Source organism: Cryobacterium levicorallinum, assembly GCF_004402405.1.
Lineage (GTDB): Bacteria > Actinomycetota > Actinomycetes > Actinomycetales > Microbacteriaceae > Cryobacterium > Cryobacterium levicorallinum.
Window position 1 is genome coordinate 55,527 of record NZ_SOFE01000006.1, and the last position, 48,216, is coordinate 103,742.

Consider the following 48,216-nt stretch of genomic DNA (forward strand, 5'->3'; position numbering starts at 1 on the left):
CCGTGGGCGCTAATTGAACGCCCCAACCTGATCGACCACAATGGCGGCAGTACACCGCTGGAAAATAGGCGAGGTAGGGGTCATCGACCCCATCGTCCGTCTGAAAACCGGTCGGCACTCCATCGTCACTCCACCGGTACTGCACGTCAGCGGTCGTGGCACGATCCACTCGGCTCAGTTCGCGCACCCATAGGTGCACATCCACACTCGCCGCCTCACGCCCTACGACCTTTCGAACATGGCTGAGCATGGCGATGACGTTGTGCAGAAATGCATGCCGCACCGCATCGCGCGACGTCTCGGTTTCCGTCGCTCCAAGTGCTCTGGAGAATACGCGCTTGGCCAAGTCCGCCACCGAGATAGATTCGGCCGTCGCCGCGATGAGACTGCGCAGGAACGGATGACCTTGTGATGCAGCCAACAAGACCTCATCATCGAGGTCACCAGACCCAGCGAAGAGATTGTCCGGATCGAGATAGAGGTGTTGCAGGACAGTGCGGCAGATAGCGGATGACTCTGCCGCGGGGCCGAGATCGGTGACGGCACTGCTGAGGTCGGCAAGAACGCGCTCGTCAACGTCGAGCACTTCGATACCGTATGAGAGAAGCGTTGGGCCGGCCTCCGCAGACCAATCCTCAAGGCCAAGTCGCGTTTCGGTGACGACTGAACTTTCATCGAATTCATCGCCAAACACGGTCTGAGCGAATCGCAGCATGACTGCTGGGTCGCCTTTGTCGCCAAGCGTGGCGGAAGTTGCCACGGGTGTGATGCGGCCCAGCGGGCGAGCTCGATCGGCGCTGGAGATTTCACTCGCGTCGTCAGCCCAGTGGCTCTTCAGCGTTAGACCCAGCCGGCGCAGCAACATGGCCACATCGGTGCCCTGCGCTCCGTCGTAGGTGTGAAACTCGTCGAGAACCACGTACTGAAGGCTCAGGGCGCTCTGCTTCCAAAGTGGAGCGTCTTCGTTGCGGAGCAGAAGTTGGTCGAGCATCTTGTAGTTGGTGAGCAAAATGTCCGGCGCTGTGTCGCGGATGATGCCACGATCGTTAATCAGCCCCGCCGCGCTCACCTTCGTTCGCTTGGTGTCCTGCTGACCCGTGTAGATGGCAGCGGTCACTGCGCCGAGAGCCGCATGAGTCGTGAGAAGCTCGGTGAGACGTTTCGCCTGATCGTTAGCGAGCGCGTTCATCGGGTAAAGGATCAGCGCTTTCATGCCGGTCACGCCCGCCTTCTTCGCCCGCAGAACGTGGTCGAGGATCGGGTTGAGAAAGGCCTCCGTCTTGCCGGACCCTGTTCCTGTTGTCACCAAAGTGGGTAACGGGCGGGGCTTCTCGTCGGTCAGATTCGCACTGCTAAGGCGGGCGAATGCCTCGGCCTGGTGGCCGTAAGGAGGAAACCCCTCGTACCAATCGAGTGCGTCGCGCCAGCCATCGGCGGCTGGTTTGAACGGCAGTCGAAGACGCACGTATGGTCCCTTGAAGATGCCATTTACGGGATGCGCGAGAAAATCGTCGAGAGCCAATTGCGCGTCGTTGTCGGCGAGGGCAAACGCCGTCGTCAGATAATTGGTGAGGCCCTCCTGCAGATCACCGGCCTGCAGGGTAGGGAGCAGTTCACTCATGAGCGCCGCCTTGCGAGGATCTTTTCGAAGTGTTCATAGGCCCGACGCATGTCCGCTTCTCGATCTAAATGCAAGAAAGGAAGTTCGTAGGTGTAGACATTCTTAGATTCGTTTAAGAGTGTAAAATCTTCAATCGCGAGCTGCTCGCTGTGACTGCGGTATTTGCTCGCCAAGATTTTCGGGACCATTCGACCATTTCGGTCATACATATTCACCGACTGGTCATACTTCACCTGTACTGGAAATTGGGTTCTGTACACGGCGCACAATTCATCAATTGTGATTTTCAGCTTCAAAGCCACAATGACGTCAATCTCAATCAGGGCTAAACGACGTTCTTCGGCAATCCGCAGGGGCACGGTCTCGTCCCAGGTACGCGGGATGCATCCCAAAGCTGATGATGGAGACCCGAGAACGTTGTAGGTCCAAGTGTCCGAAAGAAATTCGTCACAGAAAGTTTCTGCGTATAACTCGCTGTAGGCATCGGTCATACAATTGAGCCGCAGAGTGCGCAGCAGTAAGTAATTGTCCAAGGGGTGACTGCTGAAGTGCGGAAGGCGATTCACAACTTGGCGGCTAATCGTGGCGGGCTGGCTCGCTCGGACCCAAAAATCAGAAAGCAAACTCGAGAGTGTCGCGGCTACGAGAACCGTTTCTATTGAGCCAGCGGTCGACGCAGCGGAAACGACAGCATTAATATGCGCCGAACCAGGTGGAATAATCGCCGATATTAGCGTCCTTTGATTTTTCGTGTTCACCATATTTCGCCAAGCAACGCGATATGTGGCTCGTGCAGGGGTCTTGTCCTGACCCCAGTGAGTATAGGAAGCGTCGTACCTAGTCGTTTCGCCCGATGCGCGATAGGCGGTCACTGGAATTGATTTGGTGCCGAGGGCCTCCAGGTCTGTGGACGACCAATCTTGGTTGTGCCGCGTCCCTTCGTTCGGCGTCTTGTATCTGGGGGAACCCACGAATATGTGCGGCCCTTGAAGGATGACTTGACTCCAAGATGAGGCAGCGCCCCATTTTTTTACGAAAAGGCCTCTGTCAAAATCAGTTTTCTCGTTCCACCCCTGCGAGAATTCGAGGTTCGCAGCGCCAATCCGTTTCGAAGAAGACGCCATTTTTGCTAAAACGTTTGAGATAGAGCGATTGACGGTGAAAAGCATCCGTGTCTGCAGAGCAGGGACTCCACTGCTTTCCAAGACTGCGTGCCAAGTGGCCAGAACGGCGCGGTCTACCTCAACGATTCGTGCCCGATGCGATCGCAGATCCCACTTACCAGCAGGGGTCTTGAGTCCTGGTTCTTGACCCGATCCATCATGCTGCAGCGAACCGGAGACCGTCGAAGGGTGACAAAGGCTCGAAGCCGTCAAGAAAAAGGGATCGGATTTTATTCGTCCGTAAATGTGCACGCCGAATGAGATCTGGTCGTGTATCTCAAATAGGAGGAGCGAGTTGAAGAATTGCCAGTGACGCCTAAGCCTGCTGTAGGTGACCGAGCGAAGAAACCCGGCCTTTTCCTCCGTTAAGTGCGTCTCAGGATGAAGTAGGCCAACAATTCCGTTCGGCGAAAGGTTGCGCCAGGTCTGCTCCATGAAACAGCGGTAAAGGTCCGGGCGGAGTTTTGTCAGCGTTGGAAATCTTGAAGGATGCGAAACAGATTCGCGAGTTCCGGCCATCACGGTCAGGTCGGCCAAGATTGACTCACGGGCACCGACTCGGGCGATCGTTTCATCTCGTCGGCTTTTATACACATCTGGATCTGGTTTCGTAGTGAGTGCCCACCAGGCGTCAAATTCTGCAAGCGAAGCGGTCTCGTCCCAATCTGGCCGAACCCATGGCGGGTTGCCGACTTGCAGATCAAATCCGCCCGCTGCGAAGACTGCAGCAAAATCAAGTTCCCAATGAAAAAAGCCCTGACGATCAGCCAGTTTCTCGCATACGGTCAGCCAAGGGTTTGCAGCGATGACAGTGGAGCTGGAAATGACACCCGCAAAGGCAAGGTCGAACTCTTCAGCTTCGTTGAGTTCACCCCACGACGATCCACCGCCCAGTGCGACAGCGCCATGTGCGGTGCTGGTCAGCTTCTGCTCTTCCTGCCGACCGAGCAAGCCCTGACAGGCGTGAATCCATTGATCAAGCGTGGGCGGTTGAACGCCACCGATTTCCTCGTCGGTGAGCGGCCAAAACCATAGCGCGTTCCACGCATCCATAACACGGCGCAGTCGGCGGTAAGCCCCATCAGCATCCGTAAGCGCAGCTTCAATTTGGTCTCGCCGTACGGTGCCACCTCGGGGTGCTGGAGGCGCACCCCAGATTCCTACGTCGCGGCGGATTTCCTGCTCGGCGACCTGGAGTCGCCTCAGAGAAAATTGCCAAAGGACTTCAACACGTTGAGAGAGCTCGAGGAGTAACTTCACCTGAGTCTTGTTCGGCTTCGATCGAATCCCGGCCCGCCAGGTCTTGAGCCTAGCCTGTGCGTCGCCCGCGAGTCGCGAAGCGTCCTTCGTGTCGACGACCGCGCCCCATCCGGTCGACGGTAAAAGGAAGTGATGAATCTTTCCCGAGGTCGCCCGAGCGGTGACGCCGTCGCGGAGGTTTTCGGCGAGTTCAGTAAGCGGAACATCCGTTGGAGTGGCCGTCAACCACGATTTGTCGTTCAGCTGCGCCGTGGAGTAGACCGCGCGGCGAGATCCGATCAAGGAGTTGCCCCGGCGCAGGTGCAGGCCGAACCATGGGGCGTTGAGGCCCTTGAGCATGGTGTCGAGCCAGAGCGAAATCTCAGCGAGCTCGACAGCCGTGGCGTTGAGGTCGACGCCGTAGACCTGGTGCAGCGCAAGGTATGCCTTGACCTCTTGCAGTCGGCGCGGGTACTCATCTGCGTCAATTCGTTCGCCGAGTTCGTCTTGCTTGCGCTTGAGATACTCGGCGGCGAGCTGACGCACGGCTTCGATGGCGAACGCACCAGAGCCGAGGGCTGGCTCGCACATAGTGAGGGTCAAGATCTCATCTGCCGCCGTGACGGTGTCGTTCTGGTCGAGAAGTTCTTCGAGCGCCTGGGACACGACGAAGCGGGTCAGTACCTCGGGTGTGTAGTAGGACGCCGACTGTTGGCGTTCGCGGCCAGCGAGGCGAAACACGAAGGTGCCCTTCGAGTGCAGCACCGGCGTGGATTCGTCGGTGTCGGCGTTCTTCGTGGTGACGAAGTCCTTCTTTGCAATGGAGCCGGAGCGGTCGACCGGCACTACCCACGAGCCCTTACTGGCGTCGCCGTCTTTGGCCACCTCGTACATGTCAGATTCGGCAAAGAAGCCGGTGTACGACATGAGTCCTTCGTAGACGGCGCCAAGCTGGTTGATGCCCAGTTCGGAATAGGAGATGAACCCGCGATCGCGCCCCTTCACTTCTTTGCTCAGCAGAAGGTGGCGGAGCACGTTTTGTACGGCTTCGTTGCCAAGTCCAACCTCGTTGATGTACGTCGTCGCTTTAGGCAAGAACAGGTCGGCCTTGAGGCTATCGAAGTGGAGGCCTGGGACATCCGTTGAGGCAAGGGCGCTGTCGGTCGTAGCGTCGCTACCGTGCGAGTCGGAGGCGGGCATGTGGCCCTCGTCGACAAAGTGGAAGAGTCGCGCCAATGACTGGTACAGGTGAGTACCCGACCGAGCCTGGGTGCTGGCGAGTTCGACGAGGGTGAGTTCACGTAGCCGATCGAGGCCATAGCCCTTCTCGTAGTCGCCGGCGCCGACCGGCAGCACCCCGAGTTCCGGTGACGCCTCGGCGAATAGCAGAAAGAGAATTCGGTACAGAAAACGCAGGGATTGCTTGGCGAGTACCTGACCGTCGATGTCGTCAAGCGGCAGGCCTTGTGCAACCCGGCGCACGAGAACGTCGTTGGCGATGAGCTCGATGGACAGGCGGATGCCTTCACGCAGGTCCTGGGAGACGCCCACGGTGTGCTTGACCGATTGTTCGAAGATGGTCGTCCACCAGAGCACGCCATCTGCGCCGGGAACCACAGACTCGGCTCCGAGCATGGCGAGTGCTCGGTCAATTTCGCCGCCCTTCTTGTCGTCTTTCCGCTCGCATACCAGCTGCAAGTCGATCGCGGCGTAGCGGCCCTCGGCCCAGCGTTCGCGCTCGGCCAGTAGCGCCCAGCGCCCCGCCAGGATCACGATGAGCTTGGGGCTACCTTCTTGAAGAAACAGTGCCGACAGCGTGCGTGCGGCGGATGTGAGTGTTGTCTTGTCGTCGAGATGGAATGGTACGAGAAGGCTGTCAGCATCCTTTTGGAGCAGGTCGTCGATGGTGTCGACGGGTTTTGCTTCGATCAGAAACAGTCCGGCGCCTTCGGTTGCCCAGGCATCTCGGATAGCGAGTACCGGCCCTGTGCGGTCGACGGAGGAGGTGCCGCCTTCGTATCCGAGTACGCGGCGCAGGGTCGTGTAGATGCCAGTGACAGCGGTCGGGCTCTCAGCCAAGTTGGCCATCGCTGTCTCGAGGGTGCCTCGTGCCTCGAGAAAGCGGCTGCGCACCGTGGCGTGACCTTCTGCTTTGGCTTCGTCCCAGGTCTTGCGGAGTTTTACCGCTTCTGATTGAAACGACTCGCTCTTGGCATCCGTTGTGAAGTAGTGCTCGCTGATCCAGTCTTCACCGATGATGATTGCATCTGAGGTGGCCATGACTAGATTCCTTCGGTCGCGGTGAAAGCGGATTGGGTCGGTGACGCTGTCGGCGTGTCAAAGGGGACGAGAACGACGAGCGGACGGACGAGCTGCCGCGTTGGTTCCATTGCCTCGGCGACGCGTTGCTCGGCGGTTACCTCGGAGGTGAGCTGCCTGACAACGGACCGCTGGGTAAAAAGGCTGGCGTCATCCTTCCAATCTTCCGAACGCTGGGTCCATGCTTCAATGCGATCGTGAGTGGCCTGCGTCGCGGCTTCGAAGACCCCCTCAAGAGTGGCCTCGGCGTGCCGAACGGCGGGCGCGATCAATTCCTCAAGTCCGATCGCACCCGCAACCGGGCCTTTGTTGATGGGGGTGCCGTGCATGCCCGTCTGCGAGATGGCGTCGCCAACACTTTCGAGGGTCTGCACGAGACAGAACTCGGGGTTTGCTGGGTTGGGAAACTCGGCCTTGAAGTAGGCGGTGGCGACGACGTGTCCGCGACGATTTGTGAGTGTGCCGACCAATATCACGGTGGGGTGTTCGACGTCGGCTCGCACAGCGAAAACCTGATTTCGCGCGAGCGTCGAGAGGGCGCGGTCGCTCACCCAGTCCAGTACTGGGTGAAGCGGGCCGAGAAAGTGAGCTTCGGGCCACGTCGTGTGGTCGTCACCGCGAAGGGCTTCAGCAAGGAGCGCTTTGCCCTTGGCCTTGGTAGTGGCCAGCTTGAACAGCTCCGTGACCTTCCGATCCGTGAGGTAAGACTGTGGCAGGTACGACAAGCGTTGCTTGAGGTCTTTCGGCGGGATGAATTGCACGATCGAATCCTTGGGATACTCTCGCCACTCCACGCCGTTCGCGGATTCCTTGGCGCCTGGTGTTATGTAGGCCTCTTCGAGGGCTTCGCGCAGAAACGTGACGTCGTCGGGATACAAGCGGGCCTCAGGAACGACCTCAACCGGTTCGATGCCGGCGTCCTCCGGCCTCGCGCCCTGCGTGCGCATGAGCGAGGCGAGGAAGCCTTCGATGGAATCGAGCCCGGCCACATCATCGACCTGCTGGACTTGCTCCTCGAGGGTCTTCTGCCCGCTGAGCACGTCGCGGATGGCGTCTTCCTCCGCCTTGACGCTGTACTTACCCATCAGCGAGGCAACGTCGCCCAATGCTGTGTGCGCTTCGTGCTCGCGTTCCAGCAAACGGGTTAGCACCTTGAGGTCGCCGGAGAACTTACTGTCCGTGGGGGTGAGGAGAAGGGTGGTGATCTGTGGCGGCACTTTCTGGCCGTAGCGGTCGATGCGGCCGTTGCGCTGTTCGATGCGGATGAGGCTCCACGGGATATCGAAGTGGATGAGCTCGTGGCATTGGCTGTGAAGGTTCACGCCCTCCGAGGCGACGTCTCCGGTGACGAGAACTCGGATAGGTGAGGAGGCTTGTTTGAAGCTGTCGATGATTTCTTGCTGTTCCACGTCGGTGAGGCCGCCGTGCAGGATGGCCACGTTCTCGGGCTTGAGGCCGAGGGATTTTGGCAAGCTGGCTTTCAACCAGCGCAGTGTCGGGACCCGTTCGGCGAAGACGACGGCGCGCTCGGTGGAGCTGCCGCCGACTTTGACGCTCTTGAGATAGTCGACCAAGGCGGAATACTTGCCGGATTCCGATGCTTCGGCGGTGGCGGCGAGGTGTTCGAGCGATGTGAGCGCGGTGATCTCTCTGGCGTCGTCGGGTGTGTTGGCGTCGAGCCGTTTGATGCGTTCGCGCACGGTCTCGAGTAGCGCTGTGGGTGAAGAGAGGAACGCCTTGGCGAGGGTCCACGGGAAGAGCCGGTTGTTTGCACCCGAATACGGTGACGTGCCATGGGTTGGGTGCAGCCACACCGTTGAGAGCTCTTCAGCAACGGCGTTCTCGGCTGGGCTGGCGGGGACGAGTCGGTTGATCGGCTCTTTGCGTTCCGCCCAGTCCGCGCCGACTTCGGCCGCGACTTCGGGGCTGTGACGGTGGCGACGGATGATGAGGCGTTTCGCTTCGTTTTCGCGGATGGTTTTGCCATCGGCGGCCACAGCGGTCGGCTCGAGCATGCCGATGAGTTGTGCGAACGATTCGGGGCGGCCGTTGTGCGGGGTGGCCGACGCGAGGATGAGGGCATCCGTGTTTTTGGCCAGAATCGTGACCAGCTCGTTGACGAGAGTTTCGGTGTTCGTCGCGTTATGGGATTCGTCGATGACGACGGCGTCCCAGTGCTGGCGCTTAAGGTGTGCCCGGTACTTCTCGTTCTTCAGCGTGTCGACCGAGATAATGGCCCGCTTGAAGAACGTGAACGGGTTGCGCGTGGCGGGCAGCTGTTGACGAACGCGTTGGATGCCGGCCGAGTCGAGGCGAACGAACGGCAGAGCGAAACGAGACCACATCTCGTGCTGCATCTGTTCGAGCACATGGCGTGGCGTAACGATGAGAATGCGGTCGCCGCGGCCTCGCCGAACGAGCTCAGCCAGGATCATGCCGATCTCGAGTGTTTTGCCGAGTCCGACCGCATCGGCGATCAGGATGCGCGGGCGCAGGTTCGCGGGGTCCAGGGCCTGGCGCACGGCCTTGTGCTGGTACTGAAGCGGGTCAGCCAGCATCTGCGTCGAGACGCTCAGGCGCGGGTCGTTGAGGGGAATGGGTGTCTTCCGAAGCGTGGCCTCCAGCCAGAGGCGCGCCTTGCGGTAGCCGGGCGAATCATCCGCGATGACCTTCGCCTTCGACGGGTCGAGCTCGACGATCGTGTCGAGTGCTTCGTAAAAGCTGGCTGTCGTGTCGCGCACGAGTTCGGAGAGGCCCTGGCAATGCACGAGCCAACCGTCGGCGCTGGGATCAATTGCAGTCACCAGCCACTCTTCGTCCCGCACCACGACGATGGAACCGGGCGCAACGTTGAGTTCAGACGGTAGTGATTGCGTTGTCAATTGGACGTCCCCTGTGACTTTTCGGTACTCCCCCACCCCGGACTGGCGGTCTTAGGCAAGTCTAACGAGCGCCGCCGACACGGCATCGGCGTAGCGACGCGAAGGAAGAAGGTCTTTGAGGCAATACATCACCTCCGGCTTCACCAAAGGACTGCCAGTTGCACATGTGCCTGCGTTTTGTCCGCTGCCGGGTTTTGCAGGTGGTGCGGTTGAGTGCAGTGGCCGAAGCGTCGGGACAATCTGCACCGAGGGCGCGGCGATCGCCTCGATGATGAGCTCACCGATGCTGCTGGCCTGGCGCCCTGGTGGAATCAGTTCACGATGCCCACGGTTGGTTCATCGGCGGGGTGGTCAGAGAAGAGGCGTTGTCGTTCGGCTTCGACGATCTCTTTTACCAGTTCGGCCTCGGAGACGTCGAAGGCTTCCGGAACTGTCTCAGCGGTCTCGCTAATCGCTGCAAAATCGGCGAATACTTCTTTCTTTCTCGCGAGTATCTGGGTGACTCGTATGTCAACGCCTTCCTCGGAAAGGAGTCTGTGTACCTGCACTGTCTTCAACTGACCCATACGATGCGCTCGCGCGATTGCCTGCCACTCGGTTGTCGGTTTGAGCTGTGGTTCGCAGATCACGACGACGGACGCCGCTTGGATATTGAGGCCGACGCCTCCGGCGATGATCTGCGCGACGAGTACAGCGCCAGTGGTGGCTGTTGAGAATTCGTCGACGAGCGCTTGCCGTTTCGCAGGGGGGACGGAGCCCGTCAGCGGCCCGAACACCCGGCCCGGCACGGCTCCGGCAACGATCTCGAGGACGCTGCGATAGTTGGAGAAAACGATCACCTTACGGTTGTTGCTTTCGGCTTCTTCAACAATCGCGATTAACCGTTGGAGCTTTTCCGAACTGCCGCCCCCGAGCATCGCCGCTTGCCGCATGGCCTGGAAGTTTCGGGAGAAAACGGCAGCGCGGTAGGCGACCGTATCTGCGGGCGACATCGGCAGCCATTCGTCGACCTCGACCAGTTCGGGCAGTTCAGTGAGCACATCTTCCTGATTGCGCCTGAGGTACACCGGGGCGACTTGCTGGCGAAACAGCCGCGGGCGCAAGTCGCTGGTGTCCACAATGAGGTCTGGCCGGATGTAGCCTACGAGGCTGCGGAACTCTTCGACCCGGTTCTCGAGTGGGGTGCCGGTCAGAAGTATTGCGCGTTTGGTTCTCTTGATGATTCGTGCGCTGCGCTGCGATCGCAGAGCTGCGGGATTCTTGATGTAGTGGGCTTCATCGAGAATCACGCAGGCAAGGTCCTCGAGTGCGGTGACGTGTGATTCTAACCAGCCGAGTGATTCGTACGTTGTAACGGCGACGCCGCCAATACGCTGCCAATTTCGTAGCGCGGCTTCACGGCCAGTTCCGTGCAGTCGGTGCGCGCGAAGTGTCGATTTTGCTTCAACCTCACGCAGCCAATTTGTTACCACTGCTGCAGGGGATATCACCAGCGCATGGCTGGAACCCTTTCTGTGCAGGTGTGCGACAACGGCGAGCGCCTCGATGGTTTTCCCGAGCCCCATCTCGTCGCCAATGATGACCTTGCGCTGGACGAGGGCGAATCGGGCGGCAAAGCTTTGATATCCGCGTAGGGAAACGACGAGCTGCTCTGTTTCCAGGTCGCATTCCCGGACGGCCGCGATCACTTCTTCGGGTAGTCCACCGACTACGGCGTCTTCGTCTTCCGTGAGGAAGCCCAATTCTTGGAGCATGGCGTAGTAGTCGGCTGGGCGATCGAGGAAATCTTGCCACGGGTCCTGGGGGCCGCCGGCCGCGGTCGAGCCGGAGATAGTCCGGGCGCGGCGAACGACGGCGTCTACGGCTTCGACAAATGCTCCGTCATCCGAGAGAGCAGAGATGACCACCAGGTGCAGAACATGCCGGTCCAGAGCGTTCGCGAGCGGGGTAAGCGCTTCTGCGCGGGCGATATCGGCTGCCGCGTTCTTCGTCTTTCGCGTGGCATCCCATTTTCCGAGGAGCCTGACCAGCTGGAAGGTGTGCGGTGTTGGGCTATCGATGTCGATGCGGATCGGCACCTCGTCGTACGTCGCCTGGAAGAGTGTCTGGGCCGCACCCCGAATGCGATGCGCAGTGGTCGCACCAATTCCAGGGAGGGACGAGAGCCGGGTGGCGTGGGTGAAAATGTCCTGGACGGTCCTGAACCCAGCGGCCGTGAGCGGTGTCACACGGATGCGCTCTCGTGTCGCGTCCTTCAACCGCTCTATCGGCATCTCTGCGATGCTGCGCTGGGTGTCGGCCCGGCGAAGCTCGATTCCAGCGTCTCCTATTTGTTGACGGAGCGTCATTTCCTTGCTGAGGGTGTCCTGGATGATCTTGATCGCCCATGGGAGTGCAACAGTCACCGTAGCGGACAGCAGATGCGGTTCACCGATTTTTGCGAACTGCGGAGCAAGGCCCACTGCGCCGCTGAGTACCGCAGCCGTGTCGACCGGGTCGAAATGACGGGACCTGTCGTCAGCACCGGACAGGAGTGCTTGGATGCCTGCAGTTCGGCCCCATGCGTAGAAGTTCGTCAGGTAGCGGCCCGCGTGATCCCCAGCCTCGCGCGCGTGGCCGCCGCTGACGACTCGTCGAAGTCCATAGAGCGCCTTCACATCGCGCAGTGCGGTCGGGACCTCATCTACCAGGCGCTGCAGCGCGCCCGCGGTTTCGCGTGTGATCGGGGACAGCTCCACACGGCGGGCTAGAACGCCGAGCCGGCGGGAGTCTGACTGCCGAACCGGCAGCACGCTCCACTGGCGCTCACCGTGCAGCTTCAGATCAACGATTTGGGCCGTGACCTCGGCGGTGGCGCGGTCAGCATCAGTCTGAACCTGAGCGCGATGCGTCGTTATTTCCTGGGCATCCTTCGCCCACGTCGAAAGTTCACTGAGGGCGGGGCGAAGTCGCTGGGTTTCGTCGCGGTTCATGCTCATGTCGATCACAGTCCTCAGGCGTTGGGCGAGCACTCACACGCTATCGGCCCGAAGCCGCGTCAATTTACGCTGTGACCCCGCTGCGGACCATTCCCGGGTTTGCGATCGTTGCCGTGCGCTTGGCTATTGCAGCCATATTCGTTCCCATCAGAACAGGAACAGCCAAACCCGCTTCGGTCTTCGCGAGCTGGTACCGTCGCGGCGGTTACCCCGAGCAACTTCAGCTGGATGGGCATGAATCCGTTGTGCGGCGAAAGGACATCTCCAACTTGGAATCAATTCAAAACTGCGGTTCAGACGGTAGATCGCGAAGGCCCGCTTGTCCTCTGCTGCCCATGGGGTCACGGCTTGGAATACGCAGGAACGGCCATAGGAGGGCCGCGAGCCGTCGCCACATTCGAGGTTCTCGCGGTGCGGTAACCTCAACTCGTGACCGTGATAGTTCTCGACACCAACGCCATGCCGCATGGGCAGTTCTCTTCTGCAGCATTGGGGGCACTCGGGGCCGTCGCTGGGTCTGGCGCTTCAATCGTCATTCCGGAAGTGGTGATCTGGGAGTGGGCGGAACACGCACGATCCGCGCACGTTGCTCTCGAAGAGACCATCAAGAGGCATCGAGTTGACGGCGCACTTGCGGCCCGCCCCGTCTTCGTGCAAGCGCCGTCAATAGAGGATCTTGTAAGCCGCATAGAGGCATCATTGCCATTTGGCGTCACAGTGTGGCGCCCGAACGAGGACGCGTGGCGCGCAGCTGTGCGTGACCAAGTACTGCAGGTAGGGTCCGGGGAGATCAAGGGCAACGTGAAGACTGGCGCATCGGATGCGATCGTGTTCGCGTGCGTGGAATACGAGTCCGACAATGCCGAAGGCGCAGTCGTTGTGCTCACCAGTGACAAGCTTCTCCGAAAGAACCTCACAACACGCTTCAACAACGTGCGATCGGCCAGCGGTACTGGCTCGCTACTTCAGGCACTGAATACATTTGTGCCGGACACAGATGACCTAGCGGTTCGGCTCATGGAAGACCTCCCTACCTATCTGAATGAACAGTTCGGCGACAGCGGCGAGATACTGCCGTTTCGAGACCTTGGCGTGGCCATGGAGCTTCACGGTGAGCACTACGGCTCACCCGATGAGAACGGGCTGTCTGCGCTCATGGTCACCAGCGTGGACGTGGCGGAAGTCCACGACATTCGCGTTGAAGCTGAGGGCGCGGAACGTGTCGCGCTTGCAGAACTAAGGCTATTCGGGCACATTCTCGGTGATGTTTTGACTTACCACGAAGTTGTGCCCGGGGAATCGGGCGCGTCACGAGAGGTCATCGATTTTTCGTCAGACTTCGTCGACGTCACGGTTGCCGTTCGTTGGGACCAAAACTGGAGAATTGAAACCGTTGTTCCAACGGGAGTTGCGGTCCTGGTCGTTGCAGCGACCGAAGAAGACGAAGATGACGACATCCCTAGATTCCGTGCTGAACCCTCGTCCTGAACCAGGGTTGGTTCGTCCGTCAGGAGATTCGGTGGGCGGAACTTGGCCGCGCTCGGTAGATTCCACTGATTCTAGACGGAGGGCGAATGCGACGTCGCCTACCTCGTTCACACCGAGCGAATCGGGCGCACGTAAAGTCCACGGGCGAATCTGGGCGAACCGCAGCTGAGTACGAAGCGCTCACTAGTCGCGACCAAGCGAATCGCGACCGGCCGCCTCGAGTATAGAGAAGCCCCGTAACCGTAGGCGTCCACGCGCTCGTCGCTTGCCCGGGGGCGACGATCCGGGCCGTCCATGGGTGGACCCTGGAGTTGTTCACGCAAGAGGGCGGGGATCATAATAGGGGCATGGCGTTGCCGTTGCTTAGCGAACCACGTAGATGGACCGGTCACTGGTGGCTCCCGGAGAACCCAGACCACAAGGTACCAGGAGTTCTCACCTACGCGCCCGGGGATGGGCTTACCCTTCGGATGATCGGTGGGTGGGAATATCGAAACATTTCAACGCCAGCGCCGGATGTCACTGTGGTGCACGAAGGGCTACGCAGCTGGCCAGTAGTGCACGGGACCGCTCAGAACAAGCGCATTACCTTGCTTGACCTGCAATGCGTTGACGCCAAGGTCTTTAGCCTTCGGTTCGACAGTGGCCAGCCCGACCAACTTGATGTCATTGCTCGCACGGCCCTCATCGGGTTGCACCTAGACAGCGAAGACGATGCGGAGTTCGTGTCGTGTTCCGCCACTATCGAGAACCTGACGGCGTGGTCCCGCGAGTCTGCGATTGAGCACCGGGTCAAGCTCGACCAGGAGACCGACCGCCTTGAAAGCGGCGAGATTCGATACGTGCCGGTGGGTGATCCCCAAAAAGCCAAAGTCGGTGACGTGAGAGCGAACCTGAACCACCTGCTAACGCTTCCTGACTTCGAACGCACTCTCGGTGCCACGACTGCGCGCATCGTGGAGCGCACCTCGGTCGAGTTTTCATCGACGGAACCGCGCCCACTCCGCGAGTGGTTGAAGATGCTGTCAGGCATGAGCGACCTCATGTCTCTCTCGACGTTGACGGCCTGTACGGAGATCACCCTGCACCTCTGGACTCCAGCAACGCCTGAGGCCTATCCGGACGACTACCCGCTGCGCGACAGATTGCATGAGGTAGCCGTCTACGAACGGCGGGTTGTGACGCCTGATCCCGATCGAAAGGGAGCCGACCTCCGTAAGTTCCTCCTCACGCTCGACGACCTTCCATTCCCGGTGCTCATGCCTCGTTGGATGGAGGTGAACGATAAGTTCTCCTCCGCCCAGTCGATGATCCTCGGTCTGAGCTACATAGCGGGCGGTTACCTACAAAGTCGGGTTGTCACGGCGATTGGCGCTGCTGAGTCATTCCACCGCGCATTGGATGTTAAGCCGACGATGTCTGAGAGAGAGTTCAAGGAGCTCAGGAAAACGCTGTTAGAAGCGGTCCCTCGCGAGCGAAAGCAGTGGCTTGCCGATCGGATCATGCGCAATGAGGCGTCGCTTCACGAACGGCTCGTCGACCTTGCTAGGCGCCCGGGCGAATTTATGGTCGCATTGGTGCCAGACGCGGAAAAGTGGGCGAAGGAGGCAACACGTGCGCGTAACGGACTCGCGCACGACGGACGATCGGAAAGCCACACTCTAGAAGAGCTGTACGCCGTCGTTGAAGTGACACGCGCAGTTGTGATTTTGAACTTGCTATCGCAGCTTGGGATTCCAGCGAAGCGAATGGCGAAGGGGCTCAGCGAGCATCCGGTCCTCTCGACCGCCGCGAGGCTCGGCAAAGCGCACTTCGCCGACGAGAACTCAGCCGCGTAAGACCGGCCGCCGTCGCGCACGACCTCCCCCGCCTCCCGCACCACCTTGTTCGACGGTATCTCAGCGTGTCTGAGGAACCATCTGGAAGTCGCGCGCGGGATTGCCGCGCTCGCTCCTCGGAGTGGACGCGGATTGCGGGAGTCGTCCTCGCGCCGGTAGCCCGACGGTCACCGACCTCCACTATGGGCGACCTTGACGCCGTTCACGCAGCCGGTGTCGCCTAAGGTACGGAGGTTGTCGGCGCAGCGAATTGTGGAGCGACTCAAGCGTGTCGGCGGCAACTGGATCGAATTTTCGCCACTGAGACGAGTCATTGCGACTGCTGCGAACTTCACCTCCACGAGCGGCATATGCAGGCCAAGTTCAATCGCTGCGGCGACGCGAGGGTGCCATCGACGAGTTCGCGGACCGGCCCCGGCTCGCGTGCCCAGCGAGGAGGTTGGTCTAATCCTCTTGATCCTCGGCTTCATTTTGGCGACGAAGCGACTCAACTCGACTCCCGGTGGTTTCCGCCGCAGTGAGGTAGGCGCCACGCAGTTCAAGGTCAGGTTCGGTCTCCGAGAGGTCCAGCAGCTCGGCGTGATTCTTTGCTAAACCATCGGAATGCCCGTTGACAGTCGACCACATCAGAGGCGTCATCGCTCCTGTCAACGCGGCAAGCATTGCTGTTTCGGCAGCGGTGCTATGAGCGCGAGCTCGTGAAAGTACTTCTCGGGCCAGAGCGGGGTGAGAAGAAACCCAGCCCGACGTCCAGCTAAGGAGGCTGACAACGCGAACAAGTTCTTCAAGGTTGAGCTGCTCTAATTTCTCCATCAGCGCCGCTCCCACGGCCGCGCGAAGGCCATTTCTGAAAATAGACATCGCGATCGTGGCTGAGTATTCCTCCGCCTCCGGCAACTTGGCCCGGTCCACGTACCACTGCGCGAGCTCCAGCGGATTTTCTTGTAGATGCTCTGAGAGCTCCCGACCGTCATGCGGGATTTTGGTTCCAGAGCGCACGTTGAGATCGAGTTTGTCGAGCAGTAGCCGTGGGTGGCTCTCGGCTATCTTCTTGACTGCCTGCGTGACGGGCCAACCTTGCCAGTTCGCCAAATCCGCTAACTGAAGAACGGCGTCTGCGTCAGCGGCGTTAAGTTCGCTGGGCCATCGCTCGCCGCCGGAACGGAAACCAGAAAGCAGAACGTTCGCCACGGTTGCAGGCGACGAGCCTGCTGCGATGAGCATGTCGGCGACGCCACGGGGGTCGTGAACGATGTTTAGCGAGGCTAGGAAGCTCTGCCGGGTGGCTGCATCAAGATCTGCTGCACCGTGCTCAAGAACGCTTAGTAGATCGCTGCGCTTATTTACCCACTCGTACAGCTGGAAACCTTGTCCGATGGCGCGCCGAATGCTCAGCTTGTGCTCGCTGAAAGATTTGAGAAATGCAACCGCATTGTCTTCGTTGGACAGCATCCACGAATCTAGGAGGGCGGGTATACTCCCGTCCAGAAGAGATTCGTCGCCGTAGGTGATTGCATGCGTGACGAGAGGTCCAGGGAGATCCGGACGAAACTGGCCAAGGGCGCCGAACAGCGGGCCCGCTGTTCGGCTCCGATGGCCGGCGGCTTCGCGAACGCTCCGAAGTGCTTCGATGAGCGCATTGAAGCCGCTGTCGACGGCCTCGCCGACCGGCCAAAGCGCGTCCAAAACTTGCGCAGTGAGTCTGCCCGCTCTCACTTCGATGTGTTGGTCTGCGCTCTCGGCGTGTGCCTCTCGCACCTCGTCGGACTCCGCATTTAGATCGGACGACCAAGTCTCTAACGGCGGGAGCGTCTTTCCACGCTGCGATTCGAGCGCGAAATTGAAGTCGATGCCGCCGAGCAGCAACTGCACTACGTCGTCTTCCACAATTTGGTCCAACTCTGTCACGAGTTCGAGTGCGTCATAGCGTGTGCGCAGCGAGTGCGCGTGCTCTGCGGGCCAGGAGACCGCGTTTCGGACCAGCCGCCTGGTCGTCGAGGTGGACCCGTCGCCTGCCGCTTGGCGTAGGTCATTTACCGTTGCGCAATCGTCCTCTTCCCAGGCAACAATGCTTTCGTCCAGTACCCGATTGCCGAACAGGCCGCGCGGTTCGGACAGAGCCTCTTTAAGGAGGCCGATCGCGATCGATGCCCTATGCAACCCGTGATTCTTGATTTGATCCATCAGCACGGATCTCACGTGTAAGCGAACAGGTGCGGCCCACTCCGGTGAAATCAGGTACGGGGTCATCGACACCGTGCGCTTATCCTGCATCGAACTGCGGTAGCCCTCCTTCTCCAAAAGGGGCGCCAGAGCAAACAAGGGTGTGACTACATCGCTGGGGTTATCGACGGCCTGCGCTGCTTCTTCGACCCACGTGACGATGCGTTCTGGGAAGGACCTGTCCGGCGGCGCCCCTATGTTGGCGAGTCGGTCGAGTATCACCCTTTGCGGGTGTTCGGGGAACTGGTGAGGAGGACGAGAGTCGGTCCTGGCGAGGTCGACGATCGGGGCAAGCACAACTTCGAGTAATTCGGGATCGTTCTCAGCACAGCTCGCGTAGAGAGACGGAAGCCGTTCCTCGACCTCGTGACGACCATAGTCCCGCAGGCCCAACCGGACCCGCAAGGTCGGTGCTGCGTCGGGATCGGTAACGACGACAATTTCGTCCAGTATGTGGAGTCGCAGACGAACCGATTCCAGCAATCCGAGCAGCCTGACCGGCTGCGAGTAGACGAGCGAATCGGCACTGTCTAGGAACGCGACGAGAGAGGCCCAATCACTCTTATCGATCTCCGCTTCAAGAGAGCACCAAACATTGGAGATGATATCCGGTCCGCCTTGCAGGCGAACGCGCCAGTCGAGGTTCGCCAAGTTTGCGAGCAATCCGAGCCTGTTTAACGGGCTGAAAGTGCGCCACACCTCGTCGGGATATCCGGTATTGGTGTGGCCTACGACCGATTCCGCTTCGAGAATCTGATCAGCCAGGAGCTCCGGCACAATCCTGAGCCTGTCGTTCCGGTCGAGAAGCACGCCTCGGTCGACGAGCTCCTGTAATAGACGCAAATATTCAAGGAGCGGCAATCCCACGAACTGGCACATGATTCGGCGGAGGTCTTCATCGGTCGCGTCCACGGTGCCCAGAGCCGCTATGGTCGCGAGTAGTCGCCGAATGACTCTTGGCGAGATACCACCGATCGCCCCGGTGAGATGCTCCTGATACCGCGCCATGACCTTCGCGCGCAGGCCGCTATCCAGACCGAGCGGTCCATCGAGTTCACCTTTGCGGATCAGATTAATGGTGAGCACTGCTAGGAATGGAGAATCCTTAGCTTGCTCGGCGAGGAACTCGGAAAGTCCGTAGGGAAGGTCCATCCCAGATGATGCACTCGCTACGAGCCGGCGGCCTTCCTTCGTGGTCAGATCTGTGACCGGAATCTCGACAATCTGTGACGCGCGATAACCACCACGCATTACTTCTGCTCGTACGGGCTCGATACCGACGCCTCGAGATCCAAGCACCAGTTGAGCCTCAGGATTGTTCTTACAAAAAGACAGAAGAGGCACAAGTTGTGCCGGATCTCGATGGGCATCGTCGACAACAATTACAGTGGGAGTTAGAGGCAACTCCGAAAGTGCGTCCTGGTCAACGCGCCGTCCGGGTGCGAGCCAGACAACGGGCACAGTCGGGTTCTCGTCCTGCAACCTCATAAGTACCGTTGAAAGTAGGCGCGATTTCCCAACGCCACCGACACCGCTCACAACGACAATCGGGGGCCAGTCCGAAGTCCTGTCCAGAGCCTGTGCCAACGACGGGTCTTCGATTTCGCGGCCAGCCATCTCGCCTCGATCGTTGAGCATGTCATCTTCGTCAAGACGGGCACGATGGACTTGATCAATCCCGACGAAAGAATCCTCGCCAGGAACAGAAAGAAAACGCCGGCGGACATCGACTCCCCAAGTTTCGTCTAGAACCCGCCGACGCACGTGCAGAGGAAGATCATCCATTATCCGACCCAGCCCGCGTCGATCCAGCAGCTGCCATTTCGGGTACTTTGCAATCTCGATCCTGGCCAACGACGATGCTTCGCCGGCATAGGTGAGGTAGAACTCGTCAGCGGCGAAGCTCGTGGCGGCGACAGCCGCTGCGACGTCCGGCACAGTCAGTGCGTCCAGACGTTTGCACTGCCAAGCGGCCGTCTTGCCGTCGCTGAACGTCCCCATAAAGTCAATGCCATGTTGTTTATCTCCACGTCGTCCCCAACGTTCGATTCGCACCACGCGTCGAGCGGGCGGCGGCATGAAACGTTGAGCGCTTAAGAGGCGCTCGGTGAAGTCTTCGAACTCGTACTCGCCAAGAGACGGCGTGGGGAGCATATCCGCGTTCCGCCCCGAAAGTGGATCGGAGTCCGTCCTTCGATTGTCGCCTTCGCTCATCCTGCTATCCTGCACCAATTTAGGCCAGAGCCAGATCTTGTCTCGCCGTCGCCATGCCGTTTCCGCCGGACGGGATGGAATCCGCCCGTTATGTGCATCGGTGCACCCCGCGTCGGATGGGCGCGACGCCCGATAGCTACACCGCCGATCGTCACAGCGGCCGAAGGGCTTGCAACGATCAAGTAGCAAACATGATCCTTTCGTGCTTTCTCTAAAATACTCTTCCTGTGTCAGCGACGGTTGAAGACGGAGCCGTATACATCAATCGTGATCGGGTGGCTCTGTTTCACCGTCGTTGTGGCTCAGTTTTCAACCGTCATCGACACGCACCGGGGCCAGGGGGCACGAAAGGGATTGGCGACGATCATTGCGATCGGCGGTCTTGGAGTCCTGCTTCTTACGTTCGCATACGGTCTATTCCAGAATCGCGCGAGAAGACTTCTATCGGCACGGACATTGCGGCCGGCCTTCTGCAGTGGCCCTGGCCCGATCTCACGAGCGCCAGAACTCATCCGTGAGAGGAATCCCCCGCCGCCGCGTGTAAGCCTTGCGCCCGGTGGCCAACTGTACGAAAGCCCGCAAGTCACGCACAGTCAGGTCCGGATTGTGTTTGATCTGCGCACCGAGGTTTGAAGCTGGGACGAAGAACTTTGCGTTCGTTCCCGGCACAAGCATGTGGGGTAACGGTGTTGATGGATGCACCGGGTTTGGAATCGCGAACCCACCGCGCTTGTTGGAGAGCTCGAAGCCCCATGACGAAATACCGATGGCGGACGCGCCACTATTGATTGCTTCCACGCAGATCATGACGTCCGACTCGTCGGAGTCGTCCACGATCACGGCATTTGAAACTTCGACGGTCACCCGATGAGCTCCCCGTGTGCGCGTGTTGATCTGCCAGACGAGGGCGGCGACGCCTGTCAGTGCGCCAATGCTGGCCACCACCAAGCCCACAATGGACAGTATGAACGCGGGTAATGCGAAGGGATCTGTCATGAGTCGCATGGTATCTGTTGCGGAGTCTGGCAGCGGCTGGCACTGCAATATCGGGTCGTTGTGCGCACTATGTGCAAACGGCACCGCCTGGAACGTCATTCCACGGTCCGCAGAGGCTCGCTGTTCGCGAATCGTTCGATAAAGCTGGCACTGTCGGCCAGGTGCAGAGCGCGACAGAGGGCGCGGATCGCAAATGGCACCAGTGAGGGCGCGGAGTCGACTCATCGGCGGATTTCGGTCATTCGGACATAACCGCACTTATCGGCCCCCGCCCTCGTCCCAAACTTGATCGGGTCGGGTCGGGTCGGGCACGGGCCGGCCAGATTGCAAAGCACAGGTAGGGCTTCAGCTCGTTCTGGTGGAGGCCAGCTAGGCGCACTGACGATGTCCTCCCCAGCTGAGAAGCCCACTGCCAGGGTTACAGCGCGGTAGAAGAGGGCGACGAACAATTTCGTCAGGGATGGTCCGCCCAGTTGCGGATGCGCGCGGCGCTCCGGAACGCCAGCGTCTGAGTGGTCGGATAGTGTTCGCTGTGAGGTCATGGCTGAATGTGGGGGATGAATTGCAGGAGAGTCGCGAGGACACCGATTTCGACCGAGCAATCGCAAGCGCACTCGCTGCCGGGCGCGACGAGATGGCCCAACTCGACGAGTTAGGAGAATCCGCGATCAGCTCCTACGCAATTCCGCTACCCCCCACTGAGGGCCTCGGTCCACTGCTGCAGGAGGTAGCGAGTGCGACGGACGACTTCGCCAAGAGGGTACGCACACACCTGTCCGGACAACGCGATGTCTTGTCGACGTTCAACGTCGCGTTCTTCGGCCGCACCGGCGCGGGCAAAAGCACGTTGCTGTCGGCCTTCGGTCAACTGGACGGAAGCGACGTCTCGCCAGGTGACAGTGACTGGACGACGGAAGTGCACTCGGTCGCCTGGCGCGGGTGCCGCCTCTTCGATACTCCGGGCATCAACGGGTGGGGTGGACGAAAGAGTCGCGCAGAACTCGAGGCCACCGCGCGGAGTGCCGTCGAGATCGCCGACGTCGTGCTGCTGTGCTTCGACAGTCAGAGCCAGCAGCCCAGCGAGTTCTCCAAGGTCGCCGACTGGGTGCGTCACTACGGCAAGCCGACCATTGCCGTGCTCAACATCCGCAACCTGCGCTGGCGGCATCCGGCCAAGGTGCCCAATCAGACTGCTCGACAGAATGTTTCGGAACCAGTCCGTCAGCATAGCGACAACATTCGCACCGAGTTGGCGAGCATTGGACTGCCCGATGCCCCGGTGGTCGCCATCCACAGCAGGCGTGCACTGTTCGCGCGGGCCAGCACTCCGTACCGCGGCCCCGCCGAGAAGGACTTCCTCAACGAACGCGAACAGCACGGGATCAACTATCTGGCGCGCTGGTCCAATTTCGGCACGCTGGAAGCGCTCTTGACCTGCGGGATCGCGGCCGGCGGCGCGCAGCTCCGGCTCACGTCCTTGCGTGAGGGCATGCGCGCGATCTTGCACGACGAGGCGAGCATGCTCAAAGCGCTCGACCAGCGGCTCAACGAGCGGTTCGATGAGATCGACAGGGCTATCTCGCGACACCTCGAAGTGCTCGGCTACCTCGAACCCGACGAACGCGCCGTCCACCTTCACGACGACGAGTGGAGCGGTGACCTGCTCACGATCGCCGAGATCGCTCGCGGCGGCCCGTACCTCTCCCCGGCCGAGGGCACCTTCAGCCGGTACCTGCGGACACTGCTGAAGCCGCATCTCTCTAAGCCGCGCGGCGATGCGCAGAAACGGTTCAAGCGCCTGGAACGCGAGGCCTTCGAAGAGCGCAAGGACATCGACAAGGATACCTTCGTCAGCAAGGTGTTCGACGAGCCGGAGATAGCGGCGGCGCTCGAACACGTATGGACGGAATCCGCGCAGTTCCTCGAACGGGAATTGTCCATGGCCGCAGCTGAATTGCGTCATCACGCTTTCTCGGCGGAACGCGAGTCATCCGACCTCGGGGGCACGGCAGGGTCGGGGTCGCGAGCCTTCGAAGCCGCGCTCCGGGCCAGTGGGCTGTTGACCGGAGTCACGGCGGCAATCGGGGGGATCGCCCTCTTGAATGCCTGGAACCCCATTGGGTGGGCAGGCGGCGTAGTGGTGGCAGGCATCAGCATCACGTCGTCGGTGCTCGGCTTCGTTGGGGGTCGGCACGGCGAGTCAGCCGAAAAGCAGCGTGCCGAAGCACGATCCAAGGCTACCTATGCTGGCCGCACAGCGATTCGCACTACCTTCGACAGCATCGAGAAGGACTTCGCCGTCGACGCGCGATCCGTGGCATGGCAGGAAGCCGCCCCCAGCGTGAAGTCGCTGCTGCGCGAGGCGGTGGTGCTGGCGCACCTCCGCCAACAGATCACGTCCATCGCCAAAGAACTCGACGAGAAGGCAGCGAAGATTGCCACGTCGCCCAGCGTCGACATCCTCGAAGGCGCCCAGCAGTCGTTGTTGAGCGAGAGCTCCGCCAACAGCCGCGATCACCGCGACATCCAGCGAGTTCTGTTGGGCGAGGACTGGTTGGACGCCGCAATTACACCGAGCAATACCAATACCGATATCGGCGACCGTGAGGCGTTCGTCGAATCGTGCCGTGCCCACCACGACGCGGATGTCAACGGGTTGCGCCGCGCGTTCGCCGACGCGCTCGTCGGGCCCGACATCACCCGCGTCGCGGGCTGGACGCAGCTGCTCGCCGACGCCGCGAAGCGCGATGCGGCCTTTCGGCCTGCTCTCATGGCCGCGACCCCGCCCCGTGGTGCACGACCTTCCGTCGCCGTCGCAGGTGACTCTAGCGCGGGAAAGTCGTCGTTCATCAAGCGACTGCTCGTGGAGATGGACGGCGACGTCCCCGAAACGCTCCACATCCGTGCCGACCCATCGACCGACGACGTGCACGTCTATCAGTTGGGCAGCGTCGACGTCGTGGACACTCCTGGCTTTCAGAGCGGGCGCAGCAGACACGACGACAAGGCGGTGTCCGCCACCACGAACGCCGCACTCGTCATCGTGCTGCTCCACGTGAACCTATTGATCGGTGACACGGCTCGCCTCGAAGGTGTCGTCAAAGGCACCGAGGCGGCGCCGGGCAAGTGGCCGCGAATGTTGTTCCTCATTAACCGCTGCGACGAGCTCGGTGTCGATCCGGTCCACGGGGTCGATGAGTACTTCAATCGGCGCGACCGTAAGGCGGCCGAGCTGCACGCCGCGCTGGCGTCGCGGGGGATCGACATCGACACGCACCACATTCACGGCATCGCGGCGGATCCCTTCTCCGCGGTCGGACGGCATCTGCCGGTCACCCGCGCTGAATACGACGCCAATCGCGAATGGGACGGCGTCGATGCCTTTCTCGAGGCGCTGCGTTCGTTGTCGCCAGGCGACATCGCGCAGGCGAATGCCCTAGCGGCACTGGACAATGCGATGGTGGAGTTGCTGCATTTGAGCACGGAGACCCGCGCCGAATGCGAGGCGAACCGTGTGGCGGTCGACAAGCATGACGCCTTGATCCGGTCGCTCGGCGAATGTCTCGAGGATGGTCAACACCTGTCGGACACATTGGAGCACACCCTGTCCGAGACGGTGTCACGGCACACGACCGAAGCCATCAGGAAAATGCGGGTGCTCGCCCGCGGCGATGATGACGGGCTGGCCAAGGCCATGGCCTCGTGGAACAACACCGATCTTCACGCTGAGATCGACGAGTTTCTGGCGACCGCGGCCGATGAGATCGGCGAGTGGGCAGTGACTCACGAGTCCGCGATCAACCGCGAACTTGCCGCCATGAACTTCGATCAGAAGCTGGGCACACCCGTAGCGGACGACGAGGAAGCGCCGAGGGACACCGTCGCAGACGTGACCGGAGTTGGTGGATTCGTTATCTCGTCGGTGCAGAAGCTCGTTTCAGGGCTAGGCACTCGAGATGCCGCCTATGCGATCGGGAAGAAGATTTTCCGCATCAAGTTCAAGCCCTGGGGCGCCATCAAGGCAGGGAAGACGGTGGCGCGAGCTGGGGTAGTGCTCCAAGTTGCCGCGACGGCATGGGACGTCGTCGGCTGGATCCGCACTGAGGGAAAGCGTTCGACCTGGGATGAAACCATCACCGTCGCGGTCGAATCCGTGGAGCAGAACAGCGACGAGCGAGTTGCGGGGTTTCTTCGCGGCGAGGACGCTCCCGTCACCTACCTCGAGGAACGACATACTGAGATCAGTGGAATACGTAACGACCACCAGAATCAACAGGTGCTGGTGCGGTACGAGTTGGCACGCACGGAACGACGACTTGTGGTGGTTGCAGCGCTGCTGGATGCCTTTGATGACCTGCGGAAGGAAACTGTGTAGCTGTGAGCCCCATCGACCTCACCGAAGCCAAGTCCTGGCTTGATGCCATCCCTGGCGGGCAACTCGGGCTCGAAGCCGACGAGCAGTGGCAACAGTTCGCGAGCCTCAGCGCCCCCGTCGTCACGGTCTACGGTGCGTACGACACGGGCAAGAGCTCGCTGCTGCGACGTTTGATCGTCGACTCCGGAGTTGAGGTGCCGGACTGGCTGACCATCAGCGCGCGTCACGAGACCTTCGAAGTCAACGAAGTTCGGGCGGTGGGGTGCCTGCTTCGCGACACCCCGGGCTTCGTGACCGGGGCTGAAGACGCTCGCGCCGACATGAACACCCAACTGGCCAATACCGCGGTCGAGCTGACCGACGTCGCCGTCGTCACCGTCACCCCTCAGCTCGCGACCGCCGAGTTCCCCGCGCTGCAGGCACTCGTCCGACGCGACTGGGTGCCAGGTTCGCTGTGGTTCGTCATCTCCCGGTTCGACGAGGCGGGCGTCGACCCCGAATCCGACGAGGACGGATACCGGGATCTAGCGCAGCGAAAGACCGACGAACTTCGCCGCGCACTGGAACTGGACGACGCCGTTCCCGTGTTCGTCGTATCGCAGGACTTCGCGCAGATGGCCGGGTCGGAGCGCAACCCGGATCCGCAGCTGTGGGATGAGTTCCGGGGCTGGGATGGCATCGCCGAACTACGTGACGCGCTCACCAACCTTGGGTCCCGTGACGGCTCGTCGCTAAGAGCATCTTCGGCGCAGCGTTTCTGGCGAAAGTCGGTCGCCAACTCGCTGGATGGCCTCCAAGCTGAAGTGGGGAAATATCTCTCTCACGAGAACTTCTCGGATGAAGGATTGCGACTGCGTCAATCGTGGGTGGCGCAGCTAGACGCGCTCCAGAGCTCCGCTGATGCCGACCTACGTGGCAAGATCTCGGAGACCATCGGGCAAGCCGTCGACGACCAGCGCGATTCCGACGGAATCCAGAAGTCGCTAAATGCGACCATTGACTTCTGGTACGGTCTCCAGGAGCGCAACGTCGAGAAGCTCCTGCGCAACGTCGACGACACGATCGCACTGGAGCAACAGCGACCGTCCTGGAAGAAGCTCGAAGAACTTGCGGATTCGATCCGCATCGAAGCCGGCCGCTCGACGTCCGTCAAGGAGACGACCGAGGTCATCTCGCCAGCCGTCAAACGTGTGTCGGACGCGTTGCTCAAAGCCTTAACCGACTACGAGAAGCTCTCGACGATGAAGAAGCCTGTAAAGACCAGCGCGTCATCAGCGATGAAGGTGAGCAAGCGAGTTGCCACCGCCACGGCCGTCGTCCCACTGATCGTCGAAATGTCGTCCATGGCCGAACAGCTCTTCAGGAGTCGGGCGAGCGCAGCGGAACGCGACCGTCAGCGCCGCGCCCTGGACGCCGAGCTCGATCGCATCGGGGAGCGGGCTACGGCGATGGCACTGACCGAATTGGAGCCACTCGTCGACGCTGCTCGGCATTCCATCCTCGACGCCACCGCCGAACGCGTCGAACTGCGAGATGGGCTCGGCAAGCTGGTTGGGGAGCTGCGGGCTCTCGTCACGTCCGGCGAGGCACTGCTGAGAATTTCGGGTGCCGGTCGTCTTGCCGAGTAAGGGAGTGCGTAGTGATCAGGTGGGTTCCGTTGGGCGTGGCGCGACCCAAGCCTGCGATCCAGCGAACCAGTCCATTGACTGACGTCCGGAGCGCTGACCCGATGAATGACGAGTAGATCCGTCGCCCTCCCCAGTAACTCTTCGTCCGGCAGCAGTGGAGGAAATTGATGCGGGATGCGGAGGAAAACGGCTCTCGTGGTGGCACGCGATCCGCGCCCTGTTGGGTTTCGCGAACAGCCCACAAAAGTCCTGATAAACCTAGGTTTATCAGGACTCTTTTCGTTTAAGAACTTGCAAAGCCATTGTTCACCCATTGTTTATGGGCGCGAATTTGGGCATTTTCGCCCAGTTTTGGAGTCTAATTCGCGCATTTTATCCTCGTCCAAATTTGTCGATTGCGCATATTTGTCCTGATCAAAAGGTGTTTAACCGCTGGATTCATCCAAGCAAGCTGATCGAGTGATCATTGGACCCAGAGTCGCGGCGTCGCAGGTTCAAGTCCTGGGATCCGGCGATTCACGGCCGCACGCCAGCTGTGCGTTCCGCAGCGGTTTTGCCGCCAGAACGAGCGTGCTTCCCGTCATGGCGCAAGAACGGAGTCTTCACGGCGTTGCTTTAACCTTGGCCAATACTGACGCACGTCGTAGACGCGGGACTGAATTTTCTGTTGCAGATAGTCAACATCGATGTGAGAGGTGCCCACGCGCTGATCCCAATTACCGGCGCACTCGTAGCCTCGCGCCTGAAAGAGCTCGACGACGCGCTCTTGAGTTTTTCTTTCGACCTGCCTGACGCTCACGTTTTGTCCCCCAACTATCTATCCCCCGTTTTCGGCGGCGTGCCTCCTTCAATCATCCGCTTGCTGAACTCGTCGAAATCCGAAATCGCACTGGCAGAGTCGAGGCGCTTGAACGCCTCGAACTCGCGTACTGCGTGCGCGACGGCGAGATCATGCCCTACCCGCATCCCGCAAAATCTCGCGATCATTCAGAGTCAGAAACCCGTCGAGTTTGCTCACCCAGTCAGCCATGCGCATCGGAACGCGCCGCTCGGCCTGCCCGGCAGCGAAGACCAGGTACTGCTCGGTCAAGTTCTGCAGGGCAGACAACTCTGGTTCGGTGTAGTAATTCTTCGCGATCGACACAGCGGACTTGTGGATGCGTGGCTTGCGCCAGCTGGTGAGCCCCATGTTCGGCTTCGTCGCATCCGCCCGTGACTGCACCACTTCGGCCGCTGTCTGACCGGTGATCGCCCAATGCAATTTGTTCTGCACCGTGCCATAGAACGTCTGGGTCACGGCGGCGTCGTTGTCGTAGTCAACGGACGTCGCGTATACGTCGGTGATCTTCTGGTAGAAGCGCCGCTCCGAAGTTTGGATGTCCTGGATGCGCAGCAGCAGCTCATCGAAGTAATCAAAGGGGACATCGGGGTTCTTCAACCGCTCATCGTCGAGAACGAACCCCTTTACGATGTACTCACGCAGCCGCTTGGTCGCCCAGACCCGAAAGGCCGTGGCTGTCTTCGACCGCACCCGGTAGCCGACCGAGATGATCATGTCGAGGTTGTAGTGCGCGCGCTTGCGGGACACGTCGCGGGTTCCTTCGCTGCGAACCGACAAGTATTCCTTGTGAGTTGCCGTTGGGGTCAGTTCATCCTCTTCGCAAATATTCCTGATATGCAGGCTGACGTTTTGTTGGGACGTGTTGAAAAGCTCGGCAAGCTGCGCCTGCGTGAACCACACCGTGTCTCCATCGAAGCGGACATCGATGCGCGCCTGGCCGGATTCATCCCGGTAGACAAGAAACTGGCTCTTCGAGGGCGTGGGCTCAGACACCGGCTAACTGCCCATCACCGAGGCCGCGACTCTGCCAATGCCCGAATGTTTCGCCGGCTTCCGTGCTCAGCCACGCTGTGCGACCGTTGCACGCTCGCCCGGTAATCACGGCCCCGGCGGCCGACGGCGACGCGAAAGCCACGTCTCGAGTGAACATCGCCGTTCCGGACGAGTCAACGACAATAGACCCGTCACCGAGGAGCTTTGCGTGCAATCCCCCATAGCCGTGCCGCTTTCCTACCCACATCGGCCGGGCCCCTGAACCCTGCAATACGGTGAACTCGCCATCAATTTCTCGCGCTTGCGCAGTGATTGCTGCCTTAGCCAGAGAAATTGTGAAGACCGGTGATGCTTCGATCGGTTGGGGTGACTGATCTACGCGTGGTGGCGACTGCAGGATTGGCTGAGGCCGCATCACTCGACCCGCGGATTTCTGTTGTCTCTGTGCAGGATCGTGTCGTTTTTCTTGCCGGTGAGCGCATGGAAGACGGACTGCTCAGGGGGCGCGCACCATCCCGTAGACCTGCGCCGGCACGTGGGCGAGTCGCGTGGGGGCGGTTCGCTCTGTTCCGGGTGCTCCTTCGGACGCCGCGACCGCGAACCCAGATCGATCTCGCCGCTGAGTGCGGTGTGTCGCAGGTAGCCATTTCCAACGCACTCCGCGCGCTGGACACCGCGGTGACTCGCGAAACGGGCGGCTGGCACGCACTGCGGCCCGACGCATTGTGGGAGCAATTCCTAACGAAATATCCGGGGCCGCAAGGCATTACCAGCTACTGGATGGGGCTGGACTCCATCACGCGGCAGGCGCAAGCTGCTCAGGACGCTGCCGCCGAGTTGAACGTGCTCCTGTCAGGGGACCCGGCCGCTGATCTGATAGCGCCGTGGCGCATGGGCCGCCGCGCGGTCGTTTACGCGCAAACAGGCCTTGACCTGGCCCAATTCGGTTTTTCCGAAACCACGCGAGAGAACGCCACCCTTGAATGTGTGGTTCCAGCTGATCCCACGATCTGGTCGACCGCCCGTGCCTGGACGTCGACGGGGTCCGGCTGGATAGCCGACCCGGTCCTCGTGGCGTGGGATGTGCAGCGGACGGGGGGTCCCGACGCGGCCGACGCTGTCGAGAGAATCCGGCGAGCGGTTCTGGCGGGTTGGCTCCCGTGATCAGGCGTCGGATCGAGACCGTCGCTACATCGAACGCGGACGACGCGGCCTTCCGCGCTCTCGCCGACGTTGCCGAGATCACAAAACGGATCGGCGATGTCCGCATCATCGGCGGCCACATGGCGAGTCTGTTGCTCACCGCGTTGATCCGATCGTCCTCGAAGTTGGCGTCTTGTTGACGGACGGAACGCGGCTTGATTTCGTGGTCCGCGTGCCCCCGGTCGAGCTCGCCCTCCTTTTCAAGGCCTATGCCGCACAGTCACGCCACGCGCCCAAGGACATCACCGATCTCTACAACCTCCTGTCGATCGCGTTCGAGTATCCAGTCGACCAGATCGGTGGCTGGAAGATTGGAACTCCTCCCGTATCCGGAACGAGACTCGACGCCGCTCGAACCCTGCATGCCCTTGCGGACTCGGCACGCCAGAGCCTTGTCGTGGCCCACTCGGGCGTACCAGCTGACCGACTGGCGGCGCTCATCAGGGCACTCGTCGCGAATCCTGCCCCAGGGGTCTAGCGGCGGCACGCTGTGCCTGCCTCCGATGCAATGATCGAGCGGCACTGAGATTCCAGTTCCATGGCCAGACGAGAGCGCTCGACGCGGTCGGACCAATCAATGGTGGGATGCCCACCATTGACCCACCTAAATCAACCGTGACCGACCGAACATGGACGCGTACGCTCAGATGAAGTGAACCGCCCGGTTCCCTGCAAGATCAAGGGAATCCGCGAGTTCCCGAGACATTCGGTCACGGCCAGAATCGCCCCGATTCTGCAAGGGGTCGCGTGTTCGAATCACGTCAGCCCGACGAGACAAAAAAGTGCTGGTAGATCGCAAGATTTACTGGGACTTTTTGGATTCTATTTGATTTACCTGCTCGCTCACCTATTCTTTTGGGCGCGATTCCGGCTGAGCCCCGGCGGCACGATAGTTATAATTCTATTCGACTGGTCGACTGGTCGACTGATCGACTGCGGCTAGGCACGAACGCACTAGCAGCACCCCAACAAGTTGGCAGAAGCCTCCTCAACGCCGAAGATGCCGAGGCCGAATGGATCGGACTCAACTAGTGCGTGAAGTGTCTTCGACGCACCTACGGGCTGCCGGCATCCGTTGTGCCGCCGTTCTGGCACCGGGACTCCTAACTCGTCTGAGAACTCTCTGCCGTGCATCTGCACGGGCTCGCGCCTACGACCCCGCCCAGCACTGCTCGGCCCCGTTCGGATGGCTCCGCGAATTCGGCGACGCCCGCCAGCGCCTCCGCGACTGGGTGGACGCGGCTGGAGCGTGATCGGCCGACGCGCCAGACGGCTTGGCCGCCGAACCGCCTGCGAAGGCAGACGACGACGTCAGCGACCGCGACGAGAACGTGGCGCGGAGGCGGGATTCCGAGGCTGCGTTCTATACCTGCGGGAAATATCAATGGTCACCGGAATGCCTAACCAAACGTGATGGCGAATCGTGGCTTGCCCCTCGGTATCTAATCATGTGACTCCCCGCAATGTCACGAACATGTATGGTCGGCTAGCATTCTGATCGGTCCTGCGTAGGCACGTTCCAGGGAAAAACATCATCTCGAAAAGAGGCATCACCCATTTCTTCTCCGGAACGCGTGAATCCTGTTTGACTGCCTTCTTTTATTGAACGGCGGAAATGTACTCCTGGGGTGCGTCGCGCTGGGTCAGCTCGAGAACCACATGTTGGCCTATAGAATCCCGGGAGCACTTCTCGCTGGCCACCTTGAAGGCGCGGGGCGGGACCATCAGTCGCGGGCGAGGCTCAGCAGGGTGTCGAGCAGCACATTCGCGCCGTTCTCCACGTCGATCCACGCAGTGTTCTCCTCGGGGCAGTGGCTGCGTCCGTCGATGCTCGGCACGAAGATCATGCCCGTCGGCGCCAGCTGAGCCATGTTTTGCGAGTCATGGCCAGCCCCGGACGGCAGCGAGCTGTACAACAACTCACGCGCGGCGGCCGCGGCCTCGATGGTCGCCTGAATGCTGGCGTCGAGCCGAACCGGCGGGATCGTGACCTCAAAATCGAACTCCACTTGCACCCCGTAGCGTAGCGCAATCTCCCGGGCCACATCCACGATGGTCGTTTGCAGGGCGTCAACCAGATCCGTCTCCGCTTCCCGAAAATCCACCGTAACCCTGGCCAGCCCTGGGATCACGTTGGCGCTTCCCGGCTCGACCGTCACGATTCCCGAGGTGACGACGGCACGCTCGCTAACGCTTGAGGCCACTTCGGGCAACGCCACGAGCAGTGCGCCGGCGGCAGTGAGGGCGTCGCGGCGCTGGTTCATCGGGGTGGTGCCGGCATGGTCGGCCCGGCCTCGGAACGACACCACGCCGCCGCCGAGCGCCACGATGCCGGTGACCACGCCGATGTCGTGCCCGAGCTGCTCGAGCGTCGGTCCCTGCTCGATGTGCAACTCCACCGTGGCGTGCAGCGTAGCGGGGTCCAGCTTGGTCGCCGTGGCCGCATCGAGGTCTCCGCCGGTGGCCGCAAAGGTGTCAGCGAACCGGTCGCCGTCTCGACCGGTGAGCGACTCCAGCTCGGTGCGGGAAAATCCTCGTGCGAGTGCGCTCGACCCGAACAGATGGGCGTAGTTGCCCTCCTCGTCGGTGAACATGACCGCCCGCACCGGCCGGTCTAGGGCTGGGCGTTCCTCTTGGATGCGGCGCAGGCATTCCAGCGCGGCGAGCACACCGAGCGCCCCGTCGAATGCGCCCCCGTTTGGCACGGTGTCGATGTGCGACCCGGACCACACGGCGGGCTGGGCCGCAGTCCGGGCATCGTAGTCGGGCGATACGACGATGTTCCCGATGCCGTCCACTTCCGCCCTGAGACCGGCTTCGGCGCAGCGCCCGAGCAGCCATGCACGAGCCTCGCCATCCGCTGCCGAGAAGGAAGTGCGATCCAGGCCGCCGCCCGGCCCGCATCCGATGCTGCCGAGTGCTTTGAGGTCAGCGACCAGTCGGGGTCCGTTGACCGAGAGTCGGGCTGTTGAGGTGTTCATGCGGCGCCGCCCGGCGTGCCGACCCGCGACAGTATGGCGGTGAGGGCGGCGGTGAGCCCGGCTGCCAAGGCCGGCTCGGAGTCGGGGGCGAAATGTGGGGAGTGGTTGCCGGCGACGGATTCGGTTGCGTCGATGGTTTGCTGGGAATAGCCGCCGAACATCCAATACACCGAGGGTACGCCGATGGCCTCGGCAAGCAGTCCGAAGTCCTCACTTCCCATCACTGGCGGAACCTCTTTTACGCCGTTCGCTCCGAGGGCGCCGCTGAGCGCAGCGATCAGTTGTTGGGTAGCCGCCGGGTCGTTGTAGCAGCGGGGGAATGTGGAGAGCACCTCGATCATCGGATCGGGGGCTCCGGATGCTTGTGCTTCGGCCGCGATGATGCGGCGCAGCGAATCCAGTACGCGGGTCCGCACTTCGACGTCAAAAGTGCGCACGTTTACAGTGAACTCGGCAGTGGCGGGGATGATGTTTTCCTTGAGTCCGCCGTGGAAGGTGCCGACCGTGACCACAGCGGCCTTCATCGGGTGCACCTCTCGCGACACGACGGTCTGCAGACGCACGACCATGTGAGCGCCGATCACGATCGGGTCGATCGACTGATCGGGCTGGGAGCCGTGGGCCTGACGGCCGTGCACGGTCACCTTCCAGGAATCAGCCATCGCCATCGCCACGCCGCTGCTGATGTCGACGGTGCCAGCGAGGCCGGGCCATACGTGCTGGCCGAAGACGATCTCGGGGCGGGGGGCGCGGTCCCACAGCCCGTCGGCGAGCATGGCTACCGCTCCCGCTCCGGTCTCTTCCCCGGGTTGGAAGATGAACACCACGGTGCCTGCCCAAGCCGACGGGTGGGTGACGAGGTGCTCGGCCAGTGTCAACGCGACTGTCATGTGAGTGTCGTGGCCACACCCGTGCATCGCAGGCACGTCGGTGCCGTCGGCCAGGGTGCCGCGGGCGGTGCTCGCGTAGTCGAGTTCGGTCTCTTCCTGGATAGGCAGGCCGTCGATGTCGGCGCGGTAGGCGACCGTGGGACCGGCGCCGTTGCGCAGGATACCGACGACGCCGGTCCCGCCGCAGCGGAAGGTCTCGAGCCCGAGATCATCAAGGCGCCGGGTGAGGAACGCACAGGTCTCGGTCTCCTGCATGGACAGTTCCGGATGCGCGTGCAGGTGCCGGTACAGCTCCTGCATCGTGCGGGTCGTGGTGTCATCAGTCGGAAGTAGGGTCACGGTCATGAGATCTCTTTCGTGGAGTCGGAACGGGGCTTGCTGCGAAGGAACCAGGCCAGCACGGCGGTGGTGACGACGGTAATTCCGGTGGCGAGGTTTGCGACGCTGGGGACGGCGGGCACGAGCACAAAGAAGACGAACGCGGCTGTGCCGATGGCGATAAGCGTGACGCGAGGTTGTTTCAATGACACCACGAGCTGCACGATGACCCCGCCGATGATGCTGGGGAAGATGTACAGGCGCGCGACGTCGGTGACGTCGGCTGGCACGATGTTGACCAGCCAAGAGCCGAATAGACCGACGAACACCAGCATGAAGAACACGTGCACCATCGCGGCGCCGCAGATGGCCATCAGGGCTGAGAATTCGCCGCGCTTGGTGCCAGCCTTAGCGCCGATGGCCGCTTGGGCGACCAGTGCAGAGGGGAGCAGCTTGTTGGCGATGTTGCCGATCATGAACGCCTGGTACATTGCCGCGGGACCAAGGATCGGGTAGTAGGTGATCGGTTCGACCACCCACAGCACCGAGAACACGGCGGCAACGGCGAGGAACGCGATCCAGACCTGTGTCTGCGTGATGCCAAGGTCGGCGAAAAGCACCAGGTAGAGCGGCGCGGCGAGTGACATGACCAGTGCGGCGATCATGGTGGACCGACCCCAGCGGCTCGTTGTGCGGTCGAAGGTCGCCAAATCGGCGGACGGCGTGGTGATCACTGTTGTGGAGGACATGCTGGCCTTTCTCGATGTTGGTTCAGGCGACCGGTGCGAGGCCGGTGGTGTGGGCGGTGTATGCGACGATGAGGCCGATCACGATGGAGAAGCCGAGCCCCCATTCGCGTAGCCAGCCCAAGTTGAAGCGGCGTGCCAGGAACAGGCAGGCGCCCATCACCGCGGCCGAGGTGACAACGGTCAGGATGTGCACGGGGGTTTTGCCGAGCTCGCCGATGCCGAGGCTCGCGAACGCTCCGAGGAGCGCGGCAGCGGGGATGATGGCCATCAGGGTGGGGTTCACGCTGCGCAGCCGAGAGTCGCCGCGTTTAAGCAGCGGGGTCAACACCAGGGTGGCGATCATCCACATGGCGCCGGAGAGGCTCATCGCCATAAATGCGACGGCGAACACGCTCTGGGTGTAGCTCGCGTCGCCAAGGGCTGCTCCCATGGTACTGGCGGCAATACTGGCCGAAGCAGTCTCGGTGGCAGCCGACCCGACCAGACCGACGCGCACTAGCACAGCCGGGGTTCCGAACAGGCTGAGCAGGGCCACACTGACGAGCACTACCGCCAGGGAGGGGCCAATTGCGGCCACGGCGCCGGCGCGGAACGAGGTTTTCAGTTCGGCCGAGCTGATGCCGGCCGCCGGCGCGGCGATCCGGGCCGCACGTATGTACACGACCGTTTGCAGGATGATGGCGGCGAACACGCCGACAGCCAAAATCCACAGGATTGGCAGGTTGGCAATGGCAAGGATGTCGGTTGAGTCAGGGTCACCGGGTAGGGACGTAATCATAAGTGCTCCAGTGCTGGAATGCGGGTGGGGCAGTGAGTGATGATAAGTTCGGCGCTAAGGAAATCCTTGTATTTTCAAGGAACGGCGTACGAGCAAGGATGGATTGTGCGGCTACTGGATCCCTTGGAGCGGCGGATTGCGGCCGCGCTGCAGTTCGACGGGCGCAGCTCTTGGAGCCAAATCGCCGTCGTGCTCGGCGAACCGGAGCGCACTGTCGCCCGCCGGGGCAGTGAACTGATCGAAGCCCGGCTGGTGCAGGTGGCCGGACTCCGCCCACAATCCACCTCGGTGATCATCCGCGTTCAGACCGCGCCGGGCACCACGCGCGCGACCGCGAACGCACTGGCGCAGCGTCGCGATTCGACCTTCTCGTACACGATGACCGGCGGCGTGGACTGTGTCGTCGAAGTGCTGACCGAGGCCGAGCTGATGCCGGCACTGCTCACGGACGAGATCCCCGGTACGGTCGGTTTGGTGCGCGCAGTCAGCTACCCCGTGATGCGCTACTTCCGCACCATCCGCGGCTGGCAGCCTGACTTGCTGACGGAGGTCGAAGCTGATGCCCTGCGGGCCGGTGTGACGACGGACACGTGGAGTCTGCAGGAGCCGCAGCGGCTGAGCCGGGTCGACAACGAGATCGTGGAGGCGCTTTGCCGAGACGGGCGGGTGTCCTGCGAACGGTTGGCCCGCCTGACTGGGGTGTCCAACGCCACGGCCCGCCGCCGCACGGAATGGCTGCTGCAGAACAACCATGTTTACATTCGGGCGGTCGTTGAACCGGCGAGTGTCGGCCTTCCCGTCGAAGCGTTTTTGTGGATCCGCAGCGACCCGAAGAACGTCGAGGCGGTCGGGCGAGAGCTCGCGGCCTCGCCGCTGGTGAGGTACGCAGCCGCGGTCGCCGGCGACTACCAGATCGTAGCGAATGTCACGGCGAAGGACCAAGCTGCCCTCTATGCCTGCGTGACGTCCGCGCCTTGGGTTGCTCACACCAAATCGATTGATGTCAGTCTGCTGCTCGAGGCTTTCAAACGAGGCGGACGAGTGCTGCAGCCCGCGCGAATCTGAACGTCGACGACGCATTTCAGCTACCTATGTCGCGCAGATCGGGAGCCTGCCACGCATAGCGGGTGGCCTGTTCGAAGCTGTACCCCACCTGCAGCAGCTCGACATCCTGCCCGTGGTCCATGACCAGCTGTAATCCGACCGGCAGACCGGACTCGCTGAAACCCGCTGGCACGCAAAGCGCGGGAAGCCCGGTCGCAGAAACGACGCAGGCGGAACGCATCCACTCAAGGTAGTTCTCAAACGGCACGCCGTCGATCTCGGTCGGATACCGCAGGGCGGCATCGAAGGGAAGCAGCTGGGCGGCCGGACTCGCGAAAACGTCGTAGCGGGCGAAGAAGATACGAGTCTTTTGCGCTAACCGGGTGCGGGCCAGCGCGGCCGAGACGACGTCGGCTCCGTTCAGAGCAAGGCCGCGCTCCACATTCCAGCGCACCTCGGGTTTAATCTTGTCGCCGTGCCGGGCCACAAGATCGCCGTAGGACAAGGCAAAGTCGAACGCGCGCACTGTGCTGAACACCTCATCGGCGTCACGCAGATCAGGGGCCGCCTGCTCCACTGTCGCGCCGAGGTCTTCGAACACCTGCAGCTGCTGATGCAGCACGCGCAGCACCTCTTTCTGCACCGGAATTCCCAGACCGAAATCGTCGGACCAGCCGATGACGAGCCCTGTGAGATCGCGCTGCAGCGGCTCAAGAAACCGGTGTGCCGGCACCGGGTTGAAATACGGTGTAGCGGCGTCTGGTCCCGCAATCACCGACATGGCCAGGGCAATATCGGTCACCTCCCGGGCCAAGGGACCGCTGCGAGAGAGCCAGCTCCAGGCGTTACGGCTCGGCTGCAGGGGGACCACGCCGAGCGACGGCCGGAATCCCACCACGTTGCAAAAAGAGGCGGGAATGCGCAGCGAGCCGCCCATGTCGCTGCCGTCGCTAATGGCCTGGATGCGTGCGGCCAGAGCTGCGGCGGCCCCTCCGCTACTGCCGCCCGCGCTGAGAGAGGGGTCATACGGGTTGGTGGTCGTTCCGAAGACCTCGTTGAAGGTGTGCGACCCGGCCGCGAACTCCGGCACGTTGGATTTACCGGTGGTGACGACACCGGCGGCCTTGAACCGCTCGATGATCAGATCGTCGTGATCGGGCACGTGGTCAGCGAACACTGGTGACCCGAAGGTCGTGCGCAGGCCGGCGGTGGAATGCGTGTCCTTATGCGTGATCGGAACGCCGTGCAGTGGAGGCAGATCGTCGCCGCTCAGGGTGCGGGTGTCGGCGGCCACCGCAAGGTCGCGGGCCGCTTCACGATCTTGGGTGACGATGGCGTTGATGCGAGGGTTCACCCGGTCGATCTGGGCGAGGTGCGCGTCGAGGGCTTCGTTGGCCGAGATCTCGCGTCGGCGAATGGCTAGAGCGAGCGCGGATGCTGACAACTCGGTGATCTGGTCGCTCACAGTTCATCTCCTGCTTGGGCGGTAGACCGGATGTCTCCGGTGGGTAGAAGTCTCGTGGTCGGCAGGCGCGACAGTGAGCGGAGGCCCGTGAAAATGTCCGTTTGAATGGTTATAGCCACGATTTTGGCCGAATTCGTCTTGGAGGGGCGGCTTGTGAAAAAAGTGAAATATGCGGCGGTTGCGGTCATTTTCACTGAATGCAGGTGGCTAGCCGGGTTCGTAGGGCACCAAAGAAACCCTGACAGTAGGGACCTTTGGGAATGACGTATCGCTCAGAGTCGCATTCGTCGCCTTGGTTCCTGCACGGTGTCGAGAAACCACACAGCGGGACGTGACCCGAATCCTCGAACCTAAGGGCAGTCTGGTCGCTCCGTGCAGCGGCCAGACGAGATAGCCAAAATTCACTGGTCGCTGCTCGCTGTCAGCCGCGGTCCGGCCTGCCTCGCGCATCTGTTCGTAAAGGCGTGGGCGCCGTGATGACACTCCGTCTTTGAGAGCCTGAGCCAACCCCTAAAGTCATTCGGGCGATGTTGGCATATCTGATGGCCAGCTCTTCGGGCGAAAGCTCACCGTCATGGCGGTACCACTGCGCAATACCGGTACACATAGTCACGATGGCTCGGCTGGTGTCTTTGGGGTGCTCAGCGTCAAAGATCCCCTCTCGCATACCCTGATTGATGATGTTGTCCACCATCTGCTGCTGCTTATCGCGGGATTTGATGTGCGCCGTTCGCGACTCGCCTTCCAGACTTCGGATCTCACTAGCAGCGATGAAGGCGAGCTCACTGCGGTGAGCGTGAAAGAGCGCCAGACATTCGATCAGCAGGCGAAACTGTTCCTCCACTGAGGAACCTGCCTCCGCTATAGCGTCTTCGCTCCTGACCAATAAATCTTCCATTGCAAACTGTACGATCGCCACCAGCAGTGCCTGCTTGGAGGCGTAGTGGTGATATAGGCCCGGTACGGAGAGCTTGGCCCGAGCGGCCACAGTGCGAATTGTCGTGCCGTGATAGCCGTGCTCCACAAAACTATCCAAAGCGGCTTGGAGCAGGGGTGGCAGAATATTTTCGGAATATTTGCGCCACACGCACGCATTCCCGACTCTTTTCGCAGTCTCAACTTTCACGAATACTCCTTCAACTGTAAACGCCTGCTTGCTATTGTCTGCCTTGACAGATGATGGCGTCTACTCCAGACTAACTCCTACCGAGCGATCGCTCGGTAGGAGTTAGTAAGTCAATTTCGGCGAAGATGCCGGAGGGGGGCGGCTGTCGTGACTCGTTCAACTATGACCAACCGTTGTGAGATCGGCTCTTCGGTAGAGAGTCGTTCTGGGATCAACGCCGTAGAGGATTCTCAGACCGCACCAGACGTTCTTAGCATGGATGTACGTGCAGAGATGCGGTACGAGTCCACCGTAGAGGCGTGGAAGGCCCGCGTCGCCGCCAATCCGGATCGCGTCGCACTTCGCTATTTCGATGGCAGGATGACTGCCGCCGAAGTCGACCGTGCCTCCGACGCTCTCGCTATAGCGCTCGAGGCCCGCGGCACAATTCGCGGTGCCCGGGTAGGTATCTACCTCCAGAACACGCCCCATTATGCGCTCGCCCTGCTGGCCCTCTGGAAATTGGGGGCGACGGCACTGTTGCTGAACCCCATGTACAAACGTAGAGAGCTGCGCCGTCTCGTTGACGACTCGGGTGCCATCGGTGTTATTTGTGCCGATACGGCTGTGTCGGAAACTCGTCAAACGCTTGCCGGAGGCACCGCTTGCTGGCTCATCAGTACCTCTGCACGTGACTTTCAGACGCGGAACGATCCGCGCAGCTGTGACATGACAACACGCCCGGCAGCTTCGGCTGACGGGGACGTTGCGGCTCTGATTCGCGAATTCGACGGCTTGCGACCCGCTGACATTGAGCTGACCCGCGACGACGTGGCGCTCTTGACCTATACCTCTGGAACGACCGGGCCGCCTAAGGGCGCCATGAACACCCACGAAAACGTCCTGGCCGTCGCCACGACGTTTGGCCGCTTTGCACGGCTGGCCCCCGGTGACGTCGTCATGGCCGTGGCCCCACTATTTCATATTACTGGCGCCGTAATTAACGCTGCGATCTCACTGTTCACCGACACAACCTTGGTTTTTACGGGCCGCTTCGACCCCGATGTCGTGTTGGAGGCCTTCGCCGAGCATAGGGTCAGCTTTACCATCGGCTCGATTACTGTGTTCAACGCGATTTTGGCGCTTCCGCATGCCAGCGCCAGCCATTTTACCGCCGTCAAGACTCTGTATTCCGGCGGGGCGCCAATCCCGCCGGCCACCGTGGAACGCTTCAAAAAACGCTTCGGCGTCTACATCCACAATGCCTATGGATTAACCGAAAGCACGTCCGGTGTAATTGCCGTCCCGCCCTGTGCCGAGGCGCCGGTCGACGCCTCCAGCGGCACTCTTTCCATCGGCATTCCACTACCACACGTTGTAGCCAGAATCATCGACCAGAGCGGTCAACCCGTTCCGCCGGGTACCCAGGGCGAGCTGGAATTATCTGGACCCCAAATTATCCCGGGTTACTGGAATAATCCGGACGCTACCACCCACGCAATGCCCGGAGGCAGGTTTCGCACCGGCGACGTGGCCATCATCGACACCCAAGGCTGGGTTTATCTGGTCGACCGGCTTAAAGACCAGATCAACGTCTCCGGGTATAAGGTCTGGCCCCGCGAGGTCGAGGACACGCTATACGAACATCCCGCAGTCCATGAGGCCGCTGTGATCGGCCAGGCGGATGAGTACCGCGGCGAAACCGTCGTCGCTTTCGTGTCCCTGAAATCAGGTGCATCGGCCACTCCAGCAGAACTCATCGCATTCACCAAAGAGCGCCTCGCAGCTTACAAGTACCCCCGCATCGTGCACATCATCGACGACCTACCCAAGACACAGACCGGAAAAATTCGCCGCCAGGAGCTCCGTGATGAAAACACGGCAGCCCAGGGCGTACCGTCCCAGAAAGACAGATTATGAGCGAGCACCCCGTCCAAGCGCACCGCCTTGAGGGCAAGACGGCCATCGTCACGGGCGCCAGTCGCGGTATCGGGCTGGCCATCGCCTTGCGGCTGGTGGCGGAGGGCGCTCAGGTCTGTATCACCGCCCGTAACACCGAGGCGTTACACGATGCGGCCGCCCAATTCCCGAAAGGATCCGTAATTCCGCTCGCCGGCAAAGCCCACGATCCGGACCACCGCCTCGAGGTTCTCAATGCCGTCGCCGAAACCTTCGGCCAGCTGGACGTCCTCGTCAACAATGCGGGCATCAACCCCGTCTACGGATCGGTGATGGATCTAGATCTGTCCGCCGCGCGCAAAATTACCGAGGTGAACGTCTTCGGTACCCTGGCCTGGATTCAGGATGCTTACCACCACGTTGCCCTGGATTTCGCCGGCCGCGGCGGCACCGTGATTAACGTGTCTTCGGTCACCGGACAGACACCGGCACCCGGCATCGGTTTCTATGGCGTGACCAAGGCGGCCATCGCGCATCTGACCCGCACTCTCGCCGTCGAAATGGGGCCGAAGATACGAGTGAACGCGGTCGCACCGGCGGTTGTCAAGACGCAATTCGCCCAGGCCCTGTACGAAGGTAAGGAAGCAGAAGTCGCCGCGAGATATCCTCTGGGCCGCCTCGGCAATCCAGAGGATGTCGCCGCCACCGTTGCTTTTCTCGCGTCCTCAGATTCGGCCTGGATCACCGGTCAGGTCATCAACCTTGACGGCGGCCTGCTTGCGGCCGGCGGCACCGCTTAACATCCCCACTCATCGGCCCCCACCCGCGAAAGGAAATAGAACAATGAGCACCGAGTCACTGCCCGTCGACATCGAAGATTTGCGAATCCGCACCCGCGAATTCATCCGCAGCACGGTCATTCCCGCCGAGCCGAGGCCGGGCGAGCGCCTGGGCCAGGCCACCCGGGACCGGCTACAAGCGGCGGCGAAGGCCGCCAATGTCTTTGCCCCGCACGTCCCTAAGGAATTCGGCGGCCAGGGCGTCCCCATTCAGCAGTGGTCCGCAATCTTTCAAGAGGCCGGATATTCCCCGATCGGCGCGTCCGCGCTCAACTGCATGGCGCCGGACGAAGGCAATATGCACATGCTAAATCTGATCGCTACGGAGGCGCAGAAACAGCGATACCTTGTACCCCTGGCCGCCGGCACGTCGCGGTCCTGCTTCGGAATGACCGAGCCGCACCCTGGTGCCGGTTCAGATCCGGCCGCCCTGCTCACCGTGGCGACAAAGGTCGACGGTGGATGGTCCATTAAAGGTCACAAACGGTTCACAAGCGGCGCCGACGGCGCAGCCTTCTGCATCGTGATGGCCCGCACCGAGGCCGTCGGAGACGCCCCGACCGGTGCCACCATGTTCCTGGTCGATCTCGACAACCAAGGCATCCGGCTCGGCGAAAGCATCCACACCATGGACCGTGCCATAGCTGGCGGTCATCCCCACATTTATCTCGATGACTGCTTTGTGGCGGATGACGCGGTACTGGGGGCCGTCGGACTCGGCTTCAGATATGCCCAAGTGCGCCTCGGCCCCGCCCGGCTCACGCACTGCATGCGCTGGCTTGGCCTGGCGCGGCGCTCGCTGGACATCGCCCTCGACCGGATCGAGCGCCGTGAGCTGTTCGGCTCTCCGATGAAGAACCTGGGCCTTGCCCAGGAATTGATTGCCCAATCGGTGATCGATATTGAAACCTCTGACGCCATCATCACTAAGACCGCCGCGCTGCTCGACACGGATCCACGGGCCGGATCCGCAATGTCCTCCATTGCCAAGGTGCACTGCTCGGAAGCGATCTTCCGGGTGGTCGACCGCGCCATCCAGCTCTGCGGTGGCGACGGCGTTTCCGACGCGCTTCCCTTGGCCGCGTACCTGAACGAGGTTCGTCCGTTCCGAATTTACGACGGCGCTAACGAGACCCATAAATGGGCCATCTCCCGGCGCGCCTCGTCGATGCGGAAGCGGGCCGTCGATGCGGGCGAGCCGTACCTGGCCGATGTGCACGGCTCCACTACGGACCGTGGTATTCTGCGCGCCGCTGATCTCAACACCGAACTGGCGGAAATTCACTGATGCACACCGCTCCCGACGGCGTCGAAGTCGTCGCCAGCCGCACCGATGCGGCACAGTTGGGCTCACCGGCGCTTCTCATTCTGGACGCAGTCGAAGAGTTCATGGATGCTAGGGGCCTCGGTGCCGGCCGGCTGTCCTGGGGTCGGATTGGAGATGGGCAATCCAATATCACCTATCGTCTCCAGCGTGGCAGCGAGGTGTTTGTGTTGCGCCGGGGGCCACGTCCCCCCCTGCCGCGTTCCACCCATGACATGGTCCGTGAGGCCCGAATCCAGCAGCTGGTCAGAAAGCAGGGAGTACCGGTTCCGGAAATCCTCGCTGTCTGCGACGATGAGTCGCTTCTCGGTGTTCCCTTTTACATCATGTCGTTCCTGGGCGGCACCGTCATCACCGATCGCATTCCGAACTACCTCGGTTCCATGACGCAGCGTGAGGCAACCAGCACCGCCGTTGTCGACACCCTGGTGCAGCTGCATCAGGTGGATGTTTCTTCCGGTGAGCTGGCTACGTTCGGGCGTCCGGAAGGCTACCTGAAGCGACAGGTCGAGCGCTTTTCTGCCCTGTGGGAGGTGAACACCACCCGGAATCTGCCCGAGGTCGTCAGCATCGGTGGTTGGCTGGAACGCAATATTCCCACCAGCCAGGCCGCCACAGTGATCCACGGTGACTTCCGAGCCGGCAACCTGATGTTTGAACCGTCGTCCCCGGCACGCGTGATGGCCATCCTGGACTGGGAAATGGCCACGGTGGGTGACCCGTTGGCAGATCTTGGCTATCTCACGGCAACCTATTCGGAACCCGGAAGTTTTCCTACGCCGCTCGAGTTGACCAGCGTGACCCGCGAACCCGGATATCTCTCCCGTGATCAGCTCATTTCGCGGTACCGCGAGCGAATGCATCTGGATTTGGATGCGCTGCCCTGGTACCAGACGCTGGCCCTGTGGAAGGCATCCATCTTCTGCGAAGCCATTTACACCCGCTGGCTCAAGGGTGAACGACCGGGCGACACCGGCTTCGGCCCCTCGCTGGAAGAAGGCATCCCGAGGCTACTGGACGGAGCCCGGCAGTTTGCCGGCGTCGGCTCGACCGTCGCATCCTGAACCCATTCACGCCAAGCACATTCACGTCATAGAAGCGAGATTGCAGTGTCAGAGCAGAAGATAGTTATCGTTGACGGAGCCAGAACGCCCGTCGGGAAATACAACGGGGCCCTGGCGGCCGTGCCAGCACACCAGCTGGGCGCTATTGCTGCGGCCGCGGCAATGGCGCGCAGCGGCGTTACCGCGGCCGATATCGACGAGGTCATCATGGGCTGCGTCGGCCAAGCCGGTGCGGATGCCTACAACGCCCGCCGCGTCGCTCTGGCAGCCGGCGTGCCCGAGCGCACCCCCGCCTTCACCGTGAATAGGCTCTGCGGCAGCGGTCTGCAGGCCATCTGGTCGGCTGCGCAGCAGCTGCGCTGGGGCGGAGCCGACGTCATCCTGGCCGGCGGCGATGAATCGATGTCCCGGATGCCCTTCCTGGATTACAACGCCCGCGGCAATGCCCGGCTGGGGGACCGTACCCAAATCGACGGCACACTGGCCATGCTCACCGACCCGTTCAGCGAAAAACACATGGGTGTCACCGCCGAAAACGTAGCCCAAAAATACGGGGTGTCTCGGCGGGAACAGGATGAGTTTGCCTGGGAGAGCCAACGCAGAGCGGGCACAGCGGAAGCCCAGGCGGTATTTCTCGAGGAAATCACGCCGGTTCTGGTTCCCGGAAAAAAGCCGGTGACTGTGACCGTCGATGAGGCACCGCGCCCGGACACTACCCTTGAAACGCTGCAGGGGCTCCGCCCGGCGTTTCAGACGGGGGGCAGCGTGACCGCCGGCAATTCATCGGGAATCAACGATGGCGCCGCGGCCGTTATTCTAATGAAGGACAGCACGGCCCGCGAACGAGGACTCGGTGGCCTGGCCACTTTGGAATATGTCGCGACGGCGGGGATCGATCCGGCGCTGATGGGCTATGCCCCGGCCCTGGCGCTGCGAAAACTCTTTGACGAGACCGGACTCAGTCCGGCAGATATTGAGATCGTCGAGCTTAACGAAGCGTTCGCGGCCCAGTCCGTCGCCGTCATCCGTGACCTGAAACTTGATCCAGAAAAGACCAACCCCTACGGCGGGGCTATCGCCCTGGGCCACCCCATCGGAGCGACCGGCGCCATCCTGACCCTCCGTGTCGCCCGGCATTTGCAGCGCAGCGACACGGAATATGGCATCGTCACGCTGTGCATCGGCGGCGGTCAGGCACTCGCCGCTCTGATCAGGAGGTACGAGGCATGACGCCTCAAACGGCAATATCGAGGATCAAAACGGTCGGTGTTGTCGGCTCGGATGCCATGGGCCGCGGAATCGCCGAAAGCTGCCTCCGCGCGGGCAGGACGGTGCTGCTGCATGATACTTCAACAGATGCGCTGCGGGCTGCCCGAACGCACATTGAGGCGGCGCTGCAACGCTCGGTCGACAAGCATCAAAGCAGCGGTCAGGACACCGAATCCTGGTTGTCCGCACTGCACACGGTGGAGGACCTGTCACAATTCTCGATGTGTGACCTGGCCATCGAGTCCGTGCCGGAAATCCTCGAGATCAAGCTTTCCGTGCTGGGACGGCTGGAGAAATGCGTTCCTGTCGAGACCATCATTGCCACCAACACTTCCTCGATTCCCATTACCAAACTCGCCGGAGCCCTGACCCGGAGGGGTAGGTTCCTTGGGCTGCATTTCTTCAATCCCGTTCCCAGGATGAACCTCGTGGAGGTCATCCCGACCGTCCTGACCGACCCGCACACCGTGACGGCCGTCGAACATTTTGTGCGCGCGAGCCTGCACAAAACACCGCTGACCATTGATGACAGACCGGGTTTCGCGGTCAACGGGCTCTTGATCCCCTATCTGCTCTCGGCGGCTCGCATGCTGGACGCCGGCTATGCCTCCGCGAAAGACATTGACGACGGTATGAAACTCGGTTGCGGGCATCCCATCGGGCCACTGGAGCTGTCGGATTTCATTGGGCTTGACGTGGTCTGCGACGTGGCCGACTCCATTTATGCCGAGTCCAAAGACCCGGCCACCATCGTTCCGAACAACCTACGTCGGCTGGTCGAGGCCGGACAGCTCGGACGAAAGACCGGGGCCGGATTCTACCCGCACGACAAAGTGTCCGACCTGCGACCCATCGACATCCCGCTTGGGGCGCACTGACGTGAATACCTTAAGGCAAAGGAGCCTTTTCTGATGACCCAGATCGATGAGACCAATAACGATACGGCCAGACCAACCAGCGGCGTGACCGAACGGTCGAAGCGGCGGGATCTAATCGCCAGCACTCTCGGCAACGTTCTCGAATGGTATGAGTGGAGCGCCTACGCGGTCTTTGCGCCGTTCATCGCCGCTGCCATGTTCAATCCCGACGATCCCATCTCCGGACTCCTCTCGACCCTGGGAGTATTCGCCGTCGGCTTCCTGATGCGACCACTCGGCGGCATCGTCTTCGGCATGGTCGCCGACCGGCGCGGGCGCAAATTCGTCCTGGTCACCACAATGCTCATGATGGCTGGCGGAAGTCTGGCCATGGCTCTGATGCCGACGTATCAGAATGCCGGCGCCTGGGCGTCACTCCTTCTGCTCATGGTCAGGGTCATCCAGGGGTTTGCTCACGGCGGAGAAACCGCGACCGCCTATACCTACGTGGCGGAAATTGCGCCTCGGCGGCATCGCGGACTCTGGGGCAGTGCCGTGTTCATCGCCATCTTCGGCGGATCTGTACTCGCCTACGGTGTCGCCGGCGGTGTGACCAGTATTATGCCCGACGACAGTGTGGCCGAGTGGGGATGGCGCATCCCGTTCATCCTCGGTGCTTTCCTCGCCCTGGCGGCCCTATATATGCGTCGCAACATGGGCGAAAGTGAAGTATTCGACGAGCACACGGCCGGCACCGAAAAGCCGGCACCGCTCCCAAAGGCCCAGGTTACGCGCGCAATCGTGCTGATGATCGCCATGACCTCCGGGGTGACAGCCGCTCACTACACCTGGACCTCGTACGCCTCCACCTACGCGATCACCCAGAAAGGCATGGACTCGGGCACCGCCTTCTGGATGACCCTGCTGGCCCAGTTGATCGCTCTGGCAACCCTGCCGCTCTGGGGATGGATTTCCGACCGAGTCGGGCGGCGCCCGATGATGCTGATCTTCGCCGTTCTTATGATCGCGCTGTCCGTCCCACTGACCGCCATGATTGGTTCTGCAGGGTGGACGCTCCTGCTCGCCTCGGCGATCGCCCTGGTGATCGTCGCTATCCCCGGCGCTTTGCTCTCGGCGATCCTCTCTGAGAATTTTCCGACCAGAATCCGCACCAGGGCCATCGGATTCGCCTATTCCATTTCGGTGGCCGTGTTCGGCGGCACCGCCCCCTATCTAAACGCTCTCTTCAACTCCCTGGATATTGGCTGGCTGTCCAGTGTCTATATCGTCATTCTCTGCGCGTGTACCGGTGTGGCCTGTTTCATGATGAAGGAAACCAAGGGCATCGATTTAAAGGACGCCTAAAATGGGCGGTCGGCGGCGCGGCGCAGTGTCCCACCGTCGACACTTTCTCTAACGGCCACAGTAATTTCCCGCCCCGAGAAGATCGATTTTCGGCTCATTTATTTAGCCGTGCACGACGCCGGTTACTTTATTTCGAAGTCACGTCTTTCGCGCCACTTCGGGTCACGTCCCGTGCAGTGGTGTAATTCCCGGGGTTCGATCGTTGGAATAACAACGTAACGAACCACCGTGCGATGGTCAGTGAGAACCGTTCAAAGTTCCTCACAGA

At 61.3% G+C, this 48,216-nt stretch carries 28 protein-coding genes and 1 pseudogene (1 of these 29 cut by a window edge); 15 read left to right on the forward strand and 14 right to left on the reverse strand.

Annotation, left to right across the window (positions count from 1 at the left end; translation table 11 throughout):
- From E3O11_RS03440 to E3O11_RS03455, 4 genes are all read right to left on the reverse strand, one after another.
- A protein-coding gene (locus tag E3O11_RS03440) for a DEAD/DEAH box helicase (protein ID WP_092451446.1) crosses the window boundary here: on the reverse strand, positions 1-1,621 show its start. 4,829 nt of this gene lie to the left of the window's left edge; 1,621 of the gene's 6,450 nt are visible here — the first part of the coding sequence; it begins with the start codon at positions 1,619-1,621; its stop codon lies off the left edge, out of view.
- A complete protein-coding gene (locus tag E3O11_RS03445; RefSeq protein WP_092451444.1) occupies positions 1,618-6,303 on the reverse strand; it encodes a DNA methyltransferase family protein in 4,686 nt (1,561 codons plus the stop codon). The genes E3O11_RS03440 and E3O11_RS03445 overlap by 4 nt, the downstream gene beginning before the upstream one ends.
- Before the next feature lie 2 nt (positions 6,304-6,305).
- The gene (locus E3O11_RS03450; RefSeq protein WP_198415536.1) at positions 6,306-9,224 is read right to left on the reverse strand and encodes a helicase-related protein; all 2,919 of its coding nucleotides are present in this window, start codon (positions 9,222-9,224) and stop codon (positions 6,306-6,308) included.
- Between the two features lie 311 nt (positions 9,225-9,535).
- Entirely contained in the window at positions 9,536-12,202 is a 2,667-nt protein-coding gene (locus E3O11_RS03455; RefSeq protein WP_241994630.1) for a DEAD/DEAH box helicase, read from the reverse strand.
- 429 nt (positions 12,203-12,631) lie between these two features.
- Here E3O11_RS03455 and E3O11_RS03460 point away from each other — a divergent pair, with 429 nt between their 5' ends.
- Both E3O11_RS03460 and E3O11_RS03465 read left to right on the forward strand, forming a co-directional pair.
- Complete coding sequence (locus tag E3O11_RS03460; protein WP_092451442.1) at positions 12,632-13,690, forward strand: hypothetical protein; 1,059 nt, start codon at positions 12,632-12,634, stop codon at positions 13,688-13,690.
- Between the two features lie 347 nt (positions 13,691-14,037).
- Positions 14,038-15,528 (forward strand): ApeA N-terminal domain 1-containing protein, encoded by a 1,491-nt coding sequence (locus E3O11_RS03465; RefSeq protein WP_139226657.1) that lies wholly within the window; start codon positions 14,038-14,040, stop codon positions 15,526-15,528.
- Positions 15,529-15,972: 444 nt separating this feature from the next.
- Here the strand turns inward: E3O11_RS03465 and E3O11_RS03470 are convergent, their stop codons facing one another.
- Together E3O11_RS03470 and E3O11_RS03475 are read right to left on the reverse strand one after the other, a co-directional pair.
- A complete protein-coding gene (locus tag E3O11_RS03470; protein ID WP_092451438.1) occupies positions 15,973-19,965 on the reverse strand; it encodes a P-loop NTPase in 3,993 nt (1,330 codons plus the stop codon).
- Between the two features lie 492 nt (positions 19,966-20,457).
- On the reverse strand, positions 20,458-20,961 hold the full coding sequence (locus tag E3O11_RS03475) for a hypothetical protein (RefSeq protein ID WP_092451436.1): 504 nt from the start codon (positions 20,959-20,961) through the stop codon (positions 20,458-20,460).
- A 634-nt stretch (positions 20,962-21,595) separates the two neighbouring features.
- Between E3O11_RS03475 and E3O11_RS18655 the strand changes: the two are divergent.
- The 3 genes and pseudogenes from E3O11_RS18655 to E3O11_RS03485 form a co-directional block, all read left to right on the forward strand.
- A pseudogene (locus tag E3O11_RS18655) lies at positions 21,596-22,045 on the forward strand (GTPase); the annotation flags it as partial.
- Between the two features lie 51 nt (positions 22,046-22,096).
- Positions 22,097-25,336 (forward strand): GTPase domain-containing protein, encoded by a 3,240-nt coding sequence (locus E3O11_RS03480; RefSeq protein ID WP_241994628.1) that lies wholly within the window; start codon positions 22,097-22,099, stop codon positions 25,334-25,336.
- 2 nt (positions 25,337-25,338) lie between these two features.
- Complete coding sequence (locus E3O11_RS03485; RefSeq protein ID WP_092451432.1) at positions 25,339-26,964, forward strand: GTPase domain-containing protein; 1,626 nt, start codon at positions 25,339-25,341, stop codon at positions 26,962-26,964.
- Positions 26,965-27,913: 949 nt separating this feature from the next.
- Here the strand turns inward: E3O11_RS03485 and E3O11_RS03495 are convergent.
- The gene (locus E3O11_RS03495; RefSeq protein WP_198415538.1) at positions 27,914-28,798 is read right to left on the reverse strand and encodes a virulence RhuM family protein; all 885 of its coding nucleotides are present in this window, start codon (positions 28,796-28,798) and stop codon (positions 27,914-27,916) included.
- Positions 28,791-29,213, reverse strand: a complete 423-nt coding sequence (locus tag E3O11_RS18660; protein ID WP_092451430.1) for a DUF4357 domain-containing protein — start codon at positions 29,211-29,213, stop codon at positions 28,791-28,793. The genes E3O11_RS03495 and E3O11_RS18660 overlap by 8 nt, the downstream gene beginning before the upstream one ends.
- A gap of 215 nt (positions 29,214-29,428) precedes the next feature.
- Here E3O11_RS18660 and E3O11_RS03505 point away from each other — a divergent pair, with 215 nt between their 5' ends.
- On the forward strand, positions 29,429-29,962 hold the full coding sequence (locus E3O11_RS03505; RefSeq protein WP_092451428.1) for a hypothetical protein: 534 nt from the start codon (positions 29,429-29,431) through the stop codon (positions 29,960-29,962).
- Between the two features lie 202 nt (positions 29,963-30,164).
- The gene (locus tag E3O11_RS03510) at positions 30,165-30,479 is read left to right on the forward strand and encodes a hypothetical protein (RefSeq protein WP_134477008.1); all 315 of its coding nucleotides are present in this window, start codon (positions 30,165-30,167) and stop codon (positions 30,477-30,479) included.
- A 1,246-nt stretch (positions 30,480-31,725) separates the two neighbouring features.
- Here E3O11_RS03510 and E3O11_RS03515 read toward each other — a convergent pair.
- Genes E3O11_RS03515 through E3O11_RS03530 form a run of 4 tightly spaced genes read right to left on the reverse strand, consistent with a single transcriptional unit; the run spans position 31,726 to position 35,717 of the window.
- A complete protein-coding gene (locus E3O11_RS03515; RefSeq protein ID WP_092451422.1) occupies positions 31,726-32,982 on the reverse strand; it encodes a Zn-dependent hydrolase in 1,257 nt (418 codons plus the stop codon).
- Positions 32,979-34,217: an amidohydrolase gene (locus E3O11_RS03520; RefSeq protein WP_092451420.1), complete on the reverse strand. Its 1,239-nt coding sequence runs from the start codon at positions 34,215-34,217 to the stop codon at positions 32,979-32,981. The genes E3O11_RS03515 and E3O11_RS03520 overlap by 4 nt, the downstream gene beginning before the upstream one ends.
- Entirely contained in the window at positions 34,214-34,939 is a 726-nt protein-coding gene (locus tag E3O11_RS03525; RefSeq protein ID WP_092451418.1) for a hypothetical protein, read from the reverse strand. The genes E3O11_RS03520 and E3O11_RS03525 overlap by 4 nt, the downstream gene beginning before the upstream one ends.
- 22 nt (positions 34,940-34,961) lie before the next feature.
- Positions 34,962-35,717: a DUF5058 family protein gene (locus tag E3O11_RS03530; RefSeq protein ID WP_092451416.1), complete on the reverse strand. Its 756-nt coding sequence runs from the start codon at positions 35,715-35,717 to the stop codon at positions 34,962-34,964.
- A gap of 189 nt (positions 35,718-35,906) precedes the next feature.
- Here E3O11_RS03530 and E3O11_RS03535 point away from each other — a divergent pair, with 189 nt between their 5' ends.
- Positions 35,907-36,782, forward strand: coding sequence for an Lrp/AsnC family transcriptional regulator (locus E3O11_RS03535; RefSeq protein WP_307725696.1), 876 nt, complete (start codon positions 35,907-35,909; stop codon positions 36,780-36,782).
- A gap of 16 nt (positions 36,783-36,798) precedes the next feature.
- On the opposite strand, the gene E3O11_RS03540 is transcribed toward E3O11_RS03535, so the two are convergent.
- Both E3O11_RS03540 and E3O11_RS03545 read right to left on the reverse strand, forming a co-directional pair.
- Positions 36,799-38,226 carry an amidase gene (locus tag E3O11_RS03540; protein WP_092451412.1) on the reverse strand — a complete coding sequence of 476 codons (1,428 nt, stop codon included), beginning with the start codon at positions 38,224-38,226 and terminating at the stop codon, positions 36,799-36,801.
- A gap of 421 nt (positions 38,227-38,647) precedes the next feature.
- On the reverse strand, positions 38,648-39,352 hold the full coding sequence (locus E3O11_RS03545; protein ID WP_092451410.1) for a TetR/AcrR family transcriptional regulator: 705 nt from the start codon (positions 39,350-39,352) through the stop codon (positions 38,648-38,650).
- A gap of 255 nt (positions 39,353-39,607) precedes the next feature.
- Between E3O11_RS03545 and E3O11_RS03550 the strand changes: the two genes are divergently transcribed.
- Genes E3O11_RS03550 through E3O11_RS03580 form a run of 7 tightly spaced genes read left to right on the forward strand, consistent with a single transcriptional unit; the run spans position 39,608 to position 47,948 of the window.
- The gene (locus E3O11_RS03550; RefSeq protein ID WP_092451408.1) at positions 39,608-41,251 is read left to right on the forward strand and encodes a class I adenylate-forming enzyme family protein; all 1,644 of its coding nucleotides are present in this window, start codon (positions 39,608-39,610) and stop codon (positions 41,249-41,251) included.
- Positions 41,248-42,030: an SDR family oxidoreductase gene (locus tag E3O11_RS03555; protein ID WP_092451406.1), complete on the forward strand. Its 783-nt coding sequence runs from the start codon at positions 41,248-41,250 to the stop codon at positions 42,028-42,030. Before E3O11_RS03550 ends, E3O11_RS03555 begins: the two co-directional genes overlap by 4 nt.
- Before the next feature lie 43 nt (positions 42,031-42,073).
- Positions 42,074-43,357, forward strand: coding sequence for an acyl-CoA dehydrogenase family protein (locus E3O11_RS03560; protein ID WP_092451404.1), 1,284 nt, complete (start codon positions 42,074-42,076; stop codon positions 43,355-43,357).
- A 56-nt stretch (positions 43,358-43,413) separates the two neighbouring features.
- Positions 43,414-44,457, forward strand: a complete 1,044-nt coding sequence (locus E3O11_RS03565; RefSeq protein WP_241994629.1) for a phosphotransferase family protein — start codon at positions 43,414-43,416, stop codon at positions 44,455-44,457.
- A 45-nt stretch (positions 44,458-44,502) separates the two neighbouring features.
- Positions 44,503-45,687 (forward strand): thiolase family protein, encoded by a 1,185-nt coding sequence (locus tag E3O11_RS03570; RefSeq protein WP_092451400.1) that lies wholly within the window; start codon positions 44,503-44,505, stop codon positions 45,685-45,687.
- Positions 45,684-46,604, forward strand: coding sequence for a 3-hydroxyacyl-CoA dehydrogenase family protein (locus E3O11_RS03575; RefSeq protein ID WP_092451398.1), 921 nt, complete (start codon positions 45,684-45,686; stop codon positions 46,602-46,604). Before E3O11_RS03570 ends, E3O11_RS03575 begins: the two co-directional genes overlap by 4 nt.
- A 33-nt stretch (positions 46,605-46,637) precedes the next feature.
- Positions 46,638-47,948 carry an MFS transporter gene (locus tag E3O11_RS03580; RefSeq protein ID WP_092451396.1) on the forward strand — a complete coding sequence of 437 codons (1,311 nt, stop codon included), beginning with the start codon at positions 46,638-46,640 and terminating at the stop codon, positions 47,946-47,948.
- Positions 47,949-48,216 lie beyond the last annotated feature (268 nt).

Bases quoted from the DNA above. Each gene is read 5' to 3' on its own strand.
- E3O11_RS03445 (WP_092451444.1), bottom strand. From the start codon at position 6,303: ATGGCCACCTCAGATGCAATCATCATCGGTGAAGACTGGATCAGCGAG.
- E3O11_RS03455 (WP_241994630.1), bottom strand. From the start codon at position 12,202: ATGAGCATGAACCGCGACGAAACCCAGCGACTTCGCCCCGCCCTCAGT.
- E3O11_RS03465 (WP_139226657.1), top strand. From the start codon at position 14,038: ATGGCGTTGCCGTTGCTTAGCGAACCACGTAGATGGACCGGTCACTGG.
- E3O11_RS03470 (WP_092451438.1), bottom strand. From the start codon at position 19,965: ATGAGCGAAGGCGACAATCGAAGGACGGACTCCGATCCACTTTCGGGG.
- E3O11_RS03475 (WP_092451436.1), bottom strand. From the start codon at position 20,961: ATGACAGATCCCTTCGCATTACCCGCGTTCATACTGTCCATTGTGGGC.
- E3O11_RS18660 (WP_092451430.1), bottom strand. From the start codon at position 29,213: ATGCGGCCTCAGCCAATCCTGCAGTCGCCACCACGCGTAGATCAGTCA.
- E3O11_RS03515 (WP_092451422.1), bottom strand. From the start codon at position 32,982: ATGAACACCTCAACAGCCCGACTCTCGGTCAACGGACCCCGACTGGTC.
- E3O11_RS03520 (WP_092451420.1), bottom strand. From the start codon at position 34,217: ATGACCGTGACCCTACTTCCGACTGATGACACCACGACCCGCACGATG.
- E3O11_RS03525 (WP_092451418.1), bottom strand. From the start codon at position 34,939: ATGTCCTCCACAACAGTGATCACCACGCCGTCCGCCGATTTGGCGACC.
- E3O11_RS03530 (WP_092451416.1), bottom strand. From the start codon at position 35,717: ATGATTACGTCCCTACCCGGTGACCCTGACTCAACCGACATCCTTGCC.
- E3O11_RS03550 (WP_092451408.1), top strand. From the start codon at position 39,608: ATGGATGTACGTGCAGAGATGCGGTACGAGTCCACCGTAGAGGCGTGG.
- E3O11_RS03555 (WP_092451406.1), top strand. From the start codon at position 41,248: ATGAGCGAGCACCCCGTCCAAGCGCACCGCCTTGAGGGCAAGACGGCC.
- E3O11_RS03560 (WP_092451404.1), top strand. From the start codon at position 42,074: ATGAGCACCGAGTCACTGCCCGTCGACATCGAAGATTTGCGAATCCGC.
- E3O11_RS03575 (WP_092451398.1), top strand. From the start codon at position 45,684: ATGACGCCTCAAACGGCAATATCGAGGATCAAAACGGTCGGTGTTGTC.
- E3O11_RS03580 (WP_092451396.1), top strand. From the start codon at position 46,638: ATGACCCAGATCGATGAGACCAATAACGATACGGCCAGACCAACCAGC.